Raw genomic sequence first — 57,671 nt, 5'->3', positions numbered from 1 at the left:
GTGCCGCAACTGCCACTCTTTCGAGGCCATGGACCTGGAAAAGCAGGAAAAGAAGGCGGCCAGCCGCCATTCCAAGGGCGTCGAGGCGGGCAAGACCTGTATCGACTGCCACAAGGGCATCGCCCACAGCCTGCCGGCGGGCATGGAAGAATAGGCGGCGTTCTCTATCGGGCGATAACAGGGGCCGGTCCCTCGCGGGGCCGGCCCTTGTCGCTTCAGGAAGGCTCGCCGCGTTCCCGCACCACCTCGCGGATAACGGACCGGACGTAGGGGGCGGCGGCGAATTCGCGGACCGTGGCCTTCAGCCGGCGGCGCCAATTGGGGTATTCCGCGATGGTGCCGGGCAGGTTGAGTTGGTCGGCTTCGATCAGCAGGTCGTCCAGGTTCAGCATCAGAAGCCGGGCCGGACTGCGGGCGAGGAATCTTTCCACCGCCACCGTAAGAGCGCGCAGCCGGTCCTCGTCCAGGTCGGGTGAGAGCGACAGGCCATCCGGTTGGAGCCCCTGGTCGCGTAGCGCCGCCAGCAGCACTTCCCGCTCCGTTTCCCGGGCCCGGAAGTCGGCGGCGAGCGTCTCCTCGCTTTTGAACAGCCGTAGCCGGCGCCGCAACTCCAGGTCGGCGCCCCGCCAATGCCCGGCCACGGTTGGCAGATCGTGAGTGGTGGCGGTGGCGAGCGCCAGGGCGGGATAGGTCTCGGGCCGCTTGAACAAGCCGCTCTCCCACCGTTCGAAATAGAATAGCCGGTAGGACAATACGCCCTCATGTTCCATGCGGGCGCGAAAGCCGTCGGGCACCGTTCCCAGATCCTCGCCCACGACCAGGCAACGGTTGCGCTGGCTTTCCAGGGCCAGGACACCCAGCAGATCGTCGAAGGGATACTTGACGTAGGCTCCCTTGCTGGCCTTGTCGCCGGGCCGGATCCAGTAAAGATGCAGAAGGCTCATGGCGTGGTCGATACGTAAGGCCCCGGCATGGCGCATGTTGGCGCGCAGCATGCGGGCGAAGGATTCGTAGCCGGTCTCCTTCATCGCCACCGGATGCGGGGGTGGCATGCCCCAATCCTGCCCCAGGGGGTTGAAGGCGTCGGGCGGCGCTCCGAAGCGATAGTCGCGGGCGGTCAGTCCGGGTTCCATCCAGGCGTCGGCGCCGTTGGGATCGGCCCCCACCGCCAAGTCGCGGTAGAGCCCTACCGTCATGCCGTTGTCGGCCGCCGCCGCCAACTGGGTTTCGGCCAGCCATTGCAGCCAAGCATGGAAATCGAGGCGGGCTTCCTGTTCGCGGGCGAAGTTCCGCGACTCGTGCGAGTCGGGCCGACGATAGCATTCCGGCCATTGGCTCCAGGGTTGGCCGCGAAACCGCTCGCGCAGACCTTGATAAAGCACGAATCGGTTCAGAATCTCTCCGCCCGTCTTGCGGAAGGCCGTGTATTCCTTGCGTTCCTGTACCGACCGGCTGGAGAAGCAGGCATGCAGGTTTTCCAGCATCTCCAGCTTCAGCGCCGCCACCGCGGTGTAGTCCACGTGATCCTTGGCGCGGGCCTCGGCGACCCGGCGCATGAACTCGTCCTGGGACGCCCGGCCCATGGCGTTGGAGCAGTCGCGAAATCCCGGGATGGCCGTCACGTCGATATATAGGGGGTTGAGGAACAGTCGGCTGCAGGGCGAGTAGGGGCTGGCATGCTCGGGCCAATCGAGGAAAAGCTTGTGCAGCGGATTGATCCCCACCGCCGCCGCGCCCAGGCTCGCGCCGGCTTGGCAGAGCTGTCGCAGGGCAGAGAAATCCCCAACACCCCAGTCGTCGCCGCGGCGCAAGGAATAGAGATGGCAGGCCAAACCCCAGTGGCGCACGCCGCGATCCATCCAGTCGGGCACGTAGCATCGCCCGGGTGCCACGATCAGCCGCCCGGTCGACCGGTGCCTACCATCGTCGACGGCTAGTTCATGATAGCCGTGCGGAAGATCGCCCGGCAGCACCAGTCGGCGGCGTTCCATCCAGGTGCCATTGATCCGGCGCGCGTCTTCGAGCGCCAATTGATGGGGGACGAACTCGCCTAAGCGGACCGATCCGTCTTCCAGCGCCAGTTCCCAGCGCAGGGTCCGGTCGCGGTCGGCCGACGGCAGGGAAAGCGCCACCGATGGTGCCGTCGGCCGACGCGCCACCGTCGTGGCCTCCAGCCAGTTACGCCAGGGGCGTTCCTCGAGGGCTGTCAGGGTCGCGGCGCGGGCGGCCTCGTCGCCGACCGCGTAGCCCATGGCCTCCAGGATGGCCTGCTTGGCTTCCGCCGTGGTCTCGTGGAAGCCGCCGTAAATGTCGTGGTAGGAGGGCCTGATGCCCACCAGGTCAGCCAGCCGGTCGAGGAGATTGGTGTTGTCGGTCATGGCCCGGAATCCCCGCCTCTCTCTCGCTACGCCTTGTCGGCGTCGAACGGAAACGTCTTTTGCGGCATTCCGCCGGCTCCGTCGCCCTCGCCATCCTTGCAATGGATCAAGAGCGCCAAAGCCCTTCCTTGCAAGGGATATACCTCGCGGGGGCGGTAGTCCAGGCCACCGTTCTCGACGCTGTCCGAAGCCAGATCCAGGGCGGTGTCCACCAGGACCTTCCAGCGTTCGCCCAGCGAGGCGTCGGGCAGGCGGAAGGGCACCGGCTCGAAGTGGCCGTTGAGCAGGACGATGAACCGGTCATCGACCTCCCGCTCGCCGGCCCGGTTGAAATATTCGCCCGTATCGCCGCCCATGTGGAAGCCGAAGCAGCGGGCGAACGGCAGGTGCCACTCGCCGCTCTGGATTTCCCGTCCGTCCGGGGACAGCCACGTGATGTCCTTGACCGCGGAATTGGCGATGTGGCGCCCGTGGAAGAAGCGTGGCCGGCGGAAAACCGGATGGTCGCGACGGATGCGCGATAGAATGCGGACGAACTCGAGAAACTCCTTGTCCTCCTCGCGCAGATTGGCCCACTTCACCCAACTGACCTCGTTGTCCTGGCAATAGGCGTTGTTGTTGCCGTGCTGGGACCGCCCCATCTCATCGCCCGCCGTCAGCATCGGCACGCCTTCGGAAAGCAGGAGGGTGGCGATGAAATTGCGTTTCTGGCGCTGGCGCAGGGCGCGGATGCCATGGTCGGCGGCCGATCCTTCGATGCCGCAGTTCCAGCTCAGATTATGGTTGGTGCCGTCGCGGTTGTCTTCCAGGTTGGCTTCGTTGTGCTTGCGCTCGTAGCTGACCAGATCTTCCAGGGTGAAGCCGTCATGGGCGGTGATGAAGTTGATGCTGGCGCGCGGCCGCCGGCCGCCGTGTTCGAAGCGGTTGGAGGTTCCGGTCAGGGAAAAGGCCATGTCGCCGATCAGGCCCCCCTGGCCTTTCCAGAAACGTCGCACGGTGTCCCGGTACTGGTCGTTCCATTCCGACCAGCCGGGCGGAAAGCGACCCAACTGGTAGCCGTCGGGTCCCAGATCCCAGGGTTCCGCGATCAACTTGACCCGAGACAGCACCGGGTCCTGTCGGGCCGCCGCCAGGAACGGGCTGGCCGGGTCGAAGTGCCCGTTGGGGCGGCAGAGCGCGGGGGTGAGGTCGAAGCGGAAGCCGTCGACATGCATCTCCTCCACCCAGTAGCGCAACGAATCCATCACCATCTGGAGAACACGGGGATGGCCCAGGTTCAGGGTGTTGCCGCAACCGGTATCGTCCATGTAGAAGCGCGGCTGGTCCGGATGAAGTCGGTAGTAGCTGGCATTGTCGATGCCGCGGAAGCTGAGGGTCGGCCCCATGTGGTCGCCCTCGCCCGTGTGGTTGTAGACCACGTCGAGAAGGACCTGGATGCCGGCGTCGTGGAAGTGCCGGACCATCTGCTTGAATTCGTTGATCTCGCCGGTCGCCAGGAACAAGGGATTGGGGGCGAAGAAGTTGAACGGATTGTATCCCCAGTAGTTGCGCAGGCCGCGTTCCACCAGATGGGTTTCGTCGACCACCGGATGGACGGGCAACAACTCGACCGAGGTGACTCCCAGGCTCTTCAAGTGGTCGAGCACCGGCTTGGTGGCCAAACCGGCGCAGGTGCCGCGCAGATTGTGCTCGACGCCGGGATGAAGGCGCGTCATTCCCTTGACGTGCAGCTCGTAGATCAGGGTCTGCTGCCAGGGTACGTCGGGCGGCTGGTCGCCGCGCCAGTTGTAGGACGATTCGATGACCACGCTCTTGGGCACGTAGCGGGCGTTGTCGGCCCGGCTCATGGACAGGTCGGCGCGTTGCCCGTCGGGACGGTAGCCGAAGTTGGCGCGGCTCCATTCCAAGGCTCCGGCCAGCTTCTTGGCATAGGGGTCGATCAGCAGCTTGTAGGGATTGAAACGGTGGCCGCGTTCCGGGTCGTAGGGGCCGTGCACCCGATAGCCGTAACGCAATCCCGGACCGACGCCCGGCAGGTAGCCGTGCCAGACTTGGTCGGTGTACTCGGGTAGCGGAATGCGGTCCAGTTCGCGCCGGCCCTTTTCGTCGAACAGGCAAAGCTCGACCCGCTCGGCGTTGGCGGAAAACAGCGCGAAGTTCACGCCCTTGCCGTCCCAGGCGGCGCCCAGCGGGTAGGGTTTTCCGGGCCAGACGATGCGCGCGTGCCGCATGCCGGTCAGGCTCCGCGCGCCGGCTTCAGGACCAGGGCCGCCAGGGGCGGCAGGGTCAGGTCCAGCGACTGGGTATGCCCGTGCATCCCGACCGGACCGGCCGCCAGACGGCCTCCGTTGCCGACGTTGCTGCCGCCGTAGAGCCCGGCATCCGAATTGAATATCTCCAGATAGTCGCCGCCTTCCGGCACGCCGATCCGGTAGCCTTGGCGCACTACCGGAGTGAAGTTGCAGACCACGACCACGAAGTCGTTCGAATCCTGGGCCCGCCGGATGAAGGCCACCACGCTGCTGGCATGGTCGGTGCAATCGATCCATTGAAAGCCGGCGCCATCGAAGTCCAGTTCGTGCAGGGCGGGCTGGGACCGGTACAGCCGGTTCAGGTCGCGCAGGCAACACCGGATGCCCTCGTGGAACGGGTCATCCAGCAGGTGCCAGTCCAGGCTGTGGTTGTGGTCCCACTCCTTTTCCTGGCCGAACTCGCCGCCCATGAACAGCAGCTTCTTGCCCGGATGGACGAACATGAAGGAGAAATAGGCCCGGAGGTTGGCGCAGCGCTGCCAGCGGTCGCCCGGCATGCGGCCGATCAGCGAGCCCTTTCCGTGGACCACCTCGTCGTGGGACAGGGGCAGCACGAAGTTTTCGTGAAAGGCGTAGAGCAGCCCGAAGGTCAGGTCGTCGTGATGATAGGTGCGGTGGATGGGCTCCTTGGAGACGTAGCGGAGCGTGTCGTGCATCCAGCCCATGTTCCACTTGTAGCCAAAACCCAAGCCGCCGATATAGGTGGGCCGGGAGACCATCGGCCAGGCGGTGGATTCCTCGGCCACCGTGAAGGCGCCTGGATGACGGCTGTACACAAGCTCGTTCAGCCGCTTCAGGAAGGCGATGGCTTCCAGGTTCTCGTTGCCGCCGTGGCGGTTGGGAACCCACTGGCCATGCTCGCGGCTGTAGTCGAGGTAAAGCATGGAGGCCACCGCATCCACGCGCAGGCCGTCGATATGGTAGCGGTCCAACCAGAACAGCGCATTGCTGAGCAGGTAGTTGGCGACCTCGCCACGGCCGAAGTTGTAGATCAGGGTACCCCAGTCCATGTGGCGGCCCTGGCGAGGGTCGGCATGCTCGTAGAGATGGGTGCCGTCGAACCGGCCCAGGCCGTGCTCGTCCTCGGGGAAGTGGCCGGGCACCCAGTCCAGGATGACGCCCACGCCGGCCTGGTGGCAGGCGTCGACGAAGTGGCGGAAGTCGGCCGGCGAGCCGAACCGGCTGGTCGGGGCGAACAGGCCGATGGGCTGGTAGCCCCAGGACCCGTCGAAGGGAAACTCGCTGACCGGCAGCAGTTCGATATGGGTAAAGCCCATGTCGCGCACGTAGGGCACCAGTTCGTCGGCCAGTTCGCGGTAGCTGAGGAAGCGGTTGCCCTCCTCGGGGCGGCGGCGCCAGGAGCCCAGGTGCACCTCGTAGATGGACATGGGACGGCGCGTGCCGTGGCTGCCTTCCCGTCCCGCCATCCAGGCCTGATCGTTCCAGGAATAGCCGTTCGGCTCTTCGACGATGCAGGCCGACCGGGGCGGCTGCTCGCAGCGGAATCCATAGGGATCGGTCTTGAGGGGCAGCAGGTTGCCCTCGGGGCCCTTGAGTTCGAACTTGTAGAATGCGCCGGCCCTGGCGCCGGGAATGAAGATCTCCCAGACGCCGCAACTCGGGTGCTTGCGCATGGGATGGCGCCGGCCGTCCCAGCCGTTGAAGTCGCCGACCACGCTCACCCGCCGGGCGTTGGGAGCCCAGACCGCGAAGTTCACCCCGCCCACGCCTTCCAGTGTCATGGGGTGGGCGCCCAGGCGCTTCCAGCTTTCCAGGTGGGTCCCCTCGGCCAGCAGGTAGAGGTCCAGTTCGCCCAGGAAGGGCGCGAAGCGGTATGGATCGTCGAATTCGACCGCCCTGTCGCCCCAGGTAGCCCGCAAGCGGTAGGGGAAGCGGTCCTTGCGATAGGGAATGGTCAGCAGAAAGCCGCCGTCCGGATGCAGGCGCTGCATGGCGCCGATGGCTTGGCCGCTGCCTACCTCAACCACCACCAGGGCTTCGGCGCCGGGAATGAAGGCGCGCACGACCAAGCTGTCGCCGGGCGCTTCGTGCATGCCCAGGAAACCGAAGGGATCGCCGTGCTCGGCCGCCGCCAGGGCCGCGAATCCGGCCTCGTCCGGGGATGGCTTCTTTTTCCTGGAAGCGGCGTTCATCGAAACCCTTCCCGCCAGGGTCGAACCCGGCTGCCCTGATAGTCACTGGCCGCATTGTAGGAAAGCCGAGCCGTGGCCGCATTGAAAAAATTCAAGATTCGTCAAAAGAATGGCATCCAGCCGCCAAGACCCAGCCAAAGAGCGGCCAACGCCAGGGAGGCCAGCGTCATCGGCACCCCCGCACGGGCGAAGTCGGCGAAGCTCAGTGCGACACCAGACGCCTGGGCCCGTTCGGCGACGATCAGATTGGCCAGGCTGCCGACCAGCAGGAGATTGCCGGCCAGGGTCGACAACAGGGCGAGGCCGTAAAGCGTCCCCTCCGGCGCGTCCGGCCAGACGGCAAGGATGAGAATCACCGCCGGTACGTTGCCGATGCCGTTGCTCAGGACCAGCGCCAGGGGCGCCATGACGGCCAAGCTGCCTGGCAATAGGCCGTGGGCGCGCAGCCAATCCATGCCTTGCTGGGCGAGGCCGGTGTCCGCGAACGCGGCGGTCACGGTGAACAGGCAGGCGAAGAGCAGAAGCAGGTGCCAATCCACGGCCCCGATCATGTCGCGGCTGGCCATGCGGCGGCTGGCGAGCAGCAGGGCGGCCAGCGCCAACGCTCCCACTTCGCGGGGCAGGGGGGTGGTGAAGAGGGCGATCAGCAGCAAGGTGGCGATCACCCCCTTGGCGGTCTGCCAGCGGTTCAGGGGTATCGGCCCGGCCGGGTCGGGCTGGATGGCCGGGGCCGCCAGCGCCTCGCGCCAGGCCAGGCGCACGGCAACGAACACCAGCCCCATGGCGAGCAGGGCCGGAACGCCGCAGACGGCCAGGAATTTCCAGAAATCCAGGCCTCCCACCTGGCCGATCAGGATGTTCTGGGGATTGCCGATGACGGTCGCCGCCGAGCCGGCGTTGCTGCCCCCCGCCAACCCGACCAGGAAAGGCCGCGGATCGAGGCCGCGCGCCGCCAGGCCGCGGCAGAGCAGGGGCGTCATGGCGAAGACGACGATATCGTTGGCCAGCAGGGCCGACAGGCCGCCGGCGATGGCGACGGTGAGGCCCAGCAGGGCCGTAGGGCTGGCACGCGCCAGGGTGATGCGGCGCGCGCAAAGGTCATAGAACCCGGACCCGGCGAACTGGGACGACAGGATCATCAGGGCGAAAAGCAGAACCAGGGTCGGACCGTCCACCGCCCGGCCGATGCCCGCCACGTCGACCTCTCCCGCCGCCATCAGCAGGGCGACGCCGAACAAGGCGATTCCCGTGCGGTCGATCTTCAGCCCCGGCACCCGGCCCAGGGCCATTCCCAGGTAGACGAGGAGGAAGACCGCCGGGATCATGGCCGCGGCATCATGGGTTCGGGCAGGACGCTGTCGGACAGAACCGGGAAACGCCGGCTATCGAACATCTGGTAATGCCACCATTCCTTCCGGTAGAAATCCCAGCCCGCCGTCGTCATCAGGCCCATCAGCAGAAGGCGGTTGCGCTGGGCCTCCATGGGGATGTCCCCGTTGCCATGGTGGGACAGCGAGGAAAAGAGATCGAAGGGCGTGCCCATGGGCAGGTCGCGTCCTTCGGCGTCCACCAGGGTCAGGTCGACGGCGGCGCCCCGCGAATGGGGCGAACCCCGGCGCGGGTCGGCGAGGAAGTCGGGGTCGGGACAGTGGTTCCACAGTACCCACTGCGCCTCGGCCGGCCGGAAGGCATCGAAGATCCGGATGCGCAGCCCCTGCACGGCGGCCAGACGGACGGCTTCGCCGAGCAGAGGCACGGCGGCCGGGTTCAGGTAGCAGGCGGCGCGCCCGTAGACCGCCCGGCCGGTAAAATTGTCCGGCCTGGCATAGGCGATGTCCAACAGGACGCCGTGGCTCGCGGGAGTGATTTCGACAAGCGGCATGAAGGGCAGTATAAGGATGGGCCGCCGAAATGGAATCTCTCATGACGACCGTACTTGCCTTCGACACCGCCACCACAGCCTGTTCCGCCGCCCTCTGGCGCGATGGCCGGATTCTGTCGCGGCGCTTCGAATCCATGCCGCGCGGCCAGTCCGAAGCCCTGGTGCCCATGATCCTGGCCGTTCTGGCGGAAGCCGGGATCGACTGGCCCGACATCGACCTGCTGGCGGTCACGGTAGGGCCCGGCGCCTTCACCGGCCTGCGCATCGGCCTGGCGACGGCGCGCGGTATGGCGCTGGCTGCGAATCGGCCTTGCCTCGGAATCGGTACCCTGGAGGCGGTGGCCGCCGCCGCCGGACTTGGAGCCTCGCCCCTGCTGGTGGCGCTGGAGACCAAACGCGCCGATCTCTACGTCCAGGTCTTCGCCGCCGACGGCTCGCCCCTGTCCGAGCCCATGGCCGTGCCGCCCGAGAACCTGCCGGCCCATCTTCCTCCGGGCCCCTTGCGGGTGGCGGGAGACGCGGCGGAACGCGTCCGGTCCTTGTACCCTGAAGCCGTATTCCTCGCGGTTCCCGGCGAACCCGACGCGGCCATCGTCGCCGCGCTGGCGGCGGCCCGCTGGCGGCCGGGCGCGACCGCTCCGCCTCCCGCTCCGCTCTATTTGCGGCCGCCCGACGTCTCTATGCCGCCCGCCCCATGAACGTCCAACCAGCCGGCTTGGCCCATGCCGCTCTGCTGGCGGCGCTGCACGCCCCCTGTTTCTCCGACGGCTGGCCGGAGTCGGCCTTTCGCGACTTGCTGGCCATGCCCGGCGCCTTCGCCCTTCTGGCTGCCGACGGAGGCTTCATCCTCTGCCGCCAAGCGGCTGACGAGGCGGAAATCATCACCTTGGCCGTCCTGCCGGAACGAAGACGGGCAGGCCTCGGCCGGACCCTGGTGGAGGCGGCCCGGGCGGAAGCGGCGAGGCGAGGCGCCGCGACGATGTTCCTGGAAGTCGCCGCCGACAATCCCGCCGCCCGTGTTCTCTACGAATCGCTGGGCTTTCGGGAGGCGGGCCGGCGCAAGGGCTACTACGCCCGTCCCGGCGGCCCGGCGGTCGATGCCCTGGTCCTGGTCACGTCTTGCGGATGACCAGGCGGTGCACGGTATCCGGCACCTCGGCACCGCCGTCGAGCGGGGCGAGGGACATCACCTCGTGGCCGTGGTCCTTCACCGAACGGGGCACGTTGAGCAAAGGTTCCTTGCCCTTCAGGTGTATCTCGGCGGTTTGGCCGGGAACCATCTTTTCCAGCAACAGCTTGGTGCGCACGAAAGTCAATGGACAGACCTCCCCGGTGATGTCCAGGAAGAAGTCTCTCGCACCATCGCCGGCCTTATTGTTGGTATCATCCATCGAACTTCTTGCCTTGCCCAAACTTTCTACTTATAAGGTCGGCACCCTCCATCCCAGGGATAGAAGAAATGACCGACAAGATCGAACTCCTCGAATTGACCACCGAGATTGTTTCCGCCCACCTGAGCAACAACAACGTCCAGCCGGCCGACGTGCCGCAGCTCATCCAGTCCGTATATAGGACGTTGACCGAGGTCGGCACAACGGCCGCCGAACCGGAACGGCCGAAGCCCGCCGTGCCGGTCAAGCGCTCCATCTTTCCCGACTACCTGATCTGCCTGGAAGACGGCAAGAAGCTGAAGATGCTGAAGCGGCATCTGATGACTGCCTACAACATGACGCCCGAGGAGTACCGGGAACGTTGGGGCCTGGGGTCCGACTACCCGATGGTGGCGCCCAACTACGCGGAACGCCGCAGCGAACTGGCCAAGAAGATCGGCCTCGGCACCAAAGGCCGGCGCTAGGGCCGGCCGCCAAGGCGCCGTCCGACGACGGCGGCGCCTTTTCTTGCCGGGACCGATGGGCTATCATCCTCCGGCGAATCGTTGCCCGCATGGGCATGGAGGGGGTATGGCGGCGCCGTCGCGAATCGAGAAGCTTTGCCTCGACAAGGGTATGAAGATGACCGGCCAGCGCCGGGTCATCGCCGCCGTGCTGTCCGAGGCCCACGACCATCCGGATGTGGAAGAGGTCTACCGCCGTTCGGTCAAGCGCGATCCCAAGATCAGCATCGCCACCGTCTATCGCACGGTGCGGCTGCTCGAGGAAGCCGCCATCCTGTCTCGCCACGACTTCGGCGACGGCCGCTCGCGCTACGAGGAGGCCTCCGAGGAACATCACGACCACCTGATCGATATCCAGTCGGGCAAGGTGATCGAATTCACCAGCACCGAGATCGAGTCCCTGCAGGAGAAGATCGCACGCGAATACGGGTTCCGGCTGATCGGTCACCGCCTGGAACTTTACGGTGTGCCTCTCGATTCCAAGAAGTGATCCCTTGGCGAAGACGCTTTACATCAAGACGTACGGCTGCCAGATGAACGTCTACGACTCCGCCCGTATGGCGGACGTCCTGGCTCCCCTGGGCTATGTGCCCGGCGATGGGCCGGAAGACGCCGACATGGTGATCCTCAACACCTGCCACATCCGCGAAAAGGCCGCCGAGAAGGTCTTTTCCGAATTGGGGCGGCTGCGTCACCTGAAGGAGGCCAAGGCCCGTGTCGGCAGGCGGATGATCCTGGCGGTAGGCGGCTGCGTCGCCCAGGCGGAAGGCGAGGAAATCCTGCGCCGCGCGCCCTTCGTCGATATGGTCTTCGGGCCGCAGAGCTACCAGAACCTGCCCGAGATGGTCGCCAAGGCGGCGCGTGCCGGCGGCGCCGTGCTGGACATCGACTTCCCGGCCGAGCCGAAGTTCGACCGCCTGCCCGAAGTCGTTGCCGGAACCGGTTCCCGGACGGCCTTCCTGGCGGTGCAGGAGGGCTGCGACAAGTTCTGCACCTTCTGCGTGGTGCCCTACACGCGGGGCGCCGAATACTCGCGCCCTGCCGCGGATCTTCTGGCGGAGGCCCGGCGCATGGCGGGCGGCGGCGTGCGCGAAATCACCCTGCTGGGCCAGAATGTCAATTGCTATCATGGCGAAGGGCGGGACGGCGCCAATTGGAGCCTGGGGCGCCTGATCCGCGAGATGGCCGGCATCCCCGGCCTGGACCGCATCCGCTACACCACCTCCTACCCGGCCGACATGGACGACGACCTGATCGCCGCCCATCGCGAGGTCCCCAACCTGATGCCCTTCCTGCACCTGCCGGTGCAGGCCGGATCGGACCGAGTGCTGGCCGCCATGAACCGGCGCCATTCGGCCGACGACTATCGCCGGCTGGTGGACCGCCTGCGCTCCGCCCGCTCCGACCTGGCCCTGTCTTCGGACTTCATCGTCGGCTTTCCCGGCGAAGCCGACGCCGATTTCCGCGCCACCCTGGCGCTGGTGCGGGACATCGGGTTCATCCAAGCCTATTCCTTCAAATACAGTCCCCGTCCCGGCACACCCGCCGCCAACCTGGCGGACCAAGTCCCGGAAGCGGAAAAAACCGCCCGCCTGGCGGAACTGCAAGGCCTGCTGGGCGCTCAGCAGATGGCCTTCAACCGGTCCTGCGAAGGCCGGGTGCTGCCGGTCCTGCTGGATCGCGTCGGGCGCCGCGCCGGTCAACTGCTCGGCCGCAGTCCCTACATGCAGCCGGTGCACGTGACCGCGCCGGCTTCCCTGCTGGGCAACATCATCGACCTGACCATCGCCGCCGGGCAACCCAACAGCTTGGCCGGCGCCTTTCCGGAAAGGGCTTGCGCTTGAAACGGGCCGCCGCCGCGCGCACCTCCAGCCTGTCCTTCGCCGACAACGGCCTGGCGCAGCAGCTTTACGGCGGCCACAACAGCCACCTGGCCCTGATCGAACAGCGCCTGGGCGTCAGTATCGCGTCCCGTGGCAACCGGCTCTCGGTGACCGGGCCCGCTTCCGCCGTCGATGATGCCATCCAGGTCCTGGAAGGACTCTATGCCCGCTTGCGCAAGGGTCTGGACCTTGACCGCGAGGAAGTGGAGGCGGCGGTCCGCATGGCCCAGGCCGCCGGCTACTCGGTGGCCGACGCCGACCTGACGGTGCATACCCGCAAGCGCAGCGTCTCGGCCCGCACGCCCAACCAAGCAGCTTACCTGAAGGCCATCGACGACTGCGACATGGTCTTCGGCTTGGGCCCGGCCGGCACCGGCAAGACCTACCTGGCGGTTGCCAAGGCGGTCGAATTCCTGATGAAGGGCGAGGTCGACCGCATCATTCTAACCCGCCCGGCGGTCGAGGCCGGGGAGCAGTTGGGCTTCCTGCCCGGCGATATGCGCGAGAAGGTCGATCCCTATCTCAGGCCTCTCTACGACGCCCTGCACGACATGATGCCCAACGGCCAGGTGGCCAAGCGCATGGAACTGGACGAGATCGAGGTGGCGCCGCTGGCCTTCATGCGCGGCCGTACCCTGGCGAACGCCTTCGTCATCCTGGACGAGGCGCAGAACACCACCGCCGTGCAGATGAAGATGTTCCTCACCCGCCTGGGCAACAACGCCCGCATGGTGGTGACCGGGGACCTGAGCCAGGTCGACCTGCCGCGCGGCATCCGCTCCGGTCTCCGCGACGCCCTGGACGTGCTGGAAGGAGTGGAAGGCCTGCGCTTTGTCGAATTCACCGATGCCGACGTGGTACGCCATCCGCTGGTAACCCGTATCGTCAGGGCTTACGATTCGGTCGAACGCCACCGCCGTTCCGCCGCCCGCTACGAATCTTCCGATGACTGACTTTTTCGACCTGGCCGTGATGATCGAAAACGAGGACTGGGAACGCCGCCTGCCCGATGCGGACGCCTTGGCCAGGCGCGCCGCCCTTGCCGCCTTCGCCGCCGTCCCCCATCCGGCCCGCCCCTGCGAGGCCGGGCTGCTGCTCACGGACGATACCGCCGTGCGTGCGCTGAATCGGGACTACCGGGGCCAGGACAAGCCGACCAACGTGCTGTCCTTCCCCGCCTGGGACGGCGAGGACCTGCCCGAGGGCGCCGCGGTGCCGCTGGGCGACGTGGCGATCGCGCTTGGCGTGCTTGCCGCCGAGGCCGAAGTCGAAGGCAAGCCGCTCGCCGACCATTTCAGTCATCTGGTGGTCCATGGTATCCTGCATCTCATGGGCCACGACCACGAGAGGGGAGAGAGGGAAGCCGCCGCCATGGAGGACCTGGAATGCCGGGTCCTGGCGGCCCTCGGCATTCCCGATCCCTACCGCGAGCCCGAAGGATTCGCATGAACGACCCATCCGACAGTACGGCGCCCCGCGAAGCCGGGGCTCCCCCGAAACCCTCCGGCGGGAAGTCGTTGGGCGGTTGGTTGAAGCGCCTAGTCAAGCCGCGCAACGGCGAAGCCTCGGCGCTCGAGGTCATCGAGGGGTTGATCGAGGCCCAGGAGGAAGGCGAGGCGGCTCTCAGCCCGGACGAACGTTCCCTGCTCGCCAACATCCTGGACCTGCGCAACCTGTCGGTCGAGGACGTGATGATTCCGCGCGCCGACATCGTAGCCGTGGAGGCCGGGGCCTCCTTGGCCGAATTGGTCGCCATCGTCACCCGCGAAGCGCATTCGCGCCTGCCCATCTATCGTGAGACCCTGGACGACGCCCTGGGCATGGTCCATATCCGCGACCTGTTGGCTTGGCGTGGTCGCGACGAGGAATTCGACCTCGATCAGGTCAAGCGCGACATCCTGTTCGTGCCGCCTTCCATGCGGGTGCTGGAATTGCTGCTGGAAATGCGGGTCAGCCGCATCCACATGGCGCTGGTGGTCGACGAATACGGCGGCATCGACGGCCTGGTGACCATCGAGGACTTGGTCGAGGAAATCGTCGGCGAGATCGAGGACGAGCACGACGAGGACGGCGAGGTGCAATGGACCCGCCGGCCGGATGGCACCGTCGACGCCGACGCCCGCGTCACCCTGGAAGCCATGGAGGACTTGGCCGGGCCCGTATTCTCCGAGGAGGAACGCCAGGACATCGACACCCTGGGCGGCTTGGTCTTCGCGGTCGCGGGACGGGTTCCCATCCGGGGCGAACTGGTCAGCCACCCTTCGGGTCTCGAATTCCAGGTGCTGGACGCCGACCCCCGCCGGGTCAAGCGCCTGCGCATCCGCCTGCCGGCGCCCCGGAACGAAGGGCAGGAATAAGGCGTCATGGAATCTCTGAGGGCGCGACTCCGGCAACTGCGCGGCTGGCCGCGGCGGGGAATGGCCTTGGCCCTGGGAGCCTTGGCGGCTTTGGCCCTGCCGCCCACCTATGTTCTGCCGGCCTTGCTTCCCTCTTTCGTCGGCCTGGTCTGGTTGGCCGAGGCGGCGGACCGGCCTCGCCAGGCGTTCTATATGGGCTGGTGGTGGGGCTGGGGCTTCTTCATCGCAGGGCTTTACTGGGTAGGCATCGCCTTCTTCAACGATTCCCGCGGCTACGAATGGCTGGCGCCCCTGGGCGTGCTGGGCCTCGCCGCCGTCCAGGCCTTGTTTCCGGCCGTCGCCGCCCTGGCATTGCGCCTGGTGCCGGGCACGGGGCCGGGCCGCATCCTGGTCTTCGCCGCCGCCTGGACGGCGATGGAATGGGTTCGCTCCTGGGCCTTCAGCGGCTTTCCCTGGAACCTGCTGGGGTCGGTCTGGGCCTTCGCCGACGCCTTTCTGCAGCCGGCGGCCTGGATCGGCACCTACGGCCTGGGGCTGGTGACGGTGTCGCTCGCCGCCATGCCGGCGGTAATGGCCGACAAGGGCTGGGGCGGCCATCGCGGCTGGCTGGCCGTCGCCGGCCCCCTGGCGGTTCTGGCGGGCCTCACGGTGGCCGGCGCCTTCCGCCTGGCGGAAGCCGGGACGGCGGTGGTTCCCGACGTCCGCCTGCGGCTCGTCCAGCCCAACATCCCGCAGAAGGAAAAATGGGCCCGCGAATTGCGCGGCCATCACGTCGCCCGCCAAGTGGAACTGAGCCGGAATCCGAGCGAGACCCAGCCGACCCACGTGATCTGGGGCGAGACCATGGTGCCCTTCTTCCTGACCAGCGAGCCCCGCGTCTTGAAGGCCGTGGGCTTGGCGGCGCCGGAAGGGGGGCTGGTGGTGGTGGGCGCCCCGCGCGGAGATGTCGGCCCGGACGGGCAGCGACAGGTCTTCAACAGCCTGCATGCCCTGGACCGCAAGGGCGAGGTGGTGGCGACCTACGACAAGGCCCATCTGGTGCCTTTCGGCGAATACGTGCCCCTGCGCGGGCTGTTGCCCATCGGCAAGCTGGCCCAGGGGACGGGCGGCGACTTCTCGGCCGGCCCCGGCATCGCCACCTTGCGCATTCCCGGCCTGCCGCCCGTCAGCCCCCTGATTTGCTACGAGGTGATCTTTCCCGGCGCCGTGGCCAGCCGGGAAGACCGGCCGCGCTGGCTGCTCAACCTGACCAACGACAGTTGGTACGGCCGGTCCTCGGGCCCCTATCAGCATTTCGTCGCCAGCCGCCTGCGCGCCGTCGAGGAAGGCCTGCCTCTGGTGCGGGTGGCCAACGGCGGCATCTCGGGAATCGTCGATGCCTACGGTCGGGTGCGGACGATTCTGGGGTTGGCGGAGACGGGAATCGTCGATGGTCCCCTGCCCGACGCGCCCGCCGACGTTCCGCCCTACGCCCGCTACGGGGATGCCATTCCCGCTTTGCTCGCATTGGCCTGGGGCGCTTTGGGGCTTCTGGTGGCTTGGCGGGGCCGGCGGCGGACATCTTGATGCGCGATTTGGCGACCGGACAACCTTGAATACGGCCGGAAGGCGAACCCATATTGACCGCAAGGAAGCAAGCCCCTATCGTGGGTTGAGCATGTGTTTTTCATGCGGCCCTCCGAAACCTCTAGCGTGAATCGTGGTGAACATGAAGAAACCTCAGACGACTGGCCGCAAACGGAAGCGGTCCCGCGCTCCCGGAATCCGGGAGGACGGCCAGCCCATCGGGACGCCGCGTCCCATCGACATGCACGTCGGTTCCCGGGTACGCCTGCGTCGCACCCTGCTGGGGATGAGCCAGGAGAAACTGGGCGAGGCGGTCGGCCTCACCTTCCAGCAGATCCAGAAGTACGAGCGCGGTGCCAACCGCGTCGGCGCCAGCCGGCTGTGGGAGTTCAGCAAGATCCTGGACGTGCCCGTGTCCTTCTTCTTCGACGACATGCCGGACCACATCAAGGACGCCGAGAAGCGGCGCACCTCCGGTTTCGACGACGTGGTACAGCAGGCCCTGGAACCCGACCCCATGGCCCGGCGCGAGACCCTGGAACTGGTTCGCGCCTACTACAAGATCACCAATCCGGCCATCCGCAAACGGCTCTTCGAGTTGACCAAGTCGGTTGCCATCGCCGATGCGGGCGAGGATGAGCCTTCCCTCTGATCTTCGACGCCCCGGCCGCCCATGGCCGGGGTGTTTTCCTTTTCTCTCCAGATGTCCGGTTCTTCAGGTCCTGGGGGCGGCCGGCGTGCAGACGGCGACCAGCTCCTTGCAAAGGTCGGCTTCCACCATGTCGCCCGACAGGGCCAGGACCTCCAGCATCCGGTTGTCCCAGTCCCGCATCTGGGCTTCGGCGAAGGGCTTGAGGATGCATCCGAACAGTTCCTGGACCGCCCATCCCGTCGCGTCGAGAAGGGCCCGCAGGCCGGCTTGGTCGAACAACTGACGGGTCTCGGTGCGTTTCGCCCGTTCATTCAAGTCGTAGGGCGAGGACTCGATCCCCAGGGCGACGCCCACCCGCCGGTGCAGGGACAGGGCGTTGGCCGTGGTGAGGATCATGCGTCCGGCCGGCTGGGCAAGCTTCCGGGTCTTCGTCAGCAGACTTCGCGGGTCCGCCACCATCTCGACCACGCCGCCCGCGACCACGGTATCGTAGCGGGTATCGGCGACGAAGGCTTCGAAGGTGGAATGGATTACCCGAATGCCGTCCCGGTCCCGGAAGCGCGCGCGGGCATGCTCGACGTGACTGGCGGCCCCTTCCACAATGTCGACGCGGTGACCAAGGCCGGCCAGACTCTCCGGCCAGTCGTCCTTGGCATAGCCCAGGCTCAACACCCTGGGACCCAAGACGAAAGGAAGGCAGCGATGGATGACGAAGGACGACATCCGATTCTGCAAGGTCAGATGGTCGTAGCCTTGCCGGGCGACATCATCGAGCCGATCCATCCCACGGGGTCCTTCTTCTCCAGGCAGCGTGCTGGGCCGAAGACTATGACGGCCGGGCGGGAAAGTCACGGCCCCGGAAGCCGGAACGGGGGCTTGAGCCGATCCAGGGATGACGGAATCGGCTCTTGTTATTGCTTTTGGCCGCCCGCCCTCCGGGCGGAGCGATGAGCAATTCCGTCAAGGCCGGAATTGCTCTGGGCAAATCCGCCGGGCCTGGCCTATCCTCGTCGCCCTGTGGCCGGCCGTGCATTTTTCGGCCGCGTCGCCCGGCAAGGCCCCCTTTGGAAAGGAGGGCGACGTGAAGATCGTCGCGCTGAACCCGGATCGTATCGAGGCCTGGGACTCCTTCGCCGCCGGGCATCCGGGGGCCCATCTGGCCCATCGGGCGGCATGGTTCTCGCTGGTTCGCGAGACCTTCGGGTACGAATCCCACGGGCTGGCGCTTGTCGACCCGGAAGGTACCCTCGTGGGGGGGCTGCCAATGTTCGACGTTCCCGCCGGGCGGAAGCTGACGTCGGCGCCGTTCCGCGACCGGGGCGGTCTTCTTCTCGCGGACGGGATCGACGGAACGCCCCTGCTGCGGGAGGCTCGGGCCTTGGCGGATCGGCTGGGCCGCGATCTGCAGATAAGGCAGGGCGAACCTCTTCCCGTCCCCCCCGACGGGATGACGGAGGCGCGGCACTGGCTGACGTCGCGCCTGGACCTGACGCCGGGTCCGGAGGCTCTCTGGCGCGCGTTGGACAACAATGCCCAAGGCCCCGTCAAACAGGCCCGTCGTCAAGGAGTGGCCGTCCGCATCGGCGAATCGGCCGCCGACATGGAGATATTCCGGTCTCTGTTCGCCTCCACCCGGCGCCGGCTGGGCGTACCGGTCTTTCCCCCGGCCTTCTTCGACGCCTTGCATCGGCACTTCGTGGCGCCGGGACTGGGGCGGCTCCTGCTGGCCGAGGTGGACGGCCGGCCCGTTGCCGGCCTCCTGCTCCTGTTCGAGCGGGACACCGCCCTGGACGGCTACGCCGCATCGCTGCCCGGAACCGCCAAGACACGGGCCAACGACCTGCTGGTCTGGACCGCCATCGAGACCGCCTGTTCGCTCGGCAAGGCGGTCTTCGATTTCGGGGCGGATTCCCCGCGCCAGACTTCCCTGCTGTCCTTCAAGCGCAAGTGGGGGGCACAAGTCCTTCCGCTCAGCGAGTACTGGTCGTCGCCTCTCCGCGCCGCCGATCCCCTGGACAATTCGAGTCCAGTCTATAGGCTGGTTCGCGGTGCGGTGAGCCGGTTGCCCTTTCCGGTCTACGAGTGGGCGAGCCGGTTGGTCGTGGCCCGATATGGCTGAGGAGTTCCATGGCTGAACTCGACGGCAAGGACCCGGAAGATGTCCTGGGATTGACCCGGGGCGACGAAGCGGCGATCCGCGCGCACGGTTCGCGGATGCGATTCGTCGCCTTCGCCGCCTGGGCGTCGTTCCTGCGCCTGGTCGCCAACCACTGTTTCTGTCCATCGGTCCGCCGGGTTCTTTTCCGCTGGTCCGGCCTGCGGCTTGATACCGGGGCGCACATCAACATGGACGTCACCTTTCTGGACGACTTCATTCCCGGAATGATTCGAATCGGCGAGCGGGCGACCTTGTCGCCGCGGGCCATCCTGATCGCCGTGTCCCACCCCAACAATTCCCGTCTGGGCGAGATCGCCGGTCTGGCCCGGATGGCGCCCGTCCAGGTCGGGGCCGACGCCTGGATCGGGGCCGGAGCGATCCTTCTGCCCGGCGTGACCGTCGGTGAACGCGCCGTGGTCGGCGCCGGGGCGGTGGTGACCCGGGATGTACCTGCCGGAACCATCGTCACCGGGATTCCCGCTCGCGTGACGGGGGCGGTCGACGGTCGGCGCTGAGGAGGGCTTTCAGGCTCCGGCCAGGAATTCCCGCAGGATACGGACGATCCGCTGGGCGGCCTTGCCGTCGCCGAACGGCTGACCGCCGGGAGTCCAGTCTTCTTGCGCCCAAGACCACCAGCGAGGCAGATCGGCCGGGGAGGAAACCACCTGAACGGCCCCGACCTCCCCGAGTTCCGGCCACACCGGCTCGGGCAGCAAGGTCAGGCACCGCTTGCCGAAGAAGAAGGCTTCCTTGCCGAGGCCTCCGGAATCGCTGACTACGAAGGCGGCGGCTTGGAGCGCGCCCAGGATCTCGAAATAGCCGAGCGGTGCCACGATCCGCAGGGATGTCGGCGGCTGCCAGTCGAGGCGGGCCAACGCGGCCTCGGTGCGGGGATGGATAGGCAGCAGAACGGGCAGGGGGCAAGTCCCCAGCGCCTCCAGGTTGGCCCGGAGCGCCTGGCCGTCGTCCACGTTTCCCGGGCGGTGCAAGGTGGCCAGGACGAAGGGCCCCGTCATGGCGGGAGCGACGGCCCGAGATCGCCATTTGACGACCATGTCCAGCATGACGTCGCCGACCACCACGGCCCTTTCCGCCAGTCCTTCGCGCACCAGGTTGAGGCGGGCCAGTTCGGTCGGGCAGAGCAGAAGTCGGCCCAGGTGGTCGGTCAGGCGCCGGTTGATTTCCTCGGGATGGCGGTCGTTGTAGCTGCGCGGGCCCGCTTCCACATGGGCGATCGGAATACCCAGCTTGGATGCCGCGAGGGCCGCCGCCAGAGTCGAGTTGGTATCGCCATAGACAAGAACCAGGTCCGGCTCCCGGGCGACGAACTCGCTTTCCAGGGCCGCCAGCATCGCGGCCGTCATGGCACCGTGGGTTCCGCCGCCGATGCCGAGGTTGACGGCGGGCCGGGGCAGTTCGAGTTCTTCCAGGAACCGGCCGCTCATTTCCGGCGAGAAATGCTGGCCGGTGTGGATGAGCGTTTCCCGGATGTCTTCCTCGGAGGCCAAGACCGCCGAAACCGCCGCGGCCTTCACGAGTTGCGGCCGGGCTCCGACCACCGTGACGATTTGGTAAGGCATTCCCCTTCTTACACCACAGCGACCCAACCGACAAAGAATTCCCGGGAAGACGTCGGCAGGTCTTGTTGACAAGGCATGGGTGGTCACGCAGGCTGGGGACGGGGCCAATGGAGCGGAATCTCATGGCGGAGCGGGGCGACGGGGAGAATCCGGCCGAGGTCTTGGAGCGCCTGAGGGCCGCCATCGAGGCGAACCGGATCGACGAAGCCGTCGGCCTGGCGATGAGTCTGGGGGAAGATCCGGATCTGCCCGCCGGTCTCAGGATTACCGCCGACTACTTGCGGGGTGTAGCCCTCGCCAAGGGCGGCCGCCATTCCCAGGCCGCGGATGCCTTCCGGCAAGTCGTGAAGGCGGTCCCCAACAGCGGGGAGGCGGCGGCCAATCTGGCCGGCGTCCTGCTGCAGCGGGGCCGCAACGTGGAGGCCTTGCTGGTCATCGAGGATTGCCGCCAGTCGGGCGGGTCCGGCGCCGATCTGGACAAGCTCAAGGCCCTTGCCCTGGGCCGCCTGCGACGCCCTGTCCTGCGCCGGATGATCGAACGAAGCCTCGCCTGGGGAGTGCCGTTGTTGGGAGTCTGGACGCTGCTGACCGGCGTCTATGCCTGGACCCTGATCCTGAGGACACCGCGCAGCGTGGCCCGCCTGGTCGCCCTCTTGGCCGGACGCCATCCGGCGGCCCGGGCAAAAGGCGCGGCCGGGGCAACGGGTCCGCTGGCAGGCTTCACCGAGGAAGATACCTGGTTCCGTCCCTATTACCGCCGGCTCGCCCGCACCCTCAGGAACCATGGGCGGTTCGGCTATGCCTTCGAATGGTGCTTCGGCCTCGTCCTCGCCGACCTCTATTTCATCAGTTCCTTCACTTATCGGCTCTACGCCTTCCTGGGCGACAGGCTCTACGCGGCCGCCAGCCTGCTGCTCGCCGTTCTCGTTCCCCTGGGCCTCGCCGCCGCCGGCGGGCCGGGATATCCGGCCCTGCCCTGGCTGGCGCTCTATGCCTGGGTGTTGGCGGGAAGTCCGATGTTCGGCGTGGGTTATCTGCAGTTCGGCAAGCCCGAACTGCTCTGGTGGCCGACCATCGGAATCGTCGCCTTCCTGCTGTTCGGCGGGCACGACCTGGCGGCGGGATTGCTGTGGTCGGGACTGGCCATCGCCAGCGTGCCGGTGGCGGTCCTGGGGGGGGCTATTCTCGCTCCGGCGACGCTGGCCCACATGATCCTGGCGAGCGGCCTGGAAGGCCTCGGCGCTTCCATCGGTTCCTTCCTGGCCGGTGCCGCGGTGGGGATCGGGCTGATCCTCGGGCGGATCGCCCTTTCCCTCCATTTGAAGGACGTCTCCGGCGGCATCGTCAAGGGCCAGAGTTTTCGTAGCGCCGCCGACCAAGCCTCCCTGCTCAACGACGAAATTCCTTTCGTCCTGCCCATGATCGCCTGCACGGTAGCGGCCGGCCTGGAAGGGTTGCCGGTACTGCCATTCGCCGTTCTCGGAGCCACGGTGACCGGCTTGTACCTGGTCAACGACAGGCTCTGGAAGATCAACGATCAACTGACTTTCGATCTGGCTGCCTTTGCCGCCTTCTGGGCCCTTGCCGCGGCCCAGGGCGGCCTTTGGACGCTGGCCGTGGCGCTGGCGATGATCCTCCGGCCGCGGACGAGCTATATCGGGCACCCGGCCTCCGACGGGCTTCTGCCGCTGCTGGGCGGAACGTCGTGGCGCGCCATCGACTGGCCGGCAGCCTACGAGGCCTGCCGGGCGCAACTGACTCACTTCCCGCGTTCCTATTTCAGGGACTACCGGGCCCCCTTGATGCCATCGCTCGATCTTCTTGCCGACGCCATGCCGCCCCATTCCCGTCTCATGGGGGAAACGAGCGGACATGTCCGCTTCGAGAACCCGCCTCTCCGGGCCCTTTACACCATTCTCTGGGAATCCCTCTCCCGGCGCGGACTGGAACTGGTCAACGACGATCACGCGGTCACCACGGCCGGGGACATGGTCGAGTTCCCGTTGTCCCAGATCAACGGCATGCGGATGACCGGTCGCCAGATCGACGACCTTTGCCGGCGGCTGGGGGTCCGCTTTCTTCTCGCGCATACCCGGCGGACCCACGACGTCATGCTCGGGGAAGGCTGGAGCGTGGCGGCCAGCGCCATCCTGGGGGAACGCGATCATCTCGATGTGGTGAACATGCCCCCGAAGACCCAATTGATCCTTCTGCGGGCGCCGGAACGGGATGGAGATTACGAAGTCGTCCAGGGCGTGGCGGACTCGCGGCATGGCCGCAATCTGCTCGCCTGGACGGCGGCGGCCGGAAGAACCTATGTCGTCCGCTACCGGCATCACCGCTATTTCCGGGCGACCCAGGACGGACGGCCCTTGCGGATCGACCCAGTGAAGCCCTTCGCGGACAAGAGCTTGACCTTCATGCAGGTGACGGCGGAAATCGATGGCCCCTTGGAACTGCGGTTCCGGTTCCCGCCGTTCACGACGTAACCCAGGGACAGGAATGCGGAATGGCGAAATCGATCCAGGACTCTCGGGTGATCTTCATCCTGCCGGCCTACAACGAGGAGGCGGCGATACGGCCCGTGGTGCGGAACCTGCATGAATTGTCGACGAAGATGGGATGGCGGCACGTCATTCTCGTCTGCGACGATGGTTCGCGGGACGGCACCGGCGAGGCCCTTGCCGAGTTGCAGGCCGAGGTTCCGACATTGGAGGTCATCCCCCACAAGATCAATCGTGGCCTGGGGGAAACGGCGCGGGACCTGTTCGAGCGCGCCGCCGAAATCGCCGATCCCGACGATGCGATCATCCGCATGGATTGCGATGAAACCCATGGCTCGCACTACACGACGCGCCTGCTGATCGAACTGTCCCACGGCTACGATGTGGTCATCGCCTCGCGCTTCGCGCCGGGAGGCGGGCAGAAGGGCCTGAATGCCCATCGGATGCTGCTCACCCAATGTGCCCGCTATTTCATGGGCTTCTTCTTTCCGATCCCCGGCGTAAGGGATTACTCCTGCGGCTACCGGGCCTATCGCGCCCGGATCGTCCAGAAGGCCATCGCGGTTTACGGAAATTCCTTCATCCAGCTCAAGGGCCTGGGATTCACGGGGACTCTGGAGAAGCTGGTCAAGCTTCATCTGATCGGGGCACGTATCGGCGAAGCCCCTTTCACCCTGCGCTACGATCATCGCCAGACCCAAAGCAAGATGGTCAGTTCGGTCACCACCCTGGGCTACATGGTGATGGTGATCCTGTACTACTGGCCTTTCGGCGGGTGGCGTTGGCGCAAGTGGGGGTGATTCAGGGTTCCTGGTCACGCCGCGAATAGGGGCTGAACGGGGTGTAGGCCGAATTGACCAGGCGCAACCCCATCAGGGCCTTACGCGTCAGCTCGCCCAGGCTCGAAACCTCCCTCAGCGCTTTCCACAGATACTTGGGCCGCAAGTAGAATTTCCGTACCGCCCGGTTCCGCATGGCGACCAGTTGCTCGCGGGTGGCATGGCTTTCGACCAGGCGCGGCGGCCGGAAATTTTCTTCCGGCCGACGGGCGAAGGCCGCCCAATAGTCGCTCTGGATGGTGCCGTCGGCCAGGCATTGCCGGTACATCTCGGTCCCCGGGTAAGGAATGGTGATCGAGAATTCGGCGAAGTCCGGGTCCAGTTCGACGGCGAAGTCGATGGTGGTCCGCATGTCGTCCTGAGTCTCGCCGACGTTGCCCAGCATGAAGAAGGCCAACACCGTCAGGCCCGCGTCCTTGGCCGCGCGGATGGCTTGCCGGGCCTTGTCCGGCGTGGTGTGCTTGCGCATCAGGTCCAGGACCGCCTGGCTGCCCGATTCCACCCCGTAGTGGACCCGTCGGCACCCGGCGCGACGCATGAGCGCCAACAGCTCTGGATCGGCGTTGTTGACCCGGTCGCGGATGGCCCACTCCACTCTGTTGCCGTTCGCGATCAACTGGGTGCAGATGGCTTCGACGCGCTTTCGGGAACTGGTGAAGGTGTCGTCGTAGATCTCGACCTCGTGGATGCCCAGGGCCTGGATCTCGGCGAATTCGGCGGCCACGCTTTCGGCCGAGCGCGACAGGGTTTTCTGGAAATTAAGCTTGCAGAAGGTGCACTGGTGCGGACATCCGCGGCTGGTGATCATGGTCGTCACGTAGGCGCTCTTGGCCAGAACGGACGAATAATTCCGGATCGGCAGCAGGCGCCGATCCGGATGGGGAAGCGCATCCAGGTCCTTCTGGATGAAGAAGGTTCCCGGCGGCGGTTTGATGCCGTGTTCCTTGAAATGAAGGCCGGGGAAGTCCGGGTCCTTGATACCGTTGGCCAACATGTTGCACAGGTAGAGAAAGGGCATTTCCCCGTCGCCTACGATGACCGAATCGACGAAGGGATGATCCAGGGTTTCCTGCGGATAGATGCCCAGGTGCGGCCCGCCGTAGACGAGATGGGTGTCGGGCAGGGACCGCTTGATCGCCTCCCCGGTTCTCCAGGCGGGCCACCACCAGTCGGTCCAGGCGGAGATGCCCACCACGTCGGGACGCAGTTCCGCCACCCGACGGGCCAGGGCCTCGAACGACAGTCCTTCGGCCAGCGCGTCGATGACGTGGGCCCGGTGCGGGGAGAAGGCATGCAGGGCCGTCGCGACGTAAAGAATGCCTTGCGGCGGCTTGAACCCGATGCCTCCGCTTTCCGAATACCTGGCCACCAGGGACCCGACCGCGCCCCAGTCGGGGGGCAGGATCAAAACGGCGGTCAGCGGCCGCTTCGCCTCGGCGAAGGACGGCTTGACGTGTTCCGCCGCCTCCAATCCCCTCAGCACGTCGTTGCCGGACATGGGGTGTTCCTCAGAAGTTGACGCCCTCGCACCGGGCGCAGGCGGTGAACCGTCCGTTCCTTTGCAGGTCTTGCCGGAAGGCCCGGTATTCCGGGCCGTTCCAGCATCCCTCGAAGCCGCGTTCGAGAATGTTCCCGAAGGTATTGTGGTAGCACCGCTGCAGAGGCGCCAGGGTGCCGTCGGTGGAAATCTGCATGGCGAACCAGGCCACCACGCACCGGGTGTCGTCCAGGAAAGTTCCCGGCTCGTTGAAGTAGGTGTGGAGATCGCGGCGGCCGTGGCGGAAGAAGAACTTGCACTTGCCCTCGGTCCTCGCCGTCAAGCGGTGGACTTGATCCCACAGGAGATCGGTATCGATGGAGGCCAGGTCGGCCGTGTCGCTGAGGCAGGCCTCGGTGGCGTGATACTTGTCGCCGAACACGGCATTGTGGCGGGCCGCCAAGTCTTCCGTGCAGTAGAACATCACCCGGAAATCCACCTGCCGGATGGCTTCCATGGGCAGGCTGGCGACGCAGTCTTCGAGGGTGGCGTAGTTCTGGTCGCCGATCACGTAGTTGATGTAGATGTCCGGGTGGTCGACTCCCTTGGCGCGCTTGACCTCGGCCAGCCGGTTCACGCCGGCCACGACCTTCTCGAACACGCCGGGAACGCCTCGCACCAAGTCGTGGACGTCCTTCGGGCCGTCGACGGAGACGACGATCTTGGTCAGACCCGCTTCGACCAGATCCTCGGCCCGCTTTTCCAAGGTGACGGCGTTGGTGTTGATGGAACAATGAAGGCCGTTCCGGCGGATGTAGGCGATCGCTTCCGGCAACGGGCCGTAGAGCAGGGGTTCGGTGGCGGGAATGCTGACGAAAGGGGTGAAGCCCTTGACTTCGTCGACGATGCGCTTGAAATCCTCGATGGGCATGTTGGCGGCGTGGCCGCCCGCCAGGTTCTGGAAGAACATGCTGTCGCGGTTCTGCAGCCCGTAGTCGCAAAACCGGCATTTGAGGTTGCAGTGGTTGTTGACATGGATAAAGACGGACACGGGCGGCCGGGCGCGGCCGTCCCGGTTCAGGTAATAGGCGGCGCCGTTGGCGAGCAGGCGCAGGATGTGGGCGTTCTTGTGGGCGGTCGGGTATTTCTGGATACCGAAGCCGCGTTCCGCCAGGACCCGGATATTCTTGGTCAAGGTCTTCAGGTTCATCGGCCCTACCCTTACCTGTACAAGACGCCGTCGCACCGGGCGCATCCGGGGAACCGGCCGTGCTTTCGCAGATCCCTACGGAAACCGCGCATCTTTTCGCCGTTCCAGACGTCCAGGAACGGCTGTTCCATGATGTTTCCGAGTCGCAGATCGTAGCATCGCGTCAAGACGGCCAAGTCGCCGTCGTTGGTGATCTGGGCTACGAACCAGGGAACGACGCATTTGGTGCCGTCCATGAACTCGGCCGGCTGGTAATAGTAGCGGCGAAGCATGTTCGCGTCGGGTTCGAAATGGAAGGCGACCTTGTCGCCGAAGCGAGCCTTCACCTCGGCGACTTGCCGGCAAACCGCATCGAGATCCAGATTGGCCGGATTGAAGTCGTCGGGGAAGCAGGTCGACGTCGCCGGGTACCGGTCGCCGAAGACGGCGTTGTGCCGCTCGACCATCTCCCGGGTGAAGAAGGCCATCAGCTTGATATTGACGATGTCGATGTCCTGGAGCGGCAGCCCGGCGACGAAATCGACGATGTGAGCGTGATTCTCGTCGGTGATGAAGGAATTGACCATCAGGTGCGGCCGATCCAGGCCCCGCGCGCGCTTCCGTTCCGCGACCTGTCGCAGCCCGTCCACGACGCGGTCGTAGCAGCCGGCCAGACCGCGCATGTGGTCGTGGATTGCCGGAGGCCCGTCCAAGGACACGGACAGACGGTAAAGGCCGGAATCCATGATCTCGTCGATGCGTTCCCCAACCCGCAGTCCATTGGTCGTGATGTTGGTGTCCAGGCCGCGATGGCGGGCATAATCCACGGCCTCGAACATGGGCTTGTAAAGAAGCGGCTCGGTCGTCGTGACGCCTAGAAGGGGCTTGAACGAGGCCACCTCGTCGATCAGGGATCGGTAGCGGTCGATGGGGAAGTCGCTGCCGCTTTCGCCGCGCAGGTTGTGGTAGAACATGGACTCGCGGTTCTGCAGGCCGATGTCGCACATGCGGCAGCGCAGATTGCAATGGCCGTTCACCGTCAGAAAGATCGTCATGGGCGGCCGTGCCCGACCGTCGCGAGCCAGATAATAGGCCGAACCCTGGCGAATCAGCCGCCCCAGGGTATTGTTGTCCCCCGATCCCGCATGTCGCCGGGTGGTGAAAAGCCGTCTCCAGAACAGCGATAGCTGGTTCATCGATTGCCTTGCCTTCGCTTCGCCACCCTTCGCCCAGGTTAGATGGCAAGGGTGGGGACTTCGTTCAAGCCGGGAAGGATACCGCAGTCGGGCGGCCGACGCACCGCCGGCTTGCGGATTCGTGACGACGGATACGGATTTTTAGCGATCCGTCGGGTTGACTTGGTGATACATGGTATTGGCCGATGGCCGATACGGGAACGAGTTGGATCGACGCCATGTGCGGACTGGTAGGCGTATTCGCGGCGAACGACGCTTCCGGCGACGCGTTCCGGGGAATCGTCGCCGCCATGCTGGAAGCGATAGCCCACCGGGGGCCCAACGGGTCCGGGATGGCGTCTGGTCCGGGGTTCTGCCTCGGGCACCGCCGGCTGAGCATCATCGATCTCTCCGATGGCGGGGCCCAGCCCATGGCGACGGCCGACGGCCGCCACCTGATCGTCTTCAACGGGTTCATCTCCAACTATCTCGATTTGCGGGCCGAATTGGCGGGGCGCGGACACAGCTTCCGCGGCACCTCCGACACCGAAGTCCTGCTCGAGATGCTGGCCGCCGACGGCGCCGCCGCCTTTCCCCGTCTGAACGGCATGTTCGCCTTTCTCTGGGTGGACCGGGCGAGCGGCGAGTGGTGGGCGGTTCGCGACCAGTTGGGCGTCAAGCCCCTCTATCTGGCTCCGGTGGGGGACATCTTGCTGGCGGGCTCGGAAATCAAGGCCCTGCTCGCCCACCCGGCCCTCGAAGCCCGCCTGGACCCCATGGCCCTGGGGGAGTACCTGACCTTCCAATATTGCCTGGAGGATCGGACCCTGTTCGGGGGCGTGCGCAAGGTCGAGCCGGGAACGGCCGTGCGCGGGCGAGGCGGCGAAATCCTGGAAACGCGACGTTATTGGGCGCCAGATTTCTCCGGCGGCGAAGCGATGGCGGAGGACGAGGCGCTGGAGGCGCTGACGAACGCCCTGGAACGCAGCATCCGCCGGAACCTGCGGAGCGACGTGCGGCTGGGAACCCATCTTTCGGGGGGACTGGATACCTCCGTCGTCGCCACCCTGGCCGCCCAGGCCTCGGAACGGCCGATCGAGGTCTTCTGCGGGCGCTTCGCCGAGGGGCCGGCCTACGACGAAAGCCGGTACGCGCGACGGGTGGCGGAGTCCCTTGGGGCCGTCTATCACGACGTCGTGCCGACCGCGGCCGAATTCGTGGCCTTGATGCCTACCCTGGTCCGTCTGCTGGATGAACCGGTCGCCGGTCCGGGCGTCTTTCCGCAATACATGGTCAACAAGGCGGCGGCCGAAAGCGTGACCGTCCTGCTGGGGGGGCAGGGAGGCGACGAACTGTTCGGCGGCTATGCCCGCTATCTGATCGCCTATCTGGAACAGGCCCTGAAGGGCGCCATCTACGGCACCCAGGAGAGCGGGCACTATCTGGTGACCTTGGAAAACGTGATCGCCAGCCTGCCGATGATCAAGGACTACGTGCCCCTGCTGCGGCAGTTCTGGCAGGATGGCCTGTTCGACGCCATGGGCGCCCGCTATTTCCGGCTCATCAATCGCTTCGCCCAGGCCGAGGCCGTCCTTGATCCGGACGTCGTGTCGGCGGCGGACCGGGAAGCGGTATTCTCCCGCTTCGCCGCGATCTTCGATGGACAGCCCCTGGGGTCCTACATCAACCACATGGTCCGCTTCGATCTCGCCAATTCCCTGCCGGCCCTGCTGCAGGTGGAGGACCGGGTCAGCATGGCTCACGGGCTCGAGGTCCGTGTTCCGCTGATCGATATCGAGGTGGTCGACATCGCCACCCGGCTTCCGCCCCGCTTCAAGTTCGGCGGTGGCGACTCCAAGCGCTTGCTGCGCCGTGCCTTTCGGGGCCGAGTCGTTCCCGAGGTTCTCGATCGCCGCGACAAGATGGGTTTTCCGGTTCCGCTCGGGCCCTGGATGGCCGCGGGGCCGGTTCGCGAGTTCGTTTGCGACCTGTTGAACAGCCGTTCCTGCCGGGAAAGGGGGCTGTGGAAGCGGGAAGGGCTGGATGCGGCGATTGCCACGGATTCCGGGGGATTCCGCCAGACCTGGGGCATCCTGTGTCTGGAACTCTGGTTCCGCGAGTTCCTGGACTGCCGATGAACGCCCCGTCCCGCCGCCCTTCCCGAATTCTTCATTACCTGGGCGAGGTGGGGCGCCGGTACTTTCCGGCGGCACCGGATTTTCCCTTGGCGATGGATATTCCCGCCCTGTCCTGGCCCCGCGACGGAGACTGCGCCCTCGCCGACGTTGCCCTGCCGCCCTGGGCGGAACATCTGGGAGTGGACGGGGGGAACCTCCTGGTTCCCGAAGCGCTGGCCGGGGCCGGCGAGCAGGAACATCGCTGGAGGAGCACGGACTGGCTGTCGGCCATCGCCTGGTATCTTCATGGGGAGGCCGAGCGGCAATACGAGCGCCGCCATGGACCCGTGCATTCCTACAGTGTGCGTCTGACGGGGATCGATCCGCGCATTTGGCAGCGAGCCTGGGTGAACCGGATCGCCCTGTTTCTCCGGGCCTGGGCCCTGCGGGAGTCCGGGGGCGGGGGCTTAGGGCCCGCGCCCGAGGGCCGGTTGCACCTGAGCCATGACGTGGATGCGATCCGGAAGACGGTTGCCATCCGGGGCAAGCGGACGGCCTTCCATCTCTTCAACGCGGTTCGCCATGCGGGGCGGCTTCGGGGCGGCAAGGCCTGGGGGGCCCTGGCCGATGCGGCGAGATTCGCCTGGTCGTCGGCCGACTACGCCGGTCTAGCGCGGATCTGCGAGTTGGAGAAGGCGCAAGGGTTGCGGAGTCGCATCCATGTGTTCGCGGGCTTGCCGGGGGGATGGCGGAACCCGGTCACGTGGCTGATCGATCCGGGCTACGACATCGCTGCGCCGGCGAGCCGGGAACTGGTGGACAGCCTGCGGGTCCTGCAGGCCGAAGGTTGGGAGATCGGGCTTCATCCCTCGGCTGCCTCCTATCGCTCGGCCGCCGAACTGGCGATGCAGCGGGAGCGTCTGGAAGGAGTCCTGGGCGGGCCCGTCACGGCCTGTCGCCAGCATTGGCTGATGTTCTCATGGGCCGATTCCTGGAAGGCCCAGGAACAGGCGGGCTTCCGCGAGGATTCCACACTCGGTTTCAATGACCGGCCGGGCTTTCGGGCCGGAGCGGCGCTGCTGTTCCGGCCTTGGGACGATCGGGCGGGGCGGGCGCTCGATCTGGCCGTCCTGCCCTTCGTCTTCATGGATTCCCAATTCTACGACTACCGGCCGATGACCGGGAGCGAAAGACCGCTGGCCCTGGCCGGCTGGGTCAAGGAGGTCGTCGAGACCGGTGGCGAGTGCTCCTGCATCTGGCATTCCCACGTCTTCGGCCCGGACTATGGATGGGACGACGGATTCCGGACCCTCCTTTCGCTATTGCCGAGGAAAGCGGGGGAGGACGGCGGATGAAGATCGTCTTCTGCACGGCGCACGGCGCCTTTTCCCAGGATTCCTATTTCCGGGATCTGTTGCCCCGTCTGAAGGCGCGGGGGCATGCGGTGGAACTGGCGGCCATCCGGGCCGGCGCGCGGCGGACTCCCCGCAAGGTCCGGGTCCTGTTGCGCCTCCTCGGATGGGGCAATGTCTTGCAAGGCGCCCTTGCCTCGTTCCTCTATGCCCGGGCCGGTATCAATGGCCTATTGCGGGACACCGGGGTAACTTGGCGCGGCTTCCCATCGGTTAACGGCGCGGAATTCCGTACCCATATCAGGGAAATGGGCGCCGATCTCGTAATCAACAACCAGTCCGAATTCTTCAAGGCGGAAACTCTGGCCTTGCCGCGCCATGGGGTTCTCAACATCCACCTGGGCGATTTGCCGGACTACCGTTCCTACCTGCCGACCTACTGGGCGATGATGGACGGCCGGACAAGTTTCGGCGTTTCGGCGCATTTCATGGTCGAGACCATCGATGCCGGCGACCTGGCCGGCAAGCGCCTGATCGACGGCACCGGCCTGGCCATGCTGGACATCATGGCGGCGTTGAACCGGGAGGCCGTCGACCTGGTGCTGGAGGTGGTGGATCGGCTTGCCGAGGGCCAACGCCCGGGCGAGCCCATGCCCCAACGGCCCTATCGCCCCTTGCCGACATTGGACGAAGCGGCCGAGTTCCATCGGCGCGGCCTGAAGGTCGGCCGCATGACCTGGAGGTCCCGGACCCCATGACCCCCCCACGCCATGCCTTCGCCCCCTGGGAAACGGGCGATCCGATGATCGTTCTGCTCTGTGACGCCCTCTCGCCCGAGGCCGCCCACGGCCTGGCCGTCCTGTGGGAGACGGCCGGGCTGGCCTTCGGCGGTCGAAGGATGTCCACGGACAGCCTTGCCGACTTGCCGCCGGACGCCGTCGTCCTGCGCTACCTGCCGCCGCAAGACCTGAAGCGGATGCCCCGCCCCGGCGCGGCCTGCCTGGATATTCCCCTGGCCGGCGGGGACGGCGAATGGGAACCCCGCGTCCATGGTCTCCCGTCGGGGGAAACGGTGACGCTTCCGGCCGCCGCCTTCGTAGGGGGCGACACGGGCGACGCCTGGCCGTTCGACCTGTTCCTGGCGGTGCACCAGCTTTCCACGGCCCGGTGGGAAATCGATGCGGCCCGCCGTGCCGAGCGCATAGATTCCTGGTCCGTCCGGACCACGCCGCCGCCCCTGGACGTGCCGGCCGTCGATCTGCTCGCCCTGTGGTTCAAGGACCGGCTGGCGGAGACCTTCGCCTCGGCCGGCCGGCCGTTCCTGACCGTCGACCGCGCGCCCCCCGGCTTCACCATGAGTTTCCTGGTCGCCTTGGACTTCGACACCTACGGCAAGGACCTTCTGGAACGCGCCAAGCAGGCCCATGGCGTCCGGCGGCGGGTCGTCAATCAACTGAAGGCGCCCGGCCGGAATTGGCGGGCGGCCCTGCGGACGGGGTGGCGGGAAGGACTGAACCTGTTCAAGCCGGGTCCCTACGACCGTATCCCCCGGGTGGCGCGGTGGCTCGAGGACCAGGGCCTGCGGGGCAGCTTCAACATCTATGTCCCCTACCGCTCGAAGGCGGAAACGGGCTGGCTGTGGCGACTGCGCCAGAAGATCTACGATCCCAATTACGACATCCTGAAAATGCCCCGCTACACGGCCCACTTCCGCGACATGATGGCGCGCGGCCACGAGATCGGCCTGCAATACGGGGCCTTCAGTTCCGAAGGTCATCCCGAAGACATCGCCTTGCAGGCCGAAATCCTGGACGGGGCGGTCGGGCGCCGGCCGCGGACCGGACGGCACCATTTCCTCAAGCTGAATCTGGCGACCTTCGCCGATCTGCTCGAGCGGGCCGGCCTGGGCATGGATACCAGCCCGGCCTACCTGGACGCTTCCGGGTTCCGCCTGGCGGCCGCCGGCCCGGTGCGCGGCTACAACCACGGCCAACGGCGGTCCAGCGAGGTGATCTTCGTTCCGACGCCGCTTTGGGACGGCGTGCTGACCAACGGAAATTCCCACGACCCCACCGAGACCATCGAGACCATCGTCGGCGCCACCGCCCGGGTGGGGGGCGCGATGGCGGCCGGCATTCACCCGAGATCTTTCGGCTCGACGGATTTCTACGGGCCCCATTGGCCGACCTTCGAGGCGACCCTGGGGGCGGCCCGGCGGGCCGGGGCTTGGTGCGTCACCGCCGAGGCCTTTTTCGACTGGTGGACGGAACGGGCCGGAATCCGGGCAAGCCGGGATGGCGGGGACTTGATCCTCCCCGCCCCGCGCGGCCCCATGTCCTTCACTCTTCGCCAGGGGGACGCCATTTGGACGCTTGCCCTTCACCCCGACCGACCTCCCCGTCTCGACGGGCCGGCCGGGGTGGCGATCCGGCGGGCGGAACCCGAATACCGGTTGTCCGGAATAAGGTGACGGTGGACCATGGCCTACGACCGGAAAAGAAGCGACGGATACGACTTTTCGACCTATGCCCAGTTGTTCCAGCTGTATTCCAGTCATTTCAAACTGTCGCGCGCCCAGACCGGACGGGCCATCGTCGAACTCATCGACGAATGCCGCGACCCGGCCACGACGAACGCCTTGCGTTCGGTGATCGGCCATCCCGGGAAGCTCGTGCCGGGCATGAGCCGCGGGCGCGGGTTCACGCGACGTCAGGAAACCTACGCGACGCTCCTGCATTCCATGGCGGCCCTGGCCACGACCTGGAAGCCGGCGGACACGGATTTCCTGGCCCGCCGGGAGACCGGCCGGATGTTCGACCATCTTCTGGCCGACGACAACTGGCGCGGTCGCCCCATGCTGACGCTATTCAAGGCGGCGGAGACCTACTTGTTCCGCGCCCGGGCCGCCCTGGAAGGCCCGGCGATGGAAATCGGGTTCCAGGCGGGCCGTCATTCGCGTTTGGTCTTCACCCCCGGCACCATCGACATCGGCTTCGATCTGGCGCCCTTGGCGCTTCTAGAGGCCAAGCGGGAGGGCTGCTCGTCGTTCCTGGTCAGTGGCGACGTCTATGCGCTTCCCTTCGCCGATGCCTGCCTGAAGACGGTCGCCATGGTTCATACCATCGACGACTGCCAGCGTGGCGCGGCGCCGGCCCTGGCGGAGGTCGCGCGCGTCCTGGCGCCGGGCGGACGGGCGGTCTTCTCCGGATTCACCGACAAGTTCCGAGATGCCAGTCTGGCCTTCCGTCTGGACTCCACCGGCGCCCGCTTCGCCCGCTGGCACCAGGGCATCGACAGTTTCTTCGACCGCGAAGGCTGGCACGCCGTCGCACGGCAGGCGGGGTTGGAGGTCGAATATTACATCGAGTTCGTTCCCGAATGGATGGTCGTCATCCTCGAACCCATCCTGCTCCTCGAGAAGTGGCTGCTGAACCGGGGCGGCGTTTCGGCCCCTGCCGGGGAGCCGATGCCCTTCGGATTGCGGAAAGGCCTGCGCAAGGTGGCGGAAGCAACCTGGATCGGTGCCGATGGCGGGCGGGGCGCGGAGTTCTTCATGGTCGCGCGGAAGCCGGGACAAGGCCTGCCCCGGCCCGTGGCCCTGGCCTGCCCGGTCTGTCCGGACCGCCCCCCGCTGGCCGGCGTGCCGGGAAGGGAACGGACCCTGGGCTGCGGGCAATGCGGGACGCTCTATCCGTTGCTGGGCGATATCCCGGTCTTGCATCCGGAAATGCGCGAGTTCGCCGAGCGGTGGCCGCCATCGAGCTGAGGCCCGGACCCGACCGATAGGGGTGGCCGATAGTGGTTGAACATCCAGGTGGCGAATGGCATATTTGGAGATAGGCTGCCACCTGTTCAATAAGTAAGCTACATTCTGCCGCGAAAGTAATGTAATGGCAAGAATTTCTCTGATACGCCCATCGTACTCGTCATACATCTACGAGAAGACATACAAGATAGACAGGGACGATGTGATGGAATATATGCCCCCGCTCGGGCTCTTAAGTATTGCCGGATACTTGATGGATGGTGGCCACAAAGCGGAAATTATCGACGGAGAGCGCGAACATCTTGATGCTGAATCGACGGTCGAGATGGCGTTGAAAAGCAATCCGGATATTGTCGGCATCACGTCGACGAGCCCCGAATATCCCTTCGCCCGCGATATCATTCGCCGGGTCAAGGAGCGTTGCCCCGCTACGACGACGGTGTTCGGGGGGGCGCATATCACCGCCTTGCCCCAGCATACCATCGACGATCTGGCCCCGTTCGTGGACTACGGCGTGATTTGGGAGGGCGAAAAGCCCATGCGTGCCCTGGCGGACGGAGATGTTCTGGATCGGTTTGTCTGGGATCTCCGGTTTCCACGCCTTCTGAAGGCGCCGCAGCGGCTGACCGGCGGGGAACTCGATTCCTTCTTTCCCGATCGGAATGCGGTGAGGATGAAGGGCTACCAGTTGGTCGATCCGTCCGTGGGACTGGTTCAGGCCGATGGCCTCCAAACCGCTCGCGGCTGTCCCTTCGGATGCAACTTCTGTACGAGCCGGCAAACACGCTTGGCCTGCCGTTCGATAGAGAGGGTTATCGAGGAGATCCTCAATTGCGTGGAGCGGCATGGGGCCAGGATGTTCATCTTCTACGATGACACCCTGACCATCGAAAAAGACCGTATCATGGCCTTGTGCGACGGAATTATTCACCTCAAGCGAAAAGGCCGGATTCCGGAAGCGGTGGGGTTCTATTGCCTGACCCGTGCCTCGACGATATGCGACATCGCGCTTCTCGTTCGAATGAAGGAAGCCGGCTTCAACCGGATCACGATGGGGATCGAGTCGGGCAACTCGGACATCATGAAGGCGATGAAGAAGGGCTGCACCCTGGATGATTACAGGACCGCCTACGCCATGTTCGAGGAGCTTGGCATCACGAAGCGCGGCTCCTTCATCATCGGACATCCGTTCGAGAGCGAGGAAACCATCCGGGACTCGATCGATTTCGCGCTCGAACTGAACCTGGACGAAGTCGGCGTCAATATCCTGACCCCTTATCCTGGCCAGGAAGTCTATCGGGACGCCCATGCGGGACGCGGCTTGTGGCTGAGTCACCCTGCCCACTATCCGGAGCTTCACCAAGCCATGGATTGGCATGCCTATTGGAGCCTTCATCGGCGGTGGGGAGCCGCGCTCGTCGAGACGGCGACCCTGAGTTCGGCGGCGCTCGAATACTGGCATGCCCGCTTTCTCCAGGAAGTGTACGGGGCCCCCCAGATGGCCAAGCGGCGGGAGAGGCAATTGTTGATGGGCAATACCGATCCTTTCTGGCATCGTCCCTGGATCACCCACGCCAAGCGGAACGCGGAACGCTTGGCGGCGGAAAGGGGCGCTGGAATGCCGGCGTTTCCAAAGCCCCTTCATCATGAATATACGTACCGGCCGATCTGGCTCGAAGACGTTCACAAGAGCGAACACCAGAAGGCCGAGCCTCAGTGGAGTGCCGAGGGCCGTTCCGAACAGGTGGCAACCTGACGCGGTTGTCGAGCGAGATTCCGGCGGATGGAGGCGATGCCATGGGTTCCAAAGCGTCCGAAGCGATGGAAGAACACGACGAGGCTTGGTGGGCCGACCGACGGGCCGAGGCGCTGAACGCGCGGGCGGCCAAGGGCGAGGTCCTGCGGATTCCGTCCGCAGCCGATTCCCGCTTCGATCTTCGGCGGTTCCTGGCCAGCCGGCCCGCCTATCCGCCGTCGGTCAACGTCTCGATTTCCGACGAATGCAATCTGAAATGCACCATGTGCCCCATGTACGGCGAGGGATACGAATCCCTGCAGGGCGACAAACACCACGGCACCATGAGTTTCGAGAACTGGAAGCGTTTGATCGATTCCGTCCCCGACATGTCGAAGACCTCCATCGGCCCGGCGTCCTGGGGCGAGCCGCTGCTGAACAAGCGCATTTTCGACATGATCGGCTACGCCCTCGACAAGGGGGCGCGGACCTTGGCCTTCAATACCAACGGGACGGCGCTGACCGACCGGAATGTCGACCGGCTGCTGGATCTGGCGGAGCGGAAGGGCGCCGACTTCTACGTCCAGGTGTCGCTGGACGGATTCAAGGAAAGCTGCGAAAGCCAGCGCGTGGGCGTCGACTACGACCGCGTGCACGCCGCGCTCTGCCGCTTCATCGAGGAAAACCGCAAGCGAGGCAATCCGATCCGCCTTTCCACCGATCTCAGCCGGGTCCGCCAGCCGCGAGAGGAATGCGACCGGTTCATCGACTATTGGTGCCGCAAGGGGCTTTGGCAGGTGGTGGTTCAGGGGTCGACCCTGCAGGACAAGACCGGCCAGGGGGGTACGGTCTGGGATCGCGCTTCGCTCCTCCATCCGGAGCTTTTTCCCGACGACGCGCCCGAGAAGTTCGGCTGCGAATTCCTGCGGAATCATCTGGCCGTGAGGTCTGATCTGCAGGCCTACGCCATCTGCTGCCGCGACTGGTTCTTCTCGCAGAAGGAGGACATGGGCAAGGTGCGGATCGAGGAAGTCTGGAACTCGCCCCATTATCGGGAGATCGTCCGTCGGCAGTTCGAGAACGAGCCCGGCACCATTTGCCACGGCTGCGAATACAAGTTTCGCGAGCTGTCGAAACACCGCGAACGCGATATCTGGTTCGGCAAGCACCTGTATCGCCGGGTACAGACGTTCTACAGTGACCACTACACCATGGACCCCGTGCGATACCGGGAAACGGCACGAGACTGACGGCATGACCGAAGACTTTCCGTTCATCGACCTGCAAGCCCAACGCCATCGCCTGGGCGATGCCATCGATCTGGCCCTTCGGCGGGTGCTGGAACGTGGCGACTTCATCATGGGGAAGGAAGTGGCGGAACTGGAACGCCGTCTCGCCGGCTTCTGCGGCGCGCGCCATGCGGTGGCCTGCGGCAGCGGCACCGATGCCCTGCTGCTGGTTCTGTTGGGCCTGGGAGTCGGGCCGGGGGATGCGGTCTTCGTTCCCGCGCTCAGTTTCGTCGCCACCGCCGAAACGGCACCCCGGATAGGGGCCACGCCGGTGTTCGTCGACGTCCGTCCCGACACGCTCGACATGGATGCCGCCAGCCTGGAAGCGGCGATCGCCGAAGCCCGCCGGCTCGGGCTCAAGCCGCGGGTCGTCATGCCGGTGGACCTTTACGGCCAGCCGGCCGACTATGCCGCCCTGCTTGCGGTGGCCGAGCGCCACGGACTGGATCTGGTGGCCGACGCGGCCCAAAGCTTCGGCGCCAGTCTGGATGGCGTCCCGGTGGGACGGTTGGCCCGCCATACGGCCGTCAGCTTCTTTCCCGCCAAGCCCCTCGGCTGCTTCGGCGATGGCGGAGCCGTCCTGACGGACGACGATGGCTTGGCCGATTCGGTCCGATCCCTGCGCCTGCACGGCAAGGGGACCCACAAGTACGATAACGTCCGCATCGGAATGAACAGCCGGCTCGACACCCTTCAAGCGGCGGTCCTGCTGGAAAAGCTCGTCATCTTTCCCGACGAAATCGTGGCGCGGAACCGCATCGCTGCCCGTTACGCGCAAGAACTGGCGGGAACGGTCGAACTGCCGACGCTGCGGCCGGGAGCGCTATCGGTCTGGGCCCAGTTCGTGGCCTTCGTCCCCGAGCGCGAGCGGATCGCCGCGGAATTGGGCAAGCGCGGCATCCCGACCATGATCCACTATCCGATCCCCCTGCATCGTCAGGCCGGCTATCTGGGATTTCCCGTCGCGCCCGGGGGGGCGCCGGAAGCGGAGCGGCGGTGTCGGAACGTGCTGTCCCTGCCCATGCACGCCTACCTGGACGACGCCCGCCAGGATCGGGTCGTCGCCGCCTTGCGGGAAGCGGTCAGTGCACTCCCAGCCGGTTCCGCCGGGGCCTGAAGCGCAACGCGATCTCCTGGCCGGTGGCGATGGATTCGTAGATGGCCTGGATCAGTTCCAGAGACTTGCGCCCTTCCAGCCCGCCGACCAGCGACACCGCCCGCTTGCCCACGCTCTTCACCACCGAGTTGAGAAAAGCGACATGCCCGAAGCCGTAGACGTCGGGGGGATTTTCGCGGAACCGGGCCAGGATGTCGACGTCCTCGGGAACGGGATCGGAGAAGTTCCAGGTTTTCATCTCGTTGACCGCAAACCCGCCGATCTCCACGGTGCCGCGTTCTCCCAGGATGCTGAGGGAACCTTCCAGGTCTTTGGGGCGCGTCGCCGTCGTGGCTTCGATGACTCCCAGGGCGCCGCTGCGGAAGCGGATCAGCGCCACGCCCGTGTCCTCGGCCTCGATATCCACCAGCGCACGGCGCGACATGGCGAAGACGCTTTCCGGTTCCCCCAGGAACCACTGCAGGAGGTCCACGTGATGGCTGGCCTGGTTGGCGAACACGCCACCGTCCTCGCCCCAGGTTCCGCGCCATGAATCCATGTCGTAATAGGCCTGGGTCCGGCACCAGCGCACCCGCACGGTTCCCATGACGATCCGGCCGAAGCGTCCGGCGTCCATGGCCTCGCGGAGCTTCACGACCGGCAGGTTGTGGCGGTTCTGCTTGACGACGAACAGCTTGATTCCCGCGTGGTCGCAGGCCCGGATCATGGCGTCGGCATCGTCCAGGGCCAGGGCCATCGGCTTTTCGACCACGATGTGCTTGCCGTAGGGCGCCAGTTCCAGGGTATGGGCGGCGTGGTGGCCGCTGGGCGTCAGGATGGAGATCACGTCGACGTTGCCGCCCTCGCGGCGCATCATGTCGTGCATGTCGGTATAGGAGGGAACGCCATGCTTCTTTTCCATGGCGCGGGCCCGTTCGGGCACGATGTCGCAGACGGCGGCCAACCGGGCGTTCTTGATCTTGTGGGCGGAGAGGATGTCGGCATGCTTGGCGGCGATCCGCCCGCAGCCGACGAGGGCGAAGCCGAGGGTCGTTGACATTCTTGTCCTCCTCCAAAATTCTTCCGGAGTCGGTGGAGAATACTCTAACCTGAGCGAATCGTCGAGACGAATGGACCTGCATTTCGGAGGCGCGGCGGCATGAACGGTCTCGTGGGCCTGATCCCAGCGGCGGGGCGGGGAACCCGGATGGGATCGCCATTCGAGGGGTTGCCCAAGCCTCTGGTCGAGATCGAGGGACGGCCGTTGCTGGCCCATGCCCTCGAAACCTTGGTTGGCCTGGGGGTGGCGGAAATCGTGGTCGTGACCGGACACGAGGCGCGGCTGGTCGAACGAGCACTCGCGGCGATGGCCTGCGCCGTTCCCGTCCGGACGGTCCGCCAAAGCCCGCTTCTGGGGTTGGCCCATGCCATCGCCGTGGCGCGTCCCCTGATCTCCGGGCCGCTGGTCGTCCATTGTCCCGACTCCCTTTATCGCGACCTCTCGGACTTGCGCCAAGCCCGCGATCGCTTCCTCGCCCGATCCCCGCGCGCGTTGCAGTGCGTGACCGTCGCGCCGACCGGCCGCTCCCACCGGAGCGCCTACGACGCCTTCGACGGCGTTCTTCTGGAAACGAACCTTTTCTCGGTCGGGGCCGGGGGGCGTCCCGGCCCCTTGCCGCTCTGGTCCTCCGGGGTGATCTTCCTGTCTCCGGAAGCCCTGTGCGGCCTGCCTGATTTCGAGGGACTGTCGGACGAACAACCTTTTACCCGCTATGTATCGAGCCTCCGCGACGCCGGGCCCTTTCTCGCCCATCTTCTCGGGAGCGGCCGGGACGACTTCACTTCGTCGGAAGACGTCGACGCCTACCGGCGCCATGGGGAGTCATGGGGGGCCGCCGGGGGAGGAACGGGGGTCAGCATCGTTCTCGTGGGCGGCGATGGGCGCTTCCTGCTGCACAAGCGGGACGACAAGCCCGGCATCCGCTATCCGGGACATTGGGCCCTGTTCGGCGGCAGCGCGGAACCCGGCGAAACGCCGGCCGAAGCGATTCGCCGCGAGGTACGGGAAGAGATCGGCTACGATCTGGACTGTTTTGGCGCCTTGCGCCGGTTCGTGCATGAGGGCAAGCGGGAATGGGCCTTCGTCGGCCGCGTAACGGCGGGGCTGGAGCGGCTTACTCTCCAGGAAGGAGCCGGGATGGCCTTTTTCCGGCCGCAGGAGATTCCGGACCTGCGAATCCGACCGGATGATCGCGAAACGCTTCTGGGGTACCTGGGGAGCGGACCGGATGGGTGAACGGATCGTCTTCTTCGGTCGCAACGCCGGGTACGGCCTGACCCTGTCCTGTTTCCGCGAACTCGTGAAGGCCACGCGGCAAGGGCCGCATGCCGTGGCCGCTACGGTCGTCTCCGACGACCACCACGGTGAGGACGGCACCTTGGAAGACCTCGCGGCCGGGGCCGGCCTGCCGATTCTCCGGCCTTCCGGCAACGACGTCGACGCGCCGGAATTCGTTTCCCAGGTGCGGGGCCTGTCGCCCACCCTGGGGGTGGTGGTCCAGTTCCCGAGGATATTCTCTCCGGAACTGGTCGCCGCGTTGGGGCGGGACGTCCTCAACCTTCACCGGGGATGGCCCCTGCGCGGCGGCAGCATCGACGAGCGCGCCATCGTCCAGGGATTGGATCGCTATGGCCTCATCCTCCATCGCATCGCCGGCCGGATCGACGGCGGCAACATCCTCGCGAGACGAGACTTCCCCCTGGCCTCGGACGAGACCGGCTACTCCATCGCCGCCAAGGCGGATCGCGTCGCAACCGATCTGTTCGTCGACTCCTTCCTGCCCCTGCTGGGCGGCCCGATTCCCGAGGGCGAGGTCCAGGACTTGGCGCGAACCTCCTATGGCGCCAAGGGGTGTCTGTCGGATCGGATCGACCTGGATCGTGCGGCTGGCGACATCGAGCGTTTGATCCGCGCCTTCCATCACCCGCGGAAGCAGGGCGCTGGCCTCGCGCTACGCTGGCGGGGCCAGGACGCGCTCCTGAGGGTCCAGCCCCCGGCGACGATCGGCGATGCGGGCGGAAGCCCCCCGGGAACGGTGCTGGACATCGATGGCGATGCGGCGACTTTCGCCACCGGGCAGGGGTCCCTGACCCTCGTCAAGGCCATTCCCGTGGCGCCGGGACGGCTACTCCGCTCTTGGCGGGTCGTGCCGGGGGACCGAATCGACGGGTCAGAGAGTTTCCAGTAACTTTCCCTCGCGGCGATAGCCGAGGCCACAGACCGGGCAGGACGCCCGGTCCCATTCCCCTTTTGGCAGCCGGTGGCCGCAACGGCAGGCAAAGCCGGAAAAGCGGGCCGGGTTGCCCAGGACGATGGCATGGGGCGGGACGTCGCGGGTGACCACGGCCCCGGCCCCGACCAAGGCGTATTCACCGACAGTCACGCCGCAAAGGATGGTCGCGTTGGCCCCGATGGTGGCTCCGCGCTTGACCAGGGTAGGCAGGAACTCCGACCGACGATCCACTTTGGCCCGCGGGGTAAGCACATTGGTAAAGACGCAGGACGGGCCGCAGAAGACTCCCTCTTCCAGGGTGACGCCCTTGTAGAGGCTGACGTTGTTCTGGATCTTGCAGCCGTCGCCGACGGTCACGTCGGGTCCGGCCATGACGTTCTGACCCAGGACGCAGTTACGGCCGATGCGGGTGCCGGGCAACAGATGGACATTGTGCCAGACCCGGCTACCCGCGCCGACGATCGCGTCCCGGTCGACGAAGGCGGAGGAATGGATGGTCGGTCCCGCACCCTCCGCCCCCCCCGGACGGACGGGGCGGCCGACGGCGATGCTCTCCTCGGCGGCCCACAGTACTTTCAGGACGCGCCGGCCCTCGCGGCCATCCGTGCGTGGCACGGCCCCGGTGGCGACGCAGTCCAGGAAGTGGCGGATTTCGGTTTCGAGGGGCTCCGCCTGGTCCAGAATCTCGGGCACGGGCTCGGTACGTACGGGCACCGGATACTGTCCATCCCAGGAAACCTCGTGGAAATAGACCAGAAGCTTGCGGTCCCAGGGTTCGCCGTCGTTGAACACCATCATGCCTCGGTCGCCGACGACGACCAGTTTTTGCTCTTTGAAGGGATGGAGCCAACTGACGAAGATGTGTGCGCTGCCCCCACCCGGAAACCGCATATGGGTGAATGTCAGGTCGTAGACCTCCTTTTGCAGGAAGTTCTCGCCGGTGGCCAAGACTTCCACCGGCTCCGTGCCGAACAAATCCAGAATCATGGAAATGTCGTGGGGCGCGAAGCTCCAAAGAATGTTCTCCTCTCGCCGGAACTTGCCGAAGTTCAAGCGTGAGGAATAGACGTAACGCAGCTTGCCCAGGGTGCCGGCCTGCACCAATTCGGTCAGGCGGGTGAAGGCGCTATGGTATCGAAGGAGGTGTCCCACCATCAGAACCCGGCCTCGATCTTCCGCCAGGCGGGAAAGCTCCCCGGCCTCGTCGATATGCAGAGTCAGCGGCTTCTCGACGAAGCAATGCTTGCCGGCTTCGAGGGCCTGGCGGGCGATGCCGAAATGGGTCTCGGCCGGGCTGGCGATGGCCAGCGCGGCAATCGCCGGATCGGCGAGAACCGCTTTCAGGTCGCGAGCGGGAACCCCGAACTTTTCGGCATGGGAGGCCATGGTGTTGGGGTTGGCGTCGACGATGGCCGCCAGGGCGCCACCGTCGTGCAGGACGCGCGCGATGTTCTTTCCCCAATAACCGCAACCCACCAGGGCGACGTGGGGACGAGGGGGCGTTTGCATGGCCTTGGATATCCTGTTCCCAATCTTCCGCCAGAATATCGGTTTCTCCGGCGGTATTCCAGGCCCCGAGGCGCCGTGGCGGCGCCGGTTGCGCAATCCGGTTCGCCGTGGGAGTATCGGGCGTCGAGGCTGGGAAGATGGGCGTTCAAGGGAGGCGATGCGATGACGGTGTCGCGGCAGTACCGGCTGGTCCGCTTCACTCCCCTGGCCTATGCGGGCGTCGAACGGATGATCCGGGACGCCTTGCCCAATTCCGCGACCGCGTCCTATGAAACTCTCCACGAAGCCTATTGCGCCCTTTCCCCGCTCTATTCGGACACCGTGCCGCGGGAATTGCGGCGTCTCGGCAACGAGACCTTCGACTTCGTGGGAGATTCTCTGCTCCTGCAAGGCCGATGGGCGATGGGGCGGAACATCCCGACGCCTGCCGATCCCCGCCGCATCCTGCGCGAGATCGCCTTGGCGCAGCTTCGCGAGACGAAGCCGGACGTGCTCTACCTCCAGGGCGCCAACCATCCCTTTTTCCAGCAGATCCTGACGGAGGACCTGCGGGACCAGGTTCCGTCGTTGAAGCTGGTGGTCGGCTATGTCGGAATTCCGATGGCTCGCCACGAAGTCCGCCATGTCGATTGCCTGATCGCCTGCGCGCCCGCCATCCGCGAAACGTTCCTCCGCCAGGGGCGGGCGGCGGAAATGGTTTACTACGGCTTCGATCCGGCCGTGGACGACAGGCTGTCGGCTTGGCGGGCGGCGGGCGACCGGGATGCGGAGATCCACGCCTTCACCTTCGTCGGCAAGACCGGGTTCACCAGCCGGGACGTCCGGGAACACCTGAACCGTTACTGGGACCTGCTCAGGCTCATGTTCGCGACGGGGTTGGAGGTCTGGGCCGACGAGGACATGGCTGCCGCCTGGATCGGGATGGATGGCGCAATGGCAGAGGCCCTTCGCGCGATGGTCCGCGACGCGCCGGCCGAAATGGCCGTCGACGCGGTCCGGATGGTGCTGCAACGCCGCCACGGGATCGAGGATGTGCGGTTTCCCATCCGCAGCCTGTTCCCGGAACGCTGCCACGACGCGGTCTACGGGCTGCCGATGTACGACCTGCTGGCGCGATCCCGGATTTCCTTCAATCGGCATGTGGACATCATGACCGGCTGTGCCGGAAACATGCGGATGTTCGAAGCGACGGCCATGGGTACCTGCCTGATGACGGAGGCCGCGGCGAACATGCCGGATTTGTTCGAGGCGGACCGCGAAGTGGTGACCTATCGATCCGTCGACGAAGCCATCGACAAGGCCCGGTACCTCCTGGACCATCCCATGGAAAGCGAAGCCATCGCCCGGGCCGGGCGGGAGCGGACCCTGCGCGACCACAGCCTGGTGCGGCGGACGGCGGAGATCCACGAAATCATCGCCGCCCGGCTTGCCTGAAAACTCAAGCCCCGGCGTTCTCGAAACAGAGATAGTGGTAGAGCGATCCCCAGATGTCCCGCAAGATGGGGCTGGCATGATAGCGGGCGACGAGGGACTCCAGGGCGCCGTCATGCACGCCGATCCCGCGCATTTCCATCCCCAGTCCGGGAACCAGGGCGTCGAGGTAGGCGGCGAGGGGTCCGGGAATCTCCGGCAGGTCGCCGCGGGGGGGATAACCACCGGAGAACCGTGCGATGGCGGCAATCAGGTCCGCGATGTCGCCGACGATCGTTGCCGCCTCTTCCCTTAGGTCGGGACGGGACAGGGGCCGCCCGGTAAGGAAGAATGGCAGGGCGGCGAGCCATTCCTCCCTGAGCGATTCGCGCCAGGTTTGCGGAGGCGGAACATCCTTGTACCAAGCCATTCGATCACGGAGCGTCCAAACCGGGGACGCGGTGCGGAAGCGACCGCCCAGCGGTTCGATGACCTTCAGGATGTCCTCGAAGCTCCAGAGGGATAGGGCGAAGGGGTTGACCAACTGGTCTTCCCACCAAGCGGAAAAAGGCCGGGAGGCGTTCAGTTTGGCGAAATCGTCGCCGAACAGGCGACCCGCCAGGGACAGCGACGGCGCCGCGAAGACGTCGTCGATGCCGGCCAACCGGCAGGCTTGCCAATGGATCGCCCGCTTCATCATCTCGATCATCCCGCCGGTGCGGTCGTCGAACGAGACGACCGCCAGGCCGCGGGGTTTCAGGAGCGCCAGCATCCGGCCCAGCATGGCATCCCGGTTGGATAGGGTGTTGAGGAAACCCTCGGCGATCGCCAGGTCGTAGGTTCGGTCCGTCCGGAAACCGGCCATGTCGGCCGCGACGACGGCAACCAGGCGTTCGGACAGTCCGAAGCGGTCGAACAGATCGCGCAGGCGGGCATGGGCCGCCACATTGGGTTCCACCAGGGTGACGCGGGCCCCGGCTTCCGCCAGGACGAGGGCGTTCTCTCCGGAATTGCAGCCGAACTCGATCACGTCCCGACCTTCCAACAGGCCGAAGGGTATCCCCAGATGCCGGTCGTAGAGATTGCCTCGCTTTTCCCGATGCCGACGAAAGGCTTCCGGGGTTTCCAGGTTCAAGGGAACCGGGTCCATCTTTCTTTGGACGTAGTAGTCGAGAAGGGTCGGATCGTTCATGTCGCCTCGGGCTGGGAACTGAGGGGGATGCCATCGTCTTCCAGGATGGCGCCGACGATGGCCGGGTCGTACTCGTCGGGCGAACCGGGCGGGAAGACGTCGCGAAAGACGATGGGATGGCGGAACGTCCATTCGTTGAAGGGCGAGATCAGGTTCCCGACCGTCTTGTAGAGGCGGGCCTGGCCGAGGTCGAACGGGCCGCCGATGGTCGCCGCCGGCTGCTGGACCGAACTCAGCGCCAGCATGGCGAAATCGGCACCATCGGCAAGCACGCGGACCTTCTTCCAATCTTCCGGGCTCGGGAAGATGTTGGCGGCCAGATGGCCGTCGACGCTGGTGAATCGATAGGTCCGGTAGCGGGCCAGGGCGCCGGCCGAAATATAGACCGGGTCCAGGCAGAATCCATGGGCGATCACATCCCTGCCGCGCTTCCAGAACAGCACGCCGGGCGGACAACTGAAATCCCGGTTGGCGGGGCTGACGAAGGCGCATCGGGTGATGGCATGCATGTGTTCGGCGATCATGCCCATCAGGTCCGGCGCCTTGATGCGAATAGGGCCGTTCGGTTCGGCGAAGCGGGCCTCCAGTTCGGGAACGAAGGTTTCGCGCCGACAGATCATGCTGGTCATGCAGATGGCCTCATGCCCATCTTCCGCCAGTTCGGCCAAACGCCCATAGGCGCCGTCGGCGAATACGGTGTCGACCGCCAGGGGCGAAATCGCCGCATCCAAGGCCCGGGCCAGGTCGATTCCGGCGTGCAGCGCCATGCTGAAGGCGTAGTACATGAACAACGTCGGCTTCAGGTGTTCATCCCGCTGCACCACCTCGACGGGCATGAAGATGGGCTCGACGGGACAGATGTCATGGAACAGGTCCAGGGCCCCAGTGGCCCGTAGCGCCTCGTAATCGGGAGGCGTGGTGACGAGGGCGATACGCAAATCGAACCGCCGGGCCAGGGCCGGCATGTTGCCGGGGGCGGCCAGGCAGCGGAGGTGGCGGGCGCAAAGGGGTACGTAGTCGGCTCCCCATGCCACGGTGGCATGGATCATCCGGGGCTTGCCGGTCGCGGTCGCCAGCAGGCGGGCCGCCCGCTCCGGGGTTTCGGCCAAGACCCGCCGCATCCATTCGCAGAGATGGCGATAGCGGGCGAAGACTTGCGTTTGCGACGGGTCGGCGAAGGCGGGCGCCCCCGTCACGGTGGCGAGAGCCCCTTCGAGATCGCCCAGGCGCAATTGGTGGTTCAGCAGCGCTTCGAGAACTCCGAAATCTTCCGGCATGGCGTGGGCGGCGTATCGAAACGCCACCAGGGCGAGGTCCTCGCGCCGGGCGTTGGTCAGGCGATGGCCGAGCGCCGTCACGTCGGCGATGGACTTCCGTACCAGGGCCAAGAAGAGAGACGGCGCCGCGGCGGATTCGGCCCGGCGCAGAAGAGCGAGCGCCCCTTCCGGATCGTCCGCCCCCATCAGGGGACGGCAAAGGCCGAATAGCGATGCCGGATCGCCCCCCTCGGCCAGACGGCGCAGCACCGCCGCCGCCTTGGCCTTCTGCCGGTCGAGAAGCAGCGTGGTTGCCAGGACCGCCAGGATCTGGATGTCGTCGGGGGCCAAACCGCGCGCCCGGTCCAGAATCTGGATGGCCAGCGCCGGCTGCCCGCCGGCCATCAACTGCCGGGCATGCCGCAACAGGCGGTAAGCCTCGGCGTTCGGGGTGGAGTCGTTCACCCGGCCAGTTCCTTGGATAGCCGGACGGCATAGGCTTCCAATTCGGCCGCCGGCGCGTCGTCATCGGGCGCCCAGGGCGCGATGACCATCTCCTCGCGCCGGAAAGGGCCGTTGGTGATTTCATGGAAGACCACCCAGTCGCTTCGCGGTATAAGTGTATGGAAGCGGGATTCCGAAAGTCGGTAGAAAAAGGGCTTGCCGCTGCCCGTCGGCCCCAGGGTCAAATGGCTTTCGATGCGTCCGGCATCGTCGAAGATCACCACGTCCAGGTCACCTTCCACCATATGGTAGCTTTCGCTCTTTCCCGGATGCCGGTGGGGTGGCACGTAGTTGCCGCGGGCATGGACGATCAGCATCTGGTGCAGGGAATCCTCGACGCCAGGATGGGCGCAGAGCCGGATCCGCCGCCGCGCATTGGTGGCCGCCATCGTCTTCAGGGCCGCGACATCGGCTTCGTCGACATGGGTTCCCGCCAGGGTCGTATAGAGGACTTCCTCGGTGATCCGGACATAGGCCAGTGTCATGATCCACGGGCTCCGAAGAATTCCAGGACCGCATCGGCCACCCGTTCGCGTTGCGCTTGGGAGATCTTTTCGCTGGCGGGCAGGCAGAGAACCTTGCCGATCAGGCGCCGGGCATTGGGGAAATGGGCCCGCGATCCGATGTAAGGGGCCTGTTCCGGCATCAGGGGGGCGTGCTGGACTTGGCTTTCGATTCCACGCTCGGCGAGGAAGGCCTTGAGGGCATCGCGGCGGTCGGTGCGGATGGTATAGGTGGAGTAGGCGCTCTCGGCGCCGGCATCGCTCCTTGGCGTCTCCACCACCCCGGCCAGGCGTTCCGTGTAGTAGGCGGCCGTCGCGCGCCGTGCCGCTCGCCGCGCCCGGTAGCGGTCCAGCCGTACCAGCAAGGCCGCCGCCTGGAGGGTCTGGAGCCGACCGTTGTGGCTGACGTACTTGCAGGTCTCGCGGTCCACCATGCCGTTGTAGCGGAGGGCGCGGAGCGTCTCGTGCAGGGAGGCCTGGTCGGTCGCCACCATGCCCGCTTCGCCCAGAGAGGCCAGTCCCTTCATGGAATTCATGCTGAAGCAGCCGACATCGCCGAACGATCCGGCCGGACGGCCGCCGCGGGTCGCGCCGAAGGACTGGGCGCAGTCCTCGACGACGAAGAGGCCATGGCGGGCGGCGATCGGCAGGATGGCTTCCATTCGGCAGATCGTTCCCGCCCAGTGGACGGCGAGGATGGCCCGCGTGCGTTCGCTCAGCAGGGGCTCGATGGTCCCGGCGTCGAGATTGAGATCGTCGCCGATATCGGCGAAGACCGGTTGGGCTCCGGCCAGGGCGATGGCGTTGGCGGTGGCGACGAAGGAAAGGGGGGTGGTGACGACCTCGTCCCCCGGCCCGATGCCGAGCGCCTTCAGGGCGAGGATCAGGGCATCCGTTCCGGACCCGACGCCGATGGCATGGCTGCGGCCGATTTCCATTGCGAACCGGCGTTCGAGCTCCTGGACCTCGGGCCCGAGAATGAGGCGGCCATGATCGAGAACCGCCGCCATGGCTGCCAGCAGGTCGGCACGCTCGCCTTCGTCGAGGACGCGGAGATCGAGAAAGGGTACCTGCAAGGCGGCCATGAACGTCTCCAGCAATCACGCCAGCTTAACCCGTCCGGTCCGGTCGTTAAAGGGGCCGAATGTCCTGGGTGGAGGATCGCGGCGCGCCCTACGAGATGTTCGTTCCCGACGGAGGGGAGGTGGATGGGATTTTTGTACATGAATAATATCTAATTGACGGAAATTGCGCGATCTTTTTGTAATAGCCATAAAATATATATATGGGATCTTCCAATCTCTCCGCGTTAGCATATCGCCGTGAACGCACATGGAACAGGCGCCAAGCGGGCGATGATCGTCATCGGCAAGGACGGCTTCATCGATTGGGCCCGTTCCAGCGACCCACTGCTCAAGTCTGGTGTCTTCTACCGGGCGCGCCAGGAAGTTGTTCCGCTGCCCGAGGCGTCCCTGGCCGCCCACCCCGAGAGGTATTCCGACATCGACGCCGATGTCGTCCACCCTCGCGGTGTCTGGCCTGGAGACGAGGACGTCAGGGAATTCATGATCTTCGGGAATCGAACGGAAATGACGATTTCCTTGCTTCTCTATCCCAACGATGCGCCGGCCAGGCGATGGGGCGATGATCTGGACGAACCCAAGGAATGGGACACCTACGACCAGTTTGTCGCGCGGGGATAGGCCATGCCGCCACTAGGAACGGAACCTTGACTAACGCGCCACGCTAGTAAAGAATACGTTCTTAACGGCGCTCGCAAGGAACGATCTCGTTTCTTGCCTCTGGTTGGCGACCATCGTGGGAAGGGATCATGGGCGAGCGGAGCACGGGCAGGTACGAGCGGGTTGTCGCTGGTGGCGAGGAGGTGTCGGCCTTCATCCCGGTGCCGCTTCCTCCGGCCGCCCCTCCCCTGAACTTCGATGGAACGCTTGGCCAGCGGCTTCGCCACGCGGAGCATGCCCTGGCCCGGCTTGAGCTTGCCGGCGAGATGGTGCCGTCGCTGGACTGGTTCATCTACGCCTTCGTGCGCAAAGAGGCCGTGCTGTCGTCGCAGATCGAAGGCACCCAGGCCACGCTCGTCGACCTGCTGGCCTTCGAGGCGGAAGAGCAGGCACCACCCAACGCGGATGTCGAGGAGGTGTGCAACTACCTGGACGCACTCACCTACGCCCGCGACCAGGTGTCATCCGCAGAGGGGCTCCCCCTGTCGATGCGGCTCTTGAGCGAAACGCATCGGCGGCTGATGGCCGGTGTCCGGGGAGCAACCAAGCAGCCGGGCGAGGTGCGCCGCAGCCAGAATTGGATCGGCGGCAGTCGGCCCGGCAACGCCGTGTTCGTTCCGCCGCCCCCTCAAGTCTTGCCGGAGCTTCTCGGATCCCTGGAAACGTACCTCCACGGTGACGACCCGCTGCCGAAACTGGTGCGTGCCGGCCTCGCCCATGTGCAATTCGAGACCATCCACCCCTTCCTTGATGGCAATGGCCGCATCGGCCGGCTGCTCATCGTGCTGCTGCTGGAGCACTGGAACCTGCTGCGCGAGCCGCTGCTCTATCTCAGCCTGTTCTTCAAACGCCATCAGGCCGAATACTATCGCCGGCTCGATGCCGTCCGCACCGACGGCGACTGGGAGGGATGGCTCGACTTCTTTCTCGACGGCGTGGCGACGATCGCCGACGAAGCGGTGACGTCCGCCCGCGACCTGTTCACGGTGGTCGGCGCCGATCGCGCGCGCGTGCTCCAAAGCGGAACCGCCTCGGTCACTGCGGTCCGTCTGTTCGAGGCCCTTCCCCGCCACCCTGTGGTCACCGTCGCGTCGGCGATGAAACTGGTCGAGGCCAGCAAGCCGACCGCAACGCGGGCCATCGAAGTCCTGGTCGATGCCGGAATCCTTACCGAGACCACCGGCCGTCGGCGCGATAGATCCTTCGCCTACCAAGGCTATCTCGACCGACTGCGTGCTGGGACGGAGTTGCGCTGATGAGGGACTGCGCAGAATTGCGCCCCCTCTTGCTTCCACAGTGCTTCCACGGGGGCGATGGCAGTGCGGGGCGCCAGAATCAAAAAGCCTGTAACCATTTGAGGTTACGGGCTAATTTGGTTGCGGGGGCGCGCAACCGACGAGACCTCAATTTTGGTCCGGTCGAAGTCTGAGTTCGAGGTTTCTGCATGGCTGCACCGCGTCATAATGACTGCAAATGACCTCCGGAACGGTCTCCAATTGCTTTTCCGCCTCGGATGGCCGCCAGCAAGATCGCGAGGGTTCCGAGATCGAGGGCCAAGGGTCTGTTGGCAGATGAAATAAATTATTGGGATGAACGATTATCAATGCCGCAAAGAGCGAAAATGGCGAAATATGAAAATGGCCATCTAAAGTAAACATAAGGCACTGCCGCCATGTTTGCGTTATAAAGTAACGGCATATTCCTCGTTATTCTTCATATGTCACAAATATAAATATTATCAATTTTGGCGACTTTTTTCATACGCTACAAAATACCTAGAAGTCCCCCTTCCGGATCTGATATACGTCGGGGGCCTTCGGCTTTTCGATATAGGATATCTGGACCGAAGGATGGCGGGGAACAGCGGTCTTTGCATCGCCCTTAGCTTGACCTTTAGACTCGACGGGAGCGAGGTCCCTTGCCACCAGGGTAACGACCCGCCCCTTTTCGTCCGCGCCCCGGAAGACGAGGATGCCGCCATCGGAGAGTGCTCGATCGCGAACGATGCTGTCGGGCTGATACTGTCGCGCGGCGAAATAGTTCCGCAGCGTCAGGGTCACCACCTTGAGCTTCTCGATCTCCGCCTCCGCCTTCGCATCCCGCGCCCAAACGACGTTCACCTGGGTCAGTTTCTTGCTCTTGTACCCAAGGACATAGACCACGACGGCCTCGCCGCTTTCCGGAATCAGGTTCTTTACCGTGGCCGCTAGGATCGTTGTCTGCTCGACCGGGTGAACCTCCCTTTGGATAGTCTCTGGCTTGATGCCGAAATCGCGGACGATGGATTGGCGAACCTCCGCTTCGGTCATGCCGAAGTGAGAAGACCGGAATCCTTCGACCACACCCGGCTCGGCCTCGGCCGCCTTTTCTTGAACCTCTCCAGAGGCGGCCTTGTCCGCCCCCAGCCGCCTGGGCCTTGGCCAAGTCTTGCGTCGCCGCTCCGAGCTGGGCCTTGGCCGCGGCGGCCTCGGCCGCCTTGGCCGCCGCCTCGGTTTCCAGGGCTGCCTTGGCTTGTCCGTCCGGCTCCGCCGCCGCCTTGGCGGCCGCCTCGGTCGCTTCCTTGGCCGCTGCCTCCGCTTGAGCCTTCACCTGCTCGACCTGTTGCTCGGCCTTGTATTCCTGGACAGCCTTGCCGACCGCGTTGGTCATCGCGCTCGGCAAGTCCTGCGATGCCCGGGGGTTGCCATGGGAGCGCCGGTACCGCTCAGGAATGACTACGATGGGGTGGCGCTTCGGCGCCTTGCGAAGAGATCGGGCGACGCCAAGCAGACGCGGCGTCTGTTGGCGCTGGCGTCGATCTATGATGGCGGCAGCCGGAGCGAGGCGGCGGAATTGGGAGGGGGCGGCCTCCAGGTGGTTCGGGACTGGGTTGTCCGTTTCAATGCGGCCGGTCCAACGGGCCTGCTGGACGGCAAGGCTCCTGGCCAGAGGCCGAAACTGAACGCGGAGCAACGCCAAGCCCTGGCGGACAAGGTCGAGCGTGGACCGATCCCGGCGGTAGATGGGGTCACCTCAAGGAAATCTCCGCCCACGTTTCCCCCGGCGCCCACGCCGTGATCCTGCTGGACCAGGCCGGCTGGCATCTCTCCACCGACCTGACGGTTCCCCCCAACATCACCCTGCTGCCCTTGCCACCGAAGCCCCCGGAGCTCAATCCGGTCGAAAACGTCTGGCAGTTCATCCGCGACAACTGGCTATCCAGCCGGGTCTTCCAGTCCTACGACGACATCCTCGACCACTGCTGCCACGCCTGGAACAAGCTCATCGACCAGCCCTGGAAGATCATGTCCATCGGCCTTCGCCAGTGGGCTCATGGGTTCTAATCAATGCATGTTGGTATAAGGCGATGCCGTCAATGCCATCCTCACAGCCGTCGGACACAACCTCCGCCTCCTCGCAAGGTGGCTCCTACTGTTCGTCGCCTCGTTTAGGCTGCGGCCCCCAGGAGTTTCTTGGATTCAGGTCCGTTTGATCGCCTGATCGGGTTTTTCACGGGCGACTAGCTAGAGCATTGACCGCTCTGACGGAATCGCGGGGGATTCCCAAAGGGCCGGAAATCTGATTCAAGATGTGAGCTGGTGAGGGAGGCCAGCTCGCATGACCGCACCTCTTTCGAAAGACCTGCGCCAGCGCCTGATTGCCGCCGTAGCGGATGGGCAATCCTGCCGTTCGGCGGCAAAGCGCTTTGGTGTCGCGGCCTCGACGGCGATCAAGTGGACGCCTCCGGAAACTGGCATTGGCTCGGGTTTTGTGATTCCCTTTCTGTGTGACGGGACAGGGGGCGGATATGAAGGGTCAGGCTGGTTTCTGGGACATCGAGCACCGTCTGGCGGAGATTTCGGCCGAGGGCGATCCGCTGGAAAGGCTTTCGGCGACGGTCGATTTCGAGATTTTCCGCCCGGTTCTGGCCAAGGCGGTGCGGCGGAGTGATCCGGGCAAAGGTGGCCGGCCAGGGTTCGACCTGGTGCTGAAATTCAAGATGCTGGTGCTGCAATCTCTGCACGGTCTGTCGCTTCAGCAGGTCTCCTATCTGGTCCGCGACCGGCTGAGCTGGATGCGGTTCTGCGGTCTTGGTCCCGGCGACGCGGTGCCGGACGCCAACACGCTGTGGGATTTCCGCGAGGCTCTGATCACGGCCAAGGGGGCCCTGGACGGATTGTTCGGGCGTCTCGACCAAGACATCAGCGCCGCCGGCTACTTGCCCATGTCGGGTCAGATCGTCGACGCCACCCTGGTCGCGGCGCCCCGCCAGCGCAATACCGACGGCGAGAAGGACGCGATCAAGGCCGGCATGAGCGCCCGCGACATCTGGCCCGACAAGCCGGCAAAGGCAGCACAGAAGGATGTGGACGCCCGCTGGACGATCAAATTCGCCAAGGCCAAGCCTGCCGCCGACGGCACGCCGCGGATCGACATCGCCATTCCGGCCTTTGGCTACAAGGCGCACATCTCGATCGACCGCCGCCACGGCGTGATCCGGCGCCGCATCGTCACCGATGCCGCCGCCCATGACGGCACCCGCCTGCGCGAAGGGCTGGTCGATCCCAACAACACCGCCTCGGAGGTGTGGGCGGACACCGCCTATCGCTCCGAAGCCAACGAGACCTTCCTGCGCTCCATCGGCAAGGTCAGCCGCATTCACGTCAAGAAGCCGCGTGGCAAGCCGATGTCGCGACGGACGGCCGCCGCCAACGCCAAGAAATCTGCGGTGCGCGCCCATGTCGAGCATCCCTTCGCCGTTCTCAAGGGCCCGATGCGCCTCGTGGTGCGGACCATCGGCAAGGCCAGGGCCGAAGCCGGCATCACCCTGGCCGCCATGGCCTACAACATGAAGCGTTGGTGCTGGCTCGACAGGAGAAATGTGCCCGCATGATGCCGGAAGCCGGAAAATCGGCCATGCCGATCACCCCCGGACCAGCGAAAACATCCCAAGAAGCGCCACTCTCTCGGAATTCACCCGGCAAACCATCCAAAACAGCCCTCAAGCCGTCACGATGAAGGGTTTCCGGAGGTCTCCAAGTGGGTAACCCGCTGGCGCCAGGAGGGACATGCCGATCCCAAGCCCATCGGCGGCGACCGGCACTCGCACCGGATGGAAGCCCATGCCGGGGAAATCCTGGGCCTGGTCGACAAGACGCCAGACATCACCCTGATGGAGATCGTGGCCCACCTGGAAGCGACGCACGGGCTGCGGGTTGCCCACAGCTCCGTATGGCGTCTGCTGGACCGCCACGGCATGACGTTCAAAAAAAACAGCGCACGCAAGCGAGCAGCAGCGGCCTGACGTCCTGCGACGGCGACTGGCATGGTTCGAGCTTCAGCCGGAACTTGTGCCCGAGCGCCTGGTCTTCATCGACGAGACCGGCGCCTCGACCAAGATGGCTCGGCTGCGCGGTCGAGCGCTCCGTGGCGAGCGGTGTCCTGCGCCGATACCGCACGGACACTGGAAAACCACCACCTTCGTCGGCGCTCTCAGGCTGGACGGCATGACAGCACCCATGGTCCTGGACGGTGCCATGAATGGCCCGGCCTTCCTGGCCTATGTCGAGCAGGTCCTGGCGCCGACGCTGTTGCCGGGCGACGTCGTGGTCATGGATAACCTGCCGGCACACAAACTCGCCGCAGTGCGAGCCGCCATCGAGGCAAAGGGTGCAAAGTTGCTCTTCCTGCCGCCCTACAGCCCGGATTTCAACCCGATCGAAATGGCCTTCTCGAAGCTCAAGAGCTTTCTCAAGAAGGTCGCGGCCCGCACCAAGGATGACCTTTGGGCAGCCATCGCCACGGGCATCGACCTCTTCACCCCGGCAGAATGCCTGAACTACTTTGCCGCTGCCGGATATGACCGTGATTGAGCGGAAAATGCTCTAGTCGGCCGACTCGGCGCTCGATCAAGTCCCTGGACCCGGTGTAGGATCGCCGGGCCGCCACTTCGACTTCTACAGCGGCAGAAGGGCGTATTCGAGCCGTGGCGGCAGGACGCCCGATCAAGGTTATTTTGACAACCCACTACAGAAGGTGGCAGCATGATGTTCGCCGCAGCTGCCGGGCTTCATTGCGGTCGGGGTACTCCCTCCCTGCATGATCACAGGCGGCGGCATGACCCGACGACAACCGGCAAGCTTTCACTTATCTGCCGCCAAAACCTGTCCAAACGAATCCCGCCAGCTCTATGCCCCCTTTTCCAAGAGCAGAACTTTTGACGACCGAACACCATCGTACCATTGATACGCTTGTTGGCAGGGTAATCATTTGCAAAGGGTGCCACACCTGCTGCGAGAACAGTTCGGCTTTTGTGCTGTCCGGTGAGGTTGCAAGGATGGAGGCGCTTGGCGTGATGCTGCAGGATTTCGACGGAGTGCACTTCATTCCGTCAGCGATAAACGGCCGTTGTCCGATGCTAACAGGCGAGGGCCGTTGTTCGATATATGAAGATCGACCGATCGGCTGTCGATTGTTTCCCTTCTATCTGATGGACCGACGCACTCATCCGCGGCAGTGGGTGGTGTATCATTTCTGCCCCAAAGACAATCAGTATACCGTGACCAAGGGCGAACTTCTCCTGATGGCATTGGAAATTGAGAAGCAGCTGAGCCAAGATGAAATCGATGGCCTGCTGCATCAAGAAGCGGTGCTAGCTAGACGCGACGATCTGGAGGTTGGGCATCGCTGCTTCCTGAGCCTCCCCCCCCCCCGGGCCCCCTCAGATTCCGTAAATCTCAGTCCGTTCTCACCCCAGTATCCTGATCAGCATGATGAGGTCTGCTTCGTAGGGCCTCAGGGTGTCATGGTAGACCCAACTTGAACAGTGGAGGGGCGTTTTGGGAGAGGCCCCTATTGAAAATATTGGGTTTTTTGGCCTGAAATCCGGACCTGGCGAAAAATGTAGTGGAACATTTTCTCTGTCGTTG

46 protein-coding genes and 6 pseudogenes (1 of these 52 running past the window's edge) are annotated in these 57,671 nt (G+C 65.5%); 33 read left to right on the top strand and 19 right to left on the bottom strand.

Annotated elements, in window-relative coordinates:
• Positions 1-154, top strand: the 3' portion of a protein-coding gene (locus H7841_05620; GenBank protein ID MEO5336355.1) for a NapC/NirT family cytochrome c. The gene continues 410 nt to the left of window position 1, outside the view; the window shows 154 of its 564 coding nt (coding positions 411-564); its start codon lies off the left edge, out of view; it ends in the stop codon at positions 152-154.
• Between the two features lie 61 nt (positions 155-215).
• Here H7841_05620 and malQ read toward each other — a convergent pair whose 3' ends face one another.
• The 5 genes from malQ to ddpX form a co-directional block, all read right to left on the bottom strand.
• Positions 216-2,378, bottom strand: coding sequence for a 4-alpha-glucanotransferase (gene malQ / locus H7841_05615; protein ID MEO5336354.1), 2,163 nt, complete (start codon positions 2,376-2,378; stop codon positions 216-218).
• Between the two features lie 26 nt (positions 2,379-2,404).
• Positions 2,405-4,609, bottom strand: coding sequence for a glycogen debranching protein GlgX (gene glgX, locus H7841_05610; protein MEO5336353.1), 2,205 nt, complete (start codon positions 4,607-4,609; stop codon positions 2,405-2,407).
• A gap of 5 nt (positions 4,610-4,614) precedes the next feature.
• Complete coding sequence (glgB, locus tag H7841_05605) at positions 4,615-6,843, bottom strand: 1,4-alpha-glucan branching protein GlgB (GenBank protein ID MEO5336352.1); 2,229 nt, start codon at positions 6,841-6,843, stop codon at positions 4,615-4,617.
• A 101-nt stretch (positions 6,844-6,944) separates the two neighbouring features.
• Positions 6,945-8,168, bottom strand: coding sequence for an anion transporter (locus H7841_05600; GenBank protein ID MEO5336351.1), 1,224 nt, complete (start codon positions 8,166-8,168; stop codon positions 6,945-6,947).
• Positions 8,165-8,725: a D-alanyl-D-alanine dipeptidase gene (gene ddpX, locus H7841_05595; protein ID MEO5336350.1), complete on the bottom strand. Its 561-nt coding sequence runs from the start codon at positions 8,723-8,725 to the stop codon at positions 8,165-8,167. The genes H7841_05600 and ddpX overlap by 4 nt, the downstream gene beginning before the upstream one ends.
• Positions 8,726-8,766: 41 nt before the next feature.
• Here ddpX and tsaB point away from each other — a divergent pair, with 41 nt between their 5' ends.
• Both tsaB and H7841_05585 read left to right on the top strand, forming a co-directional pair.
• Positions 8,767-9,423 carry a tRNA (adenosine(37)-N6)-threonylcarbamoyltransferase complex dimerization subunit type 1 TsaB gene (gene tsaB / locus H7841_05590; protein ID MEO5336349.1) on the top strand — a complete coding sequence of 219 codons (657 nt, stop codon included), beginning with the start codon at positions 8,767-8,769 and terminating at the stop codon, positions 9,421-9,423.
• Positions 9,420-9,854, top strand: coding sequence for a GNAT family N-acetyltransferase (locus H7841_05585; GenBank protein MEO5336348.1), 435 nt, complete (start codon positions 9,420-9,422; stop codon positions 9,852-9,854). Before tsaB ends, H7841_05585 begins: the two co-directional genes overlap by 4 nt.
• On the opposite strand, the gene H7841_05580 is transcribed toward H7841_05585, so the two are convergent.
• Positions 9,838-10,116, bottom strand: a complete 279-nt coding sequence (locus H7841_05580) for a sulfurtransferase TusA family protein (protein ID MEO5336347.1) — start codon at positions 10,114-10,116, stop codon at positions 9,838-9,840. The genes H7841_05585 and H7841_05580 overlap by 17 nt on opposite strands.
• Before the next feature lie 68 nt (positions 10,117-10,184).
• On the opposite strand from H7841_05580, the gene H7841_05575 reads away from it, so the two are divergent.
• The 8 genes from H7841_05575 (at position 10,185) to H7841_05540 (ending at position 17,077) form a co-directional block, all read left to right on the top strand.
• Entirely contained in the window at positions 10,185-10,580 is a 396-nt protein-coding gene (locus tag H7841_05575) for a MucR family transcriptional regulator (protein ID MEO5336346.1), read from the top strand.
• A 106-nt stretch (positions 10,581-10,686) separates the two neighbouring features.
• Complete coding sequence (locus H7841_05570; GenBank protein MEO5336345.1) at positions 10,687-11,109, top strand: transcriptional repressor; 423 nt, start codon at positions 10,687-10,689, stop codon at positions 11,107-11,109.
• 4 nt (positions 11,110-11,113) lie between these two features.
• The gene (gene miaB / locus H7841_05565; protein ID MEO5336344.1) at positions 11,114-12,463 is read left to right on the top strand and encodes a tRNA (N6-isopentenyl adenosine(37)-C2)-methylthiotransferase MiaB; all 1,350 of its coding nucleotides are present in this window, start codon (positions 11,114-11,116) and stop codon (positions 12,461-12,463) included.
• Positions 12,454-13,455 (top strand): PhoH family protein, encoded by a 1,002-nt coding sequence (locus H7841_05560; GenBank protein ID MEO5336343.1) that lies wholly within the window; start codon positions 12,454-12,456, stop codon positions 13,453-13,455. Before miaB ends, H7841_05560 begins: the two co-directional genes overlap by 10 nt.
• Positions 13,448-13,951: an rRNA maturation RNase YbeY gene (gene ybeY, locus H7841_05555; GenBank protein MEO5336342.1), complete on the top strand. Its 504-nt coding sequence runs from the start codon at positions 13,448-13,450 to the stop codon at positions 13,949-13,951. The genes H7841_05560 and ybeY overlap by 8 nt, the downstream gene beginning before the upstream one ends.
• The gene (locus H7841_05550) at positions 13,948-14,859 is read left to right on the top strand and encodes a hemolysin family protein (protein MEO5336341.1); all 912 of its coding nucleotides are present in this window, start codon (positions 13,948-13,950) and stop codon (positions 14,857-14,859) included. Before ybeY ends, H7841_05550 begins: the two co-directional genes overlap by 4 nt.
• Before the next feature lie 6 nt (positions 14,860-14,865).
• Positions 14,866-16,425 (top strand): apolipoprotein N-acyltransferase, encoded by a 1,560-nt coding sequence (lnt, locus tag H7841_05545; protein MEO5336340.1) that lies wholly within the window; start codon positions 14,866-14,868, stop codon positions 16,423-16,425.
• Between the two features lie 241 nt (positions 16,426-16,666).
• On the top strand, positions 16,667-17,077 hold the full coding sequence (locus H7841_05540) for a helix-turn-helix domain-containing protein (GenBank protein MEO5336339.1): 411 nt from the start codon (positions 16,667-16,669) through the stop codon (positions 17,075-17,077).
• Positions 17,078-17,140: 63 nt separating this feature from the next.
• On the opposite strand, the gene H7841_05535 is transcribed toward H7841_05540, so the two are convergent.
• The gene (locus tag H7841_05535) at positions 17,141-17,860 is read right to left on the bottom strand and encodes a methyltransferase domain-containing protein (protein MEO5336338.1); all 720 of its coding nucleotides are present in this window, start codon (positions 17,858-17,860) and stop codon (positions 17,141-17,143) included.
• Positions 17,861-18,158: 298 nt separating this feature from the next.
• Between H7841_05535 and H7841_05530 the strand changes: the two genes are divergently transcribed.
• On the top strand, positions 18,159-19,196 hold the full coding sequence (locus H7841_05530) for a GNAT family N-acetyltransferase (GenBank protein MEO5336337.1): 1,038 nt from the start codon (positions 18,159-18,161) through the stop codon (positions 19,194-19,196).
• Between the two features lie 374 nt (positions 19,197-19,570).
• Positions 19,571-19,750 (top strand): annotated as a pseudogene (locus H7841_05525) (sugar O-acetyltransferase).
• Positions 19,751-19,759: 9 nt separating this feature from the next.
• Here the strand turns inward: H7841_05525 and wecB are convergent.
• A complete protein-coding gene (gene wecB, locus H7841_05520) occupies positions 19,760-20,815 on the bottom strand; it encodes a UDP-N-acetylglucosamine 2-epimerase (non-hydrolyzing) (GenBank protein MEO5336336.1) in 1,056 nt (351 codons plus the stop codon).
• A gap of 107 nt (positions 20,816-20,922) precedes the next feature.
• Between wecB and H7841_05515 the strand changes: the two genes are divergently transcribed.
• Both H7841_05515 and H7841_05510 read left to right on the top strand, forming a co-directional pair.
• On the top strand, positions 20,923-23,304 hold the full coding sequence (locus H7841_05515) for a hypothetical protein (GenBank protein ID MEO5336335.1): 2,382 nt from the start codon (positions 20,923-20,925) through the stop codon (positions 23,302-23,304).
• 20 nt (positions 23,305-23,324) lie between these two features.
• A complete protein-coding gene (locus H7841_05510; protein ID MEO5336334.1) occupies positions 23,325-24,119 on the top strand; it encodes a glycosyltransferase in 795 nt (264 codons plus the stop codon).
• Position 24,120: 1 nt separating this feature from the next.
• Here the strand turns inward: H7841_05510 and H7841_05505 are convergent, their stop codons facing one another.
• Genes H7841_05505 through H7841_05495 form a run of 3 tightly spaced genes read right to left on the bottom strand, consistent with a single transcriptional unit; the run spans position 24,121 to position 28,020 of the window.
• Positions 24,121-25,656 (bottom strand): B12-binding domain-containing radical SAM protein, encoded by a 1,536-nt coding sequence (locus H7841_05505; GenBank protein ID MEO5336333.1) that lies wholly within the window; start codon positions 25,654-25,656, stop codon positions 24,121-24,123.
• 10 nt (positions 25,657-25,666) lie between these two features.
• Positions 25,667-26,845 carry a radical SAM protein gene (locus H7841_05500; protein MEO5336332.1) on the bottom strand — a complete coding sequence of 393 codons (1,179 nt, stop codon included), beginning with the start codon at positions 26,843-26,845 and terminating at the stop codon, positions 25,667-25,669.
• 11 nt (positions 26,846-26,856) lie between these two features.
• Positions 26,857-28,020 carry a radical SAM protein gene (locus H7841_05495; protein ID MEO5336331.1) on the bottom strand — a complete coding sequence of 388 codons (1,164 nt, stop codon included), beginning with the start codon at positions 28,018-28,020 and terminating at the stop codon, positions 26,857-26,859.
• 185 nt (positions 28,021-28,205) lie between these two features.
• Here H7841_05495 and asnB point away from each other — a divergent pair, with 185 nt between their 5' ends.
• From asnB to H7841_05455, 8 genes are all read left to right on the top strand, one after another.
• Positions 28,206-30,137, top strand: a complete 1,932-nt coding sequence (asnB, locus tag H7841_05490; protein MEO5336330.1) for an asparagine synthase (glutamine-hydrolyzing) — start codon at positions 28,206-28,208, stop codon at positions 30,135-30,137.
• Positions 30,134-31,471: a hypothetical protein gene (locus H7841_05485; protein ID MEO5336329.1), complete on the top strand. Its 1,338-nt coding sequence runs from the start codon at positions 30,134-30,136 to the stop codon at positions 31,469-31,471. Before asnB ends, H7841_05485 begins: the two co-directional genes overlap by 4 nt.
• Positions 31,468-32,226, top strand: coding sequence for a hypothetical protein (locus H7841_05480; GenBank protein ID MEO5336328.1), 759 nt, complete (start codon positions 31,468-31,470; stop codon positions 32,224-32,226). Before H7841_05485 ends, H7841_05480 begins: the two co-directional genes overlap by 4 nt.
• Positions 32,223-33,938, top strand: a complete 1,716-nt coding sequence (locus H7841_05475; protein ID MEO5336327.1) for a hypothetical protein — start codon at positions 32,223-32,225, stop codon at positions 33,936-33,938. The genes H7841_05480 and H7841_05475 overlap by 4 nt, the downstream gene beginning before the upstream one ends.
• 9 nt (positions 33,939-33,947) lie before the next feature.
• Positions 33,948-35,234: a methyltransferase domain-containing protein gene (locus H7841_05470; GenBank protein ID MEO5336326.1), complete on the top strand. Its 1,287-nt coding sequence runs from the start codon at positions 33,948-33,950 to the stop codon at positions 35,232-35,234.
• Positions 35,235-35,358: 124 nt separating this feature from the next.
• A complete protein-coding gene (locus tag H7841_05465; GenBank protein MEO5336325.1) occupies positions 35,359-36,990 on the top strand; it encodes a B12-binding domain-containing radical SAM protein in 1,632 nt (543 codons plus the stop codon).
• A 41-nt stretch (positions 36,991-37,031) separates the two neighbouring features.
• Positions 37,032-38,219, top strand: coding sequence for a radical SAM protein (locus H7841_05460; protein MEO5336324.1), 1,188 nt, complete (start codon positions 37,032-37,034; stop codon positions 38,217-38,219).
• 4 nt (positions 38,220-38,223) lie between these two features.
• Positions 38,224-39,375 (top strand): DegT/DnrJ/EryC1/StrS aminotransferase family protein, encoded by a 1,152-nt coding sequence (locus tag H7841_05455; protein MEO5336323.1) that lies wholly within the window; start codon positions 38,224-38,226, stop codon positions 39,373-39,375.
• On the opposite strand, the gene H7841_05450 is transcribed toward H7841_05455, so the two are convergent.
• Entirely contained in the window at positions 39,341-40,414 is a 1,074-nt protein-coding gene (locus H7841_05450; protein ID MEO5336322.1) for a Gfo/Idh/MocA family oxidoreductase, read from the bottom strand. The genes H7841_05455 and H7841_05450 overlap by 35 nt on opposite strands.
• Before the next feature lie 99 nt (positions 40,415-40,513).
• Between H7841_05450 and H7841_05445 the strand changes: the two genes are divergently transcribed.
• Both H7841_05445 and H7841_05440 read left to right on the top strand, forming a co-directional pair.
• A complete protein-coding gene (locus tag H7841_05445; GenBank protein ID MEO5336321.1) occupies positions 40,514-41,650 on the top strand; it encodes an NTP transferase domain-containing protein in 1,137 nt (378 codons plus the stop codon).
• Positions 41,643-42,602 (top strand): hypothetical protein, encoded by a 960-nt coding sequence (locus H7841_05440; GenBank protein ID MEO5336320.1) that lies wholly within the window; start codon positions 41,643-41,645, stop codon positions 42,600-42,602. The genes H7841_05445 and H7841_05440 overlap by 8 nt, the downstream gene beginning before the upstream one ends.
• A gap of 93 nt (positions 42,603-42,695) precedes the next feature.
• Here H7841_05440 and H7841_05435 read toward each other — a convergent pair.
• Together H7841_05435 and H7841_05430 are read right to left on the bottom strand one after the other, a co-directional pair.
• Positions 42,696-42,827: pseudogene (locus H7841_05435) on the bottom strand (N-acetyltransferase).
• A gap of 124 nt (positions 42,828-42,951) precedes the next feature.
• A pseudogene (locus H7841_05430) lies at positions 42,952-44,156 on the bottom strand (Gfo/Idh/MocA family oxidoreductase).
• Positions 44,157-44,318: 162 nt separating this feature from the next.
• Between H7841_05430 and H7841_05425 the strand changes: the two are divergent.
• A complete protein-coding gene (locus H7841_05425; protein ID MEO5336319.1) occupies positions 44,319-45,590 on the top strand; it encodes a glycosyltransferase in 1,272 nt (423 codons plus the stop codon).
• A 4-nt stretch (positions 45,591-45,594) separates the two neighbouring features.
• On the opposite strand, the gene H7841_05420 is transcribed toward H7841_05425, so the two are convergent.
• Genes H7841_05420 through H7841_05405 form a run of 4 tightly spaced genes read right to left on the bottom strand, consistent with a single transcriptional unit; the run spans position 45,595 to position 50,106 of the window.
• Complete coding sequence (locus H7841_05420; GenBank protein ID MEO5336318.1) at positions 45,595-46,758, bottom strand: class I SAM-dependent methyltransferase; 1,164 nt, start codon at positions 46,756-46,758, stop codon at positions 45,595-45,597.
• A complete protein-coding gene (locus H7841_05415) occupies positions 46,755-48,479 on the bottom strand; it encodes a hypothetical protein (GenBank protein ID MEO5336317.1) in 1,725 nt (574 codons plus the stop codon). Before H7841_05415 ends, H7841_05420 begins: the two co-directional genes overlap by 4 nt.
• The gene (locus tag H7841_05410; protein MEO5336316.1) at positions 48,476-49,003 is read right to left on the bottom strand and encodes a WbuC family cupin fold metalloprotein; all 528 of its coding nucleotides are present in this window, start codon (positions 49,001-49,003) and stop codon (positions 48,476-48,478) included. The genes H7841_05415 and H7841_05410 overlap by 4 nt, the downstream gene beginning before the upstream one ends.
• Positions 49,000-50,106 carry a DegT/DnrJ/EryC1/StrS family aminotransferase gene (locus tag H7841_05405; protein MEO5336315.1) on the bottom strand — a complete coding sequence of 369 codons (1,107 nt, stop codon included), beginning with the start codon at positions 50,104-50,106 and terminating at the stop codon, positions 49,000-49,002. The genes H7841_05410 and H7841_05405 overlap by 4 nt, the downstream gene beginning before the upstream one ends.
• 237 nt (positions 50,107-50,343) lie before the next feature.
• Here H7841_05405 and H7841_05400 point away from each other — a divergent pair, with 237 nt between their 5' ends.
• Positions 50,344-50,724, top strand: coding sequence for a hypothetical protein (locus H7841_05400; protein ID MEO5336314.1), 381 nt, complete (start codon positions 50,344-50,346; stop codon positions 50,722-50,724).
• Positions 50,725-50,852: 128 nt separating this feature from the next.
• The gene (locus H7841_05395; protein ID MEO5336313.1) at positions 50,853-52,019 is read left to right on the top strand and encodes a Fic family protein; all 1,167 of its coding nucleotides are present in this window, start codon (positions 50,853-50,855) and stop codon (positions 52,017-52,019) included.
• Positions 52,020-52,538: 519 nt separating this feature from the next.
• Here the strand turns inward: H7841_05395 and H7841_05390 are convergent.
• Positions 52,539-53,105 carry a hypothetical protein gene (locus H7841_05390; GenBank protein MEO5336312.1) on the bottom strand — a complete coding sequence of 189 codons (567 nt, stop codon included), beginning with the start codon at positions 53,103-53,105 and terminating at the stop codon, positions 52,539-52,541.
• Between the two features lie 343 nt (positions 53,106-53,448).
• On the opposite strand from H7841_05390, the pseudogene H7841_05385 reads away from it, so the two are divergent.
• From H7841_05385 to H7841_05365, 5 genes and pseudogenes are all read left to right on the top strand, one after another.
• Positions 53,449-54,086 (top strand): annotated as a pseudogene (locus H7841_05385) (transposase).
• Positions 54,087-54,360: 274 nt separating this feature from the next.
• Positions 54,361-54,480 (top strand): annotated as a pseudogene (locus H7841_05380) (helix-turn-helix domain-containing protein).
• 70 nt (positions 54,481-54,550) lie between these two features.
• On the top strand, positions 54,551-55,636 hold the full coding sequence (locus tag H7841_05375; protein MEO5336311.1) for an IS5 family transposase: 1,086 nt from the start codon (positions 54,551-54,553) through the stop codon (positions 55,634-55,636).
• A gap of 144 nt (positions 55,637-55,780) precedes the next feature.
• Positions 55,781-56,615 (top strand): annotated as a pseudogene (locus H7841_05370) (IS630 family transposase).
• Between the two features lie 344 nt (positions 56,616-56,959).
• Entirely contained in the window at positions 56,960-57,565 is a 606-nt protein-coding gene (locus tag H7841_05365) for a YkgJ family cysteine cluster protein (GenBank protein MEO5336310.1), read from the top strand.
• Positions 57,566-57,671: the final 106 nt, after the last annotated feature.

The organism is Magnetospirillum sp. WYHS-4, assembly GCA_039908345.1.
GTDB lineage: Bacteria > Pseudomonadota > Alphaproteobacteria > Rhodospirillales > GLO-3 > JAMOBD01.
This window is presented reverse-complemented; position numbering and strand designations above follow the sequence as displayed.

Excerpts from the sequence above, each read along its gene's own strand:
- H7841_05375 (MEO5336311.1), top strand. The coding sequence starts at position 54,551 with ATGAAGGGTCAGGCTGGTTTCTGGGACATCGAGCACCGTCTGGCGGAG.
- H7841_05570 (MEO5336345.1), top strand. The coding sequence starts at position 10,687 with ATGGCGGCGCCGTCGCGAATCGAGAAGCTTTGCCTCGACAAGGGTATG.
- H7841_05500 (MEO5336332.1), bottom strand. The coding sequence starts at position 26,845 with ATGAACCTGAAGACCTTGACCAAGAATATCCGGGTCCTGGCGGAACGC.
- H7841_05470 (MEO5336326.1), top strand. The coding sequence starts at position 33,948 with ATGGCCTACGACCGGAAAAGAAGCGACGGATACGACTTTTCGACCTAT.
- H7841_05600 (MEO5336351.1), bottom strand. The coding sequence starts at position 8,168 with ATGATCCCGGCGGTCTTCCTCCTCGTCTACCTGGGAATGGCCCTGGGC.
- H7841_05475 (MEO5336327.1), top strand. The coding sequence starts at position 32,223 with ATGACCCCCCCACGCCATGCCTTCGCCCCCTGGGAAACGGGCGATCCG.
- H7841_05535 (MEO5336338.1), bottom strand. The coding sequence starts at position 17,860 with ATGGATCGGCTCGATGATGTCGCCCGGCAAGGCTACGACCATCTGACC.
- lnt (MEO5336340.1), top strand. The coding sequence starts at position 14,866 with ATGGAATCTCTGAGGGCGCGACTCCGGCAACTGCGCGGCTGGCCGCGG.
- H7841_05480 (MEO5336328.1), top strand. The coding sequence starts at position 31,468 with ATGAAGATCGTCTTCTGCACGGCGCACGGCGCCTTTTCCCAGGATTCC.
- glgB (MEO5336352.1), bottom strand. The coding sequence starts at position 6,843 with ATGAACGCCGCTTCCAGGAAAAAGAAGCCATCCCCGGACGAGGCCGGA.
- ybeY (MEO5336342.1), top strand. The coding sequence starts at position 13,448 with ATGACTGACTTTTTCGACCTGGCCGTGATGATCGAAAACGAGGACTGG.
- H7841_05465 (MEO5336325.1), top strand. The coding sequence starts at position 35,359 with ATGGCAAGAATTTCTCTGATACGCCCATCGTACTCGTCATACATCTAC.
- glgX (MEO5336353.1), bottom strand. The coding sequence starts at position 4,609 with ATGCGGCACGCGCGCATCGTCTGGCCCGGAAAACCCTACCCGCTGGGC.
- H7841_05440 (MEO5336320.1), top strand. The coding sequence starts at position 41,643 with ATGGGTGAACGGATCGTCTTCTTCGGTCGCAACGCCGGGTACGGCCTG.
- asnB (MEO5336330.1), top strand. The coding sequence starts at position 28,206 with ATGGCCGATACGGGAACGAGTTGGATCGACGCCATGTGCGGACTGGTA.
- H7841_05575 (MEO5336346.1), top strand. The coding sequence starts at position 10,185 with ATGACCGACAAGATCGAACTCCTCGAATTGACCACCGAGATTGTTTCC.
- H7841_05460 (MEO5336324.1), top strand. The coding sequence starts at position 37,032 with ATGGGTTCCAAAGCGTCCGAAGCGATGGAAGAACACGACGAGGCTTGG.
- H7841_05505 (MEO5336333.1), bottom strand. The coding sequence starts at position 25,656 with ATGTCCGGCAACGACGTGCTGAGGGGATTGGAGGCGGCGGAACACGTC.
- tsaB (MEO5336349.1), top strand. The coding sequence starts at position 8,767 with ATGACGACCGTACTTGCCTTCGACACCGCCACCACAGCCTGTTCCGCC.
- H7841_05540 (MEO5336339.1), top strand. The coding sequence starts at position 16,667 with ATGCACGTCGGTTCCCGGGTACGCCTGCGTCGCACCCTGCTGGGGATG.
- H7841_05515 (MEO5336335.1), top strand. The coding sequence starts at position 20,923 with ATGGAGCGGAATCTCATGGCGGAGCGGGGCGACGGGGAGAATCCGGCC.
- H7841_05580 (MEO5336347.1), bottom strand. The coding sequence starts at position 10,116 with ATGGATGATACCAACAATAAGGCCGGCGATGGTGCGAGAGACTTCTTC.
- H7841_05485 (MEO5336329.1), top strand. The coding sequence starts at position 30,134 with ATGAACGCCCCGTCCCGCCGCCCTTCCCGAATTCTTCATTACCTGGGC.
- malQ (MEO5336354.1), bottom strand. The coding sequence starts at position 2,378 with ATGACCGACAACACCAATCTCCTCGACCGGCTGGCTGACCTGGTGGGC.
- H7841_05495 (MEO5336331.1), bottom strand. The coding sequence starts at position 28,020 with ATGAACCAGCTATCGCTGTTCTGGAGACGGCTTTTCACCACCCGGCGA.
- H7841_05420 (MEO5336318.1), bottom strand. The coding sequence starts at position 46,758 with ATGAACGATCCGACCCTTCTCGACTACTACGTCCAAAGAAAGATGGAC.
- H7841_05510 (MEO5336334.1), top strand. The coding sequence starts at position 23,325 with ATGGCGAAATCGATCCAGGACTCTCGGGTGATCTTCATCCTGCCGGCC.
- H7841_05550 (MEO5336341.1), top strand. The coding sequence starts at position 13,948 with ATGAACGACCCATCCGACAGTACGGCGCCCCGCGAAGCCGGGGCTCCC.
- H7841_05405 (MEO5336315.1), bottom strand. The coding sequence starts at position 50,106 with ATGGCCGCCTTGCAGGTACCCTTTCTCGATCTCCGCGTCCTCGACGAA.
- wecB (MEO5336336.1), bottom strand. The coding sequence starts at position 20,815 with ATGCCTTACCAAATCGTCACGGTGGTCGGAGCCCGGCCGCAACTCGTG.
- H7841_05455 (MEO5336323.1), top strand. The coding sequence starts at position 38,224 with ATGACCGAAGACTTTCCGTTCATCGACCTGCAAGCCCAACGCCATCGC.
- H7841_05585 (MEO5336348.1), top strand. The coding sequence starts at position 9,420 with ATGAACGTCCAACCAGCCGGCTTGGCCCATGCCGCTCTGCTGGCGGCG.
- H7841_05445 (MEO5336321.1), top strand. The coding sequence starts at position 40,514 with ATGAACGGTCTCGTGGGCCTGATCCCAGCGGCGGGGCGGGGAACCCGG.
- ddpX (MEO5336350.1), bottom strand. The coding sequence starts at position 8,725 with ATGCCGCTTGTCGAAATCACTCCCGCGAGCCACGGCGTCCTGTTGGAC.
- H7841_05450 (MEO5336322.1), bottom strand. The coding sequence starts at position 40,414 with ATGTCAACGACCCTCGGCTTCGCCCTCGTCGGCTGCGGGCGGATCGCC.
- H7841_05410 (MEO5336316.1), bottom strand. The coding sequence starts at position 49,003 with ATGACACTGGCCTATGTCCGGATCACCGAGGAAGTCCTCTATACGACC.
- H7841_05425 (MEO5336319.1), top strand. The coding sequence starts at position 44,319 with ATGACGGTGTCGCGGCAGTACCGGCTGGTCCGCTTCACTCCCCTGGCC.
- H7841_05395 (MEO5336313.1), top strand. The coding sequence starts at position 50,853 with ATGGGCGAGCGGAGCACGGGCAGGTACGAGCGGGTTGTCGCTGGTGGC.